Here is a 57,671-nt window from a genome sequence, read left to right on the forward strand (position 1 = left end):
GCGTCGAGGCGATCCTGGACGAGGTCGTCAAGAAGGTCCCGGCCCCGGTCGGCGTCAAGGACGCCCCGGCCCGCGCGATGATCTTCGACTCGGTCTACGACACCTACCGCGGTGTGGTCACCTACGTCAGGGTCGTCGACGGCGAGCTCACCAAGCGCGAGCGCATCGCGATGATGTCCACCGGCGCCACCCACGAGCTGCTGGAGATCGGCGTCATCTCGCCGGAGCCCAAGGTCGCGGACGGCCTGGGCGTCGGCGAGGTCGGCTACATCATCACCGGGGTGAAGGACGTCCGGCAGTCCAAGGTGGGTGACACCATCACCTCGATGCACAAGGGTGCGACCGAGGCGCTGGGCGGCTACAAGGACCCGCGGCCGATGGTGTTCTCCGGCCTCTACCCGCTGGACGGCTCCGACTACCCGCTGCTCCGGGACGCGCTGGACAAGCTGCGGCTCAACGACGCCGCGCTGGTCTACGAGCCGGAGACGTCGGTGGCACTGGGCTTCGGCTACCGCTGCGGCTTCCTCGGCCTGCTGCACCTGGAGATCATCCGGGAGCGGCTGGAGCGCGAGTTCAACCTGGACCTGATCTCCACCGCGCCCAACGTGGTCTACCGGGTGGTGATGGAGGACGGCAGCGAGATCACCGTCACCAACCCCAGCGAGTTCCCCGGCGGCAAGATCACCGAGGTCAACGAGCCGGTGGTGCGCGGCACCATCCTGGCGCCCAACGAGTTCGTCGGCGCGATCATGGAGCTGTGCCAGGCCCGGCGCGGCAATCTGCAGGGCATGGACTACCTCTCCGAGGACCGGGTGGAGCTGCGCTACACCCTCCCCCTCGCCGAGATCGTGTTCGACTTCTTCGACCAGCTGAAGTCCAAGACCCGCGGCTACGGCTCCTTCGACTACGAGCCGATCGGCGAGCAGTCGGCGGACCTGGTGAAGGTCGACATCCTGCTGCACGGCGACGCGGTGGACGCCTTCTCCGCGGTGGTGCACAAGGACAAGGCCTACAACTACGGCGTGATGATGGCCGGGAAGCTGCAGAAGCTGATCCCGCGTCAGCAGTTCGAGGTGCCGATCCAGGCCGCCATCGGCTCGCGGGTGATCGCCCGTGAGACGGTCCGCGCCATCCGCAAGGACGTCCTCGCCAAGTGCTACGGCGGTGACATCTCCCGGAAGCGGAAGCTGCTGGAGAAGCAGAAGGAGGGCAAGAAGCGGATGAAGATGGTCGGCCGGGTCGAGGTCCCGCAGGAGGCCTTCATCGCGGCGCTGTCGACGGACGCCGACGCCCCCTCCGAGAAGAAGAAGTAGCAGGACAGAACGGCAGAACACGAACGTCGGGCGCCCTCCGGAAGCATGCTTCCGGAAGCCGCCCGACGTCGTCCTCCCCCGTCCGGTCCGCGCTACGCCGCGCTCCAGTGCGGGTCGCGGCCGGAGAGCGCGAGGGCGCGGTCGAACATGGTCATGTCGGGCTCGGTCGGCCTGGCCTCGGCGAAGCCCTCGTACTGCCGGTACATCCCGGCGTACTCCTCCACCAGGCCGAGGACGGCGGCGTCCACCGTGCCCGGGATCCGGAACTCCTGGCCGGTGGCCACGGCCAGTTCCCAGCCGTGCAGCACCAGTTCGAGCAGGATCATGCCCGCGACGGCGGCGGCCGGCATCGAGGAGTCGCCCATCTTGACCTCGCCCTCCCAGACGGCCGGATCCGACCAGGCGGCCAGGGCCCGGTCCAACTGCTGGGCGTAGGCGTCCGCCCAACCGGGCTCGGCGGTGAAGTCGCGCTGCTGCCAGTCGTCGGGGACGGACTCGCCACGGGCGCGGAGTTCGAAGTTGTAGGAGGTCCAGAGCACCAGATGGTTGGTAAGGGTCCTGACATCCCATTCAGTGTCCGGAGTGGGGTCGGCGAGCTGGTCGGCGGTGACACCGCGGGCGATCCTGGCGGCCTCGTCGGCGGCGGCGGTGAGCTGGGGAAGAAGATTCGTCATGCGGTCCACGCTAGGCGGGCCCGGTTCCGCTGTCTTGAAGAAACGCGACAGCTAGGCTGGTCCCCGATGACCGGCACGGACGCGGACGGCACGCCCGACGGGGCCGGGTCCGCCATCGAGCGGGCCCGCGGAGTGCTGCGCCCGAAGCGCGCGGCGGCCCACTCCGTCCTGACGACGTTCCCGCCGACGCCGGCGCTGGAACCGTTCGTGGAGTTCCACTGGCACGTCCGCTGGGATCTGCGCGGGCAGCCCCCGTACGACCAGAAGGTGCTGTCCCACCCCAATGTGCACCTGGTGTTCGAGGAGCCGGTGGCGGCGGTGTACGGGGTGGACCGCGGGCTGTTCGTGCGGCGGCTGGAAGGGCGCGGCCAGGCGCTCGGGGTGAAGTTCCGGCCCGGCGGCTTCCGGCCGTTCTGGGGACGCCCGGTCCAGGAGCTGTCCGACCGGGTGGTGCCAGCGGACCGGCTCTTCGGTCCGGTCGTGCAGGAGACCAACCGGCGGCTGCTGGCCCTGGAGGACCCGGCCGGGACGGCCGCCCTGGCGGAGGCCTTCCTGCTGCCGCTCCTGCCCGAACCGGATCCGCAGACGGCCGAGGTGGCCGCCATGGTCGAGACCGCGGGCCGCGACCGCGACCTGGTCCGGGTCGAGCAGCTGGCCGACCGCTGCGGGGTCTCGGTCCGCACCCTGCAGCGGCTGTTCGCCGAGTACGTGGGCGCAAGCCCGAAATGGGTGCTGCGCCGGGCCAGACTGCACGAGGCCGCGCAGCGGGCGGAGTCCGGCTCCGTCGACTGGGCCGCGCTGGCCGCCGACCTCGGGTACGCCGACCAGTCCCACCTCAGCCGCGACTTCACCGCGGTGGTCGGCCTGCCGCCGACGAGGTACGCCCAGCGGAGCTGAGGCGGCCGTTCCGACCGGGACTACCCGTCTGCCAGCAGGGCGAGGTGGCGGTCGATCAGCCTCCGGGTCTCCTCCTCCTGGTGACCCACCGCCAGGCTCTGCGCCGCGGCGCCGTCCTTGGCCTCGACCGCGTCCAGGATGGCCACCTGCCGTTCGTCGACCCGCTTGCGCGCCGTGACGGTCTCCGCCGCGGCCCACCGCAGCGGGGCGAACTCGCCCTGGAGCTGCACCAGCTGGACGGTCAGCCGGGGCGAGCGGGCCGCCACGCCGAGGTGGATCCGGAAGCGGCTGTAGCTGCGGCGGCAGGCGCCGAGATCGTCGGTCACCACGGCGGTGCGGAACCGGGCCGCATGGCTGCGCAGCTCGTCGAGGTCCTGCTCGCAGGCCCGGGCGGCGGCCAGCCGGGCCGCCGCCCCCAGCACGGCCGCGCAGTGGTCGCCGAGGTCGCGCAGCTCCTCGCCGGTCCGGGCGCGCAGCTGGTCGGTCAGTGACTCCGCGGAGACGGCGGCGGAGCCGTCGATGACGCTGCCGCCGTTGCGCCCGGCCCTGGTCCGGATCACCCCGCGCTGCCGCAGGATGGTCAGCGCCTGGCGCAGGCTGCCGGTGGAGACGCCGAGTTGGGACGCCAGCTCGCCCTCGGGCGGCAGCCGCTGGCCATGCACCAGCAGGCCGATGGAGACGGCCGTCTCCAGCTGCTGGACGACGAGCTCGGCACGGGCCGCCGTCTCCGACCCGGGGAGCCTGAGGAACGCCGAGAGGTCGGACACCGCACCCTTTCCCTGGTGTGCCCCTCCGGCCGGGTCGCTCTCGGACCGGCCGGAGGGGTGGAGCTCAGGCTCCGATGGTAACCAGTGGATCACCCGGTGACGGTGTCCAGGTCAGTGGGGGAGTCGATGGTCTGCCTGGGCCCGGTGAAGGTCTTCTTCACCGACAGGTGCCAGGCCGCCCAGAGCAGGATCAGCGCGCCGCCCACGACCAGCGGGGTGTAGTTGACGTACTTCCAGCTGAAGCCGGAGTTGCCGGGCATCCCACCGGGCGAGGTGGGCAGTACCGCGATCACCGTGGTGACGGCGATCTCGGCGAGGGCCAGTACGCAGAGCCACTTGTACTTGGCCCCGAGGGTCCAGCCGCCCGGCTTGAAGGCGTCGCCGGCCCGCCAGCGCAGGAAGATCGGGATGGCGAAGGAGAGGTAGAGGCCGACCACGCCGATGGAGATGATGGCGTTGAAGGCGACCGGGACCGGGGCGCCGTTGATGTCCACGGTGACCAGCGCGGGCAGGGTCAGCAGCACGGCCAGCACCGCGACCGCCAGCATGCCGTAGACCGGCACCTGCTTGCTGGTCAGCTTGGTCCAGTAGCGGGCGCCGGGCACCGCGCCGTCCCGGCTGAACGCGTACAGCATCCGGGTGATGCTGGTCATGCAGGCGACGGCGCAGAAGAACTGGCCGACCGAGGAGACCAGCAGCACGAAGCCGGCCCAGTTGGGGCTGAGCGCCTGGGTGAGCACGGTGGCGACGCCGCCGCCGGCCGCGGTCACCTTGGCCGGGTCCTGCACCGCGAAGAGGAAGCTGAGCATCAGCACCCAGCCGCCGATGGCGGAGTAGAGGATCGACTTCCAGATGCCCTTGGCCGCGGAGTCGGCCGCGCCGACGGTCTCCTCGGAGAGGTGGCAGGAGGCATCGTAGCCGGTGATGGTGTACTGCGGCAGGATCGCGGCCAGCGGCAGGACGTAGAAGAGGAAGCCGAGGCCGCTGGTGTGGCCGCCGAAGAAGCCGGTGTTGTTGACGGTGTGGGTGAACACCGCGGCGACGCTCTGGTGGTGGTGCGGGAGGGCCAGCAGGATGACGATGATCACGGCGACGCCGGCCACGTGCCACCACACCGAGATGTTGTTCAGCAGCGCCAGCAGGTGGCTGGAGAAGATGCTGATCAGCGCGACCGCGGCGAGCACACCGAGGAAGATCAGGAAGACCCGGTCCAGCGAGTAGTGCGAGGCCCAACTGCTGCTGAAGGTACCGATGGTGGAGTCGATGAAGGTCGCGCACCCGTAGGAGACGGAGGCGGTGATCGCCAGCAGCCCGATGAAGTCCAGCCAGCCGGTGTAGTAGCTGGCCTTGACGCTGCCGAGCTTCGCCGACCAGAAGTACATGCCGCCCGAGGTCGGGTAGGCCGATACCAGCTCGGACATGCACACCCCGATGACCAGGATGAACGCCGAGACCAGCGGCCAGCCCCAGGCGATGGCCACCGGGCCGCCGCTGTTCCAGCCGACGAAGAAGCTGGTGAAGCAGCCGCTGAGGATGGAGATGACGGAGAAGGAGATGGCGAAGTTCGAGAAGCCGGACCAGGAGCGGTTCAGCTCCGGCTTGTAACCGAGTTCGGCGAGCTGTCTGTCGTCGTCCTGAGTGAGCGAGTCGTGGCTGGAAGTGGCCATGGTTGGTCCTCGTGGCGGAGTCGGGGCATGACGGTGGATCAACCGACGGGGCGGGCCCGGGTTCGTGGTGCGTTAAGGTATAAGGTTAGACCTTTTGATGACAAGACTTTTTGCCGAGGCGTTTCCAGTGGGTTTCCCGCTCAGAGGACGGCGCGGATCGCGATCTCGAAACCGGTGACGTGGTCGGTCGCACACGCCGCGGCGCGCTCGGCGTCGCCGTCGATGACCGCGCTCAGCAGCTCGCTGTGTTCGCCGACGTGCCCGGCCAGCCCGGGGAGCCGGCCCAGGAACAGGCACCAGATCCGGGTCGCCAGATTGTCGTAGCCGACGAGGGTGGACTCCAGGTACGGGTTGCCGGTGGCGGCGTAGACGGCTCGGTGCAGCCGCAGGTCCAGGCGCATCAACTCGAGCGGGGTGGTGGACGGTTGGCCGCTCCGCTCGGCGACCAGATCGGCCAGCCCGGCGAGCAGCTCCCGGTCCGCGGCGGTCGACCTGCGGGCCGCGGCGGCCGCCGCCAGCGGCTCCAACTGCCGCCGTACCTCCGAGACATGGCCCAGATCGGTGAGGTGCACCTCGGTCGCGAAGGTGCCGCGACGGGGGTAGGCCACGACCAGGCGGTCCGCCTCCAGCCGCTTCAGCGCCTCCCGGACGGGGGTCCGGCCGACGCCCAGCTCCCGCGCCAACTGCTCGTCGTTGAGCGGCGATCCGGGGCGGATCTGCAGGGTCACCAGCTGGTCGGTGAGGGTCCGGTAGGCCTGCTCGGCCAGTGAGGGGGCGGCCGTGGCGCTGCTGACGGGCATGGCTCGGCGTCCTTCCCTCGACTCCTTGACGCTGCTGCGACGGGGGACCTACGGTAGCGCAGCAACTGGTATATCAGTCGTCGCATGCAGGGATTCCAAGGAGTCGCATGACGCCGGTCAACGTTGAGCATCCGGACTTCCTCTGGCGCAACCCCGATCCCGCTCCCGGCTACGACGTGGTGGTCGTCGGCGGCGGCGGCCACGGCCTGGCGACCGCCTACTACCTCGCCCGCAACCACGGCATCCGCCGGGTCGCGGTGCTGGAGAAGGGCTGGCTGGCCGGCGGCAACATGGCGCGCAACACCACGATCATCCGCTCCAACTACCTCTGGGACGAGAGCGCGGCGATCTACGAGCACGCGCTCAAGCTCTGGGAGGGGCTGGAGGAGGACCTCGGCTATCCGCTGCTGTTCAGCCAGCGCGGGGTGCTCAACCTGGCCCACACCCTGCAGGACGTCAGGGAGACCCGGCGGCGGGTGTACGCCAACCAGCTCAACGGCGTCGACGCCGAGTGGCTGGAGCCGGAGCAGGTCGCCGAGGTCTGCCCGATCGTCAACACCTCGCCGGACGTGCGGCATCCGGTGCTCGGCGCGACCTACCAGCCACGCGCCGGTATCGCCAAGCACGACTACGTCGCCTGGGGCTTCGCCCGCCGCGCGGACGAGTACGGGATCGACCTGATCCAGGACTGCGAGGTCACCGGACTGGACATCCGCGGCGGGCGGATCGTCGGGGTGGACACCACCCGGGGCCGGATCGCGACCGGGAAGGTCGCGCTGGCGGCGGCGGGCCACACCTCGGTGCTGGCCGCAATGGCGGGGCTGCGGCTGCCGCTGCAGAGCCATCCGCTCCAGGCCCTGGTCTCCGAGCTGCTGGAGCCGGTCCACCCCACCGTGGTGATGTCCAACGCGGTGCATGTCTACGTCTCCCAGGCGCACAAGGGCGAACTGGTCATGGGCGCCGGCATCGACAGCCAGAACGGCTACGGCCAGCGCGGCTCCTTCCACATCATCGAGCGGCAGATGGCGGCGGCGCTGGAGCTGTTCCCGGTCTTCGCCCGGGCGCACCTGCTGCGCAGCTGGGCCGGGATCGTGGACACCACGCCGGACGCCTCGCCGATCGTCGGGCTCACGCCCGTGGCCGGCCTCTACCTCAACTGCGGGTGGGGGACCGGCGGGTTCAAGGCCACCCCGGGGGTCGGCTGGTGCTTCGCACACACCGTCGCCCATGACCGACCGCACCCCTACAACGCACCGTTCACCCTGGAACGCTTCACCAGCGGGGCACTGGTCGACGAGCACGGGGCGGCTGCTGTGGCCCACTAGGCGGGGTCCCTCGGCTGCGGACCGTAGCGGGCTGGGCGCGCAGTTCCCCGCGCCCCTGGGGGTCTGCAACTGGCCCGGTTGCGCAACCTCAGGGGCGCGGGGAACTGCGCGACAAGCCAGGCAGCTCCCGCACCCGAAATCCGAACACCCTCCGCGCGACAGGAGACAACGTATGCAGCTCATCCCCTGCCCCTGGTGCGGTCCGCGCGAGGAGGCCGAGTACCACTACGGCGGCCAGGCCCATATCGCCTACCCCGAGGACCCGCAGGGCCTGACCGACGAGCAGTGGGCGCAGTACGTCTTCTTCCGGGACAACCCTAAGGGCCCGTTCGCCGAGCGCTGGCTGCACAACGCCGGCTGCCGCCGCTGGTTCAACGCGGTCCGCGACACCGCCACGCACCGACTGCTGGCCGTGTACCGCAGCGGCGAGCCGCGTCCGGAGGTGTCGAGCCGATGAGCGCACCCTTCCGCCTGCCCGGCCGCGGACTGGTCGACCGGGGCACCGAGCTGGAGTTCCGCTTCGACGGCCGCTCGTACACCGGCCATCCCGGCGACACCCTGGCCTCGGCCCTGCTCGCCAACGGCGTGCACCGGGTGGCCACCGGCATCGAGTACGGCCGTCCGCGCGGCATCGTCTCGGCCGGTGTCGAGGAACCCTCGGCCCTGGTGCAGATCGAGGCGCCGTTCCCGGAACCGATGCTGCAGGCCACCACGGTGGAGCTGTACTCCGGACTGGTGGCGCGCGGTCTGGCCGGACGCGGCCGGCTCGCCCCCGGCCCCGATCCGGCGCGCTACGACGCGGTGCACGCCCACTGCGATCTGCTGGTGGTCGGCGCCGGCCCGGCCGGGCTGACAGCCGCGCTGGCCGGAGCGCGGGACGGACAGCGGGTGGTGCTGCTCGACGACCAGCCGCAGCCGGGCGGATCGCTGCTCGGCAGCGCCGAGACGGTGGACGGCCGGCCGGGCCCGGAGTGGGCCGCCGGGGCTGCCGCCGAGCTGGCCGGCCACCCCGATGTGCGGGTGCTCGGCCGGACCACGGCCTTCGGCTGCTACGACGACGGCTTCGTGCTGGCCCTGGAGCGGCGGACCGACCACCTGGGAGCCGCTGCCCCGGCGGGGATGTCCCGGCAGCGGGTCTGGCGGCTGCGGGCCGGGCGCATCGTGCTGGCCACAGGGGCGCACGAGCGTCCGCTGGTGTTCGCGGACAACGACCGTCCTGGGATCATGCTGGCCGGTGCGGCCCGCACCTATCTGCACCGCTACGGCGTGCTGGCGGGGCGTCAGGTGGTGGTGTGCACCACCGACGACAGCGCCTACCGGGCGGCGGTCGACCTCGCCGACGCCGGGGCGACCGTCGCGGCCGTGGTCGACGCCCGTCCGCGGGTGCCGGAGGCGTGGGCGGAGGAGTGCGCCCGGCGCGGCATCGAGGTGCGCGCCGGGGAGGTGGTGACCGGCACCAGCGGATCGGAGCGGATCACCCGCGCGCACACCGTGCCGTACGCGGGCGGGCAGCTGAACGGCCTGCGCCGGGGCATCGACTGCGACCTGCTGCTGGTCTCCGGCGGCTGGAACCCGGTGGCGCACCTGTACAGCCATGCGCGGGGCGCACTGCGCTACGACCCGGCGCGCGGAGCCTTCCTCCCCGACGGCGAGCTGCCGGGGATCCGGGTGGCCGGCTCCGCCCGGGGCTGCGTCACCCTCGCGGAGTGCCTGGCCGACGGCGCCCGGACGGTGGGTCAACTGCCGCCACCGGCAACCGAACCCGTGCCGGAGCCCACCCCGGGACTGGTGCTCTGGTCGGTGCCCGACCCGTCCGAGCAGGACGGCGGCGCCCCCCGTCCCCGCTTCGTCGACCTCCAGCGCGACGCCACCGTCGCCGACGTGCTGCGGGCCACCGGGGCCGGGCTGCGCTCGGTGGAGCACGTCAAGCGCTACACCACCATCGGCACCGCCCACGACCAGGGCCGTACCTCGGGCGTGATCGCCTCCGGCATCGTCGCCGAGGCCCTCGGGGTGGACATCGCCGCGCTGGGCACCACCACCTTCCGCCCGCCCTACACACCGGTGTCCTTCGCGGCGCTGGCCGGACGGGACCGCGGCGCGCTCTTCGACCCGGTCCGGGTGACCCCGCTGCACGGCTGGCACACCGCCCACGGCGCCGAGTTCGAGAACGTCGGACAGTGGAAGCGCCCCCGCTACTACCCGCTCGCGGGGGAGTCCATGGAGGCGGCCGTACTGCGCGAGTGCCGCGCGGCCCGGGGGTCGGTGGCGCTGATGGACGGCTCCACCCTGGGGAAGATCAACGTCCAGGGCCCTGACGCCGGCGAACTGCTGGACCGCGTCTACACCAATCTGATGAGCACGCTGAAGCCGGGATCGGCCCGCTACGGCGTGATGTGCGGCGTCGACGGCATGGTGCTGGACGACGGCACCGTGATCCGGGTGGCCGAGCAGGAGTTCCTGCTCACCACGACCACCGGCAACGCCGCTACGGTGCTGGACTGGATGGAGGAGTGGCTCCAGACCGAGTGGCCGGACCTCAGGGTCACCCTGACCTCGGTCACCGACCACTGGGTGACCGTCCCGCTGGTGGGTCCGGCCTCGCGGGCGGTGCTGGCCGCCGTCGCCCCCGACCTGGACGTCTCCAACGCCGCCTTCCCCTTCATGACCTGGCGCGACGCCACGGTGGCGGGGGTGCCGGCCCGGATCTGCCGGATCAGCTTCTCCGGCGAGCTGGCCTACGAGGTCAACGTCCGCGGCTGGGAGGGGCTGCGGGTCTGGGAGGCGCTGCTCGCCGCCGGGGAGCCGTACGGGATCACCCCCTACGGCACCGAGACCATGCACGTGCTGCGCGCCGAGAAGGGCTACCCCATCATCGGCCAGGACACCGACGGCACGGTCACCCCGCAGGACCTGGGCCTGGGCTGGGCGGTGTCGAAGAAGAAGCCCGACTTCCTCGGCAAGCGCTCCTTCACCCGCGCGGAGAACCTGCGCACCGACCGCAAGCAGTTGGTCGGCCTGCTGCCGGAGGACCCTGACCTGCTGCTGCCCGAGGGCGCCCAGCTGATCAGTGGCGCGACGCTGCCGGCGCCGCCCGTGCCCATGCACGGCCATGTCACCTCCAGCTACCGCAGCGCGGCGCTCGGGCGCACCTTCGCCCTGGCCCTGGTCAAGGCCGGCCGCGAGTGCATCGGCGACACCATCCATGTCCCGCTGGAGGACGGCGTCCACCCGGTGCTGATCACCGATCCGGTGCTCTACGACAAGGAAGGAGCCCGTCGTGACGGCTGAGACTGCTGAGACGGCAACCGACGTGGCAGTGGCGGAAGTTCCGCGGCTCACCCAGCTCTCGCTGCGCCTGGACCCGGACGGGCCCGCGGCCGCCTCGGTGGCGAAGCTCCTCGGCACCGGACTGCCGACCACGCCGTGCATCTGGGTCCAGGCGGGTCCGGTGGACCTGCTGTGGCTGGGCCCCGACGAGTGGCTGCTGCTCGCCGCCCCGGACGCGGACGGCCTCCGGCCCGCTTTGGTGCAGGCCATCGCCCCCGACTTCGGGACGGTCACCGACGTCTCCGCCCAGCGCACCGCCTTCGACCTCACCGGCCCGGACGTCCGCGAGGTCCTGGCCCGGGGCTGCGCCATCGACCTGCATCCGAGGGCCGCCCCCGTCGGCACCTGTGTGCAGACCCTGCTGGCGCAGGCCGGGGTGGTGCTGACGGTCCGTGCGACGGAGCCGCCGGCGGTCCGGCTGCTGGTGCGCTCGTCCTACGCCCCCTACCTGCTGTCCTGGCTCGGCGACGCGGTGTCCGGGCGGTGACGCGCGGGGGCCCGGCAGCGCACCTCTGCGCCACCGGGCTCCAAGCAGGATTGACGGGCCGTCAGTCCACCTCCGCCACCGCCTGCGAGAACTGCGCCGCGTAGAGCCGCGCGTACGCGCCGCCGGCCGCCAGCAGTTCGCTGTGGCTGCCCTGTTCGACGATCGCGCCGTTCTCCATCACCAGGATGGTGTCCGCGTCGCGGATGGTGGAGAGCCGGTGCGCGATGACGAAGGCCGTGCGGCCGCTGCGCAGGGTGGCCATGGCGCGCTGGATCAGGACCTCGGTGCGGGTGTCCACCGAGCTGGTGGCCTCGTCCAGGACCAGGATGGACGGCTCCGCCAGGAACGCCCGGGCGATGGTGATCAGCTGCTTCTCGCCCGCGCTGACGCCCGTCCCCTCGTCGTCGATGACGGTGTCGTAGCCGTCCGGGAGGGTGCGGACGAAGCGGTCCACATGGGCCGCCTTCGCCGCCTCGACGACCTCCTCGCGGGTTGCTCCGGCCCGGCCGTAGGCGATGTTCTCGGCGATGGTGCCGCCGAACAGCCAGGTGTCCTGGAGCACCATGCCGATGTTGGCTCGCAGCTCCTCGCGGTCCATCCGGGCCACGTCCACCCCGTCCAGGGTGATCCGGCCGCCGGTCACCTCGTAGAACCGCATCAGCAGGTTCACCAGGGTGGTCTTGCCGGCGCCGGTGGGGCCGACGATGGCGACGGTGTGGCCGGGTTCGGCGGTCAGCGAGAGGTCCTCAATCAGCGGCTTGTCCGCCTGGTAGCGGAAGGCCACGTTCTCGAAGGCGACCTCGCCGCGGAGTTCGGTCGGACGCAGCGGCTCGACCGGGTCGGGGGCCTGCTCCTCGGCGTCCAGCAGCTCGAAGACGCGTTCGGCGGAGGCGACGCCCGACTGCACCAGGTTGGACATGCTCGCCACCTGCGTCAGCGGCTGGCTGAACTGCCGGGAGTACTGGATGAACGCCTGGACGTCGCCGATGGACAGGGCCCCCGAGGCGACCCGCAGGCCGCCGACCACGGCCACCAGCACGTAGTTGATGTTGCCGATGAACATCATGCAGGGCTGGATCAGGCCGGAGATGAACTGCGCCTTGAAGCTGGAGGCGTAGAGCTTCTCGTTCTGCTCCTTGAAGATCTCCGCGGACTCCTCCTGCCGGCCGAAGACCTTGACCAGCGCGTGCCCGCTGTACATCTCCTCGATGTGGGCGTTGAGCCTGCCGGTGGTCTTCCACTGGGCCACGAACTGCGGCTGGGCCCGCTTGCCGACCCTGGCCGCGACGAAGACCGAGGCCGGCACGCTGATCAGGGCGATCAGCGCGAGCAGCCAGGAGATGTAGAACATCATCGTCAGCACGCCGACGATGGTGAGCAGCGAGGTGACGATCTGGCTGAGCGTCTGCTGCAGGGTCTGGCCGATGTTGTCGATGTCGTTGGTGACCCGGCTCAGCACCTCGCCGCGCGGCTGCTGGTCGAAGTAGCTGAGCGGCAGCCGGCCGATCTTCTCCTCGACGTCGCGGCGCAGCCGGTTCACCGCGCGCTGCAGGGCGCGGTTGGCCAGCCGGGCCTGGACGATGCCGCAGATGCCGGCGAAGACGTAGATGGCGAGCACCCACAGCAGCACCGTGCCGACGGCGTGGAAGTCGATGCCGTGGCCGGGGTGGATGTTCATCGCCGACAGCAGGTCGGCCTGCTTGGTCTCGCCCTTTTCCCGCAGTCCGGCGACCACCTGGGCCTGGCTGGTGCCGGCCGGGATCTGCCGGCCGAAGACCCCGGCCAGGATCAGGTCGGTGGCATGGCCGAGGATCTTGGGGCCGATCACCGACAGCGTGACGCTGACCGCGGCCAGCGCCAGCACGGCGGCGATCAGAGCGCGTTCGGGGCGCAGCAGCGCGAGCACCCGCTTGCCGGAGGCCTTGAAGTGCATGGACTTCTCGACCGGTGCGCCGCCCATGAAGCGTCCCGGGCCCGGCATGGGAGCGGGGCCGCGGCGCTTGGCCGCTGCCGCCGCCTCGGAAGCCTGTTCGGAGTCGCTCATGCCGCCTCCTCCTCGGTGAGCTGGGAGAGGACGATCTCGCGGTAGGTCTCGTTGCTGTCCATCAACTCGCGGTGGGTGCCGGTGCCGACGACCTCGCCCTCGTCCAGGACGATGATGCGGTCGGCGTCACGGATGGTGGAGACGCGCTGGGCGACGATGACGACGGTGGCCTCGGCGGTCTCGTGGGAGAGGGCGGCGCGCAGCCGGGCGTCGGTGGCGTAGTCCAGGGCGGAGAAGGAGTCGTCGAAGAGGTAGATCTCCGGGCGGCGGACCAGTACCCGGGCGATGGCCAGGCGCTGGCGCTGTCCGCCGGAGACATTGGTGCCGCCCTGCGCGATCGGCGCGTCCAGGCCCTCGGGCAGCGCCTGGACGAAGTCCTTGGCCTGCGCGGTCTCCAGCGCGGCCCACAGCTCCTCGTCGGTGGCGTCGGGGTTGCCGTAGCGGAGGTTGGTGGCGACGGTGCCGGTGAACAGGTACGGCTTCTGCGGGACCAGGCCGACGGTCTTCGCCAGCAGCGCCGGGTCCAGGTCGCGCACGTCCACGCCGTCGACCAGCACGCTGCCGTCGGTGGCGTCGGACAGCCGGGGGATCAGGGTGAGCAGGGTGGTCTTGCCGCTGCCGGTGCTGCCGATCACCGCGGTGGTCTCGCCGGGCCGGGCGCTGATGCTGACATGGCGCAGCACCGCCGACTCGGCGCCGGGGTAGCGGAACTCGACGTCCCGCAGCTCCAGGAAGCCGGCCCGGCGCAGTTCGCGGACCGGGGCGAGCGGCGGCAGCACCGTGGTCTCGGTGTCCAGGACCTCCTCGATGCGCTCGGCGCAGACCTCGGCCCGCGGCACCATCATGAACATGAAGGTCGCCATCATCACCGACATCAGGATCTGCATCAGATAGCTGAGGAAGGCGGTGAGGGCGCCGATCTGCATCCCGCCGCTGTCGATGCGGTGCGCACCGAACCACATCACCGCGACGCTGGAGATGTTCACCACCATCATGACCATGGGGAACATCAGCGCCAGCAGCTTGCCGACCTGGACCGCGGTCTCGGTGAGGTCGGCGTTGGCCTCGTCGAAGCGCTCGCGCTCATGGGTGTCCTTGACGAAGGCGCGGATCACCCGGAGCCCGGTGATCTGCTCGCGCAGGATCCGGTTCACCGAGTCGATCTTGACCTGCATGGCGCGGAACAGCGGCCGCAGCCGCTTGACGATCATCGCGATGATGATGCCGAGGATCGGGACGATGGCGACCAGCAGCGAGGACAGCGGCACGTCCTGGTTGAGCGCCAGGATGATGCCGCCGATGCACATGATGGGTGCGGAGACCATCAGCGTGAAGGTCATCAGCACCAGCATCTGGACCTGCTGGACGTCGTTGGTGGAGCGGGTGATCAGCGAGGGCGCCCCGAAGCGGCCGACCTCGCGGGCGGAGAAGGACTGCACCCGGTCGAAGACCGAGGCGCGGATGTCCCGGCCGAGCGCCATGGCGGTACGGGCTCCGAAGTACACCGCGCCGACGGCGCAGACGACCTGGGCCACCGTCACGCCCAGCATGATCCCGCCGGTCTGCAGGATGTAGGTGGTGTCGCCCTTGATCACGCCTTGGTCGATGATGTCGGCGTTCAGGGTCGGCAGGTACAGGGTGGCGATGGTCTGGATCAGCTGCAGCAGCACCAGGACGCCGATGGGCCTGGTGTAGGGGCCCAGATGGGCCCGCAGGAGTCGGATCAGCACGCGAGTCTCTCAGGACGAGGGCGGGAGGGGTGGCGGTGGGCCATCGCCCGCAGGGGTGACGGCGTTACAGGGAGAGCGCTTACAGGCAGAGCATAGACACAATCTGCGTACGCCGTACCCGGTTTTTTCGGCTGCGGTTGGGGCATCGCTCCAGAACCGTCATCCTAGGTTCCTTACTTGCCGACCGGCAAGTTGCCTGGCCCCCGGTGCGGGATCCGGTCGGCCCGTCCCCGGATTCCCCCCTTACGTACTGGTCCCGAACGTCCTACTCTGATCATTGCCCGCTAGTTACTCGTGAGTTAACTACTGTCTCGGCCCGGCCGCTGGGCCCTCGGAGGTAGCCGTGAGCCCCACCCCCACCGCAGTGACCCCGCAAGCGAAGTCGCTGATCGACAACCGCCCCGACTCGGTGGCCCAGCTGTTCCTGGCCCGGGTGGCGGAGACCCCGGACCGGGTCGCCTACCGCTACCCGGTGCCGGTGGACGAGCACGCGGCCGACGGTGCGCCGGGTGCGGAGCAGTGGCGCACGATGACCTGGGGCCAGGCCGCGGAGCAGGTCACCACGATCGCCGGCGGCCTGATGGCGCTGGGCATCCGCCCCGAGGAGCGGGTCGCGATCTCCTGTTCGACCAGGATCGAGTGGATCCTCGCCGACCTCGGCGTGATGTGCGCGGGCGCGGCCGTCACCGCCGTCTACCCCAGCACCAACGCCGACGAGACCGCCTACATCCTGGCCGACTCCGGCAGCCGGGCGGTCATCGCCGAGGACGGCGTCCAGCTCGCCAAGATCCTCGGGGTGAGCGGGCAGCTGCCCGAGCTCAAGTACGTGGTCACCGTCGACGGCAGCAGGCCCGAGGCGTCGCAGCCCGCGCCGGAGGGCGTCGAGGTGCTGACCCTGGCCGAGCTGGAGGAGCGCGGCGCGGCCCACCTCAAGGAGCACCCGGACGCGGTGCGCGCCACCGTCGCGGCCATCCAGCGCGAGCAGCTGGCCACCCTGATCTACACCTCGGGCACCACCGGCCGGCCCAAGGGCGTGCGGCTGGTCCACGACTGCTGGTCCTACCAGGCCGCGGCCCAGTCCTGTACCGGGCTGCTCACCGCCGACGACGTGCAGTACCTGTGGCTGCCGCTGTCGCACGTCTTCGGCAAGACGCTCACCTCCGGCCACATCCAGCTGGGCTCAGTCACCGCCGTCGACGGCCGGGTGGACCGGATCATCCACAACCTGCCGGTGGTCAGGCCGACCTACATGGCCTCCGCGCCGCGGGTGTTCGAGAAGGTCTACAACGGCATCGCAGGTCGGGCCAGGGCCGAGGGCGGCGCCAAGTACAAGATCTTCCTCTGGGCCGCCAAGGTGGCCCGCGACTACGCCCGCACCGGCCAGGAGTCGCTGACGGCGACCGGCACCCGCTCGGTCCCGTTCGGGCTCAGGGTCCAGCACGCCGTCGCCGACAAGCTGGTCTACGCCAAGATCCGGGAGGCCTTCGGCGGGCGGATGCGGGCCTGCGTCTCCGGCAGCGCCGCGCTGGCCCCCGAGATCGGTTACTTCTTCTCCGGCGCCGGCGTGCACATCCTGGAGGGCTACGGCCTCACCGAGTCCAGCGCCGGATCGACCGTCAACCCCGGTGAGGACTACCGGATCGGCACCGTCGGCACCCCGCTGCCCGGCACCGAGGTGCGGATCGCCGAGGACGGCGAGGTGCTGCTGCGCGGCCCCGGCGTGATGCGCGGCTACCACAACCAGCCGGAGAAGACCGCCGAGGTGCTGGAGAGCGACGGCTGGTTCCACACCGGGGACATCGGCGAGATCGACAAGGACGGCTTCGTCAAGATCACCGACCGCAAGAAGGACATGTTCAAGACCTCCGGCGGCAAGTACGTGGCCCCCAGCGAGGTCGAGGGCAAGTTCAAGGCGGTCTGCCCGTTCGTCAGCAACATCCTGGTCATCGGCAACGGCCGCAACTACTGCACCGCGCTGATCACCCTGGACGAGCCGGTGATCATGCAGTGGGCCGGGGCGCACGGCATGGGCGGCAGGTCCTACGCCGAGGTCTGCTCCTCGCCGCAGGTGCACGAGCTGATCGACGGCTTCGTGCAGCGGCTCAACGGCGACCTGCAGCGCTGGCAGACCGTCAAGAAGTTCACCGTGCTGCCCCGGGACCTCGACATCGAGCACGGCGAGCTCACCCCCAGCCTCAAGGTCAAGCGCCCGGTGGTGGAGCGGGAGAACGCCGACGCCATCGCCCGGATGTACGAGGGAGCCAACGAGGCCTGACGGCCCGTCGGTACCGCACCGCTGCGGTACGCGGCAGCGTCAGCCGTCCGCCGCCGGGGAGGAACCGCCCCGGCGGCGGCGCAGCCACAGGGTCACCGGCACCGCGCCCACCAGCACCACCAGCCCGGTCAGGATGTAGGGCGCGGCGCTGCCGTTCTCCGGCGGCAGCCCGTCCTGGCCGAAGGTCGACGGCACCGGCAGGGTCGCCCAGTGGCCGACCGGCCAGGCCACCACGAAGGCCCGTCCGACCACGTCCTTCAGCGGCACCAGGCCGCCGCCGGTGTTGTGCAGCCGCTGGTAGCGGGAGTCCTCGGAGTCGTTGCGGTGGTCGCCCATCACCCAGAGGTAGCCCGAGGGGATCTTCACCGTCCCGACCGGGTCGTTGTCGCAGGGCGTGGCGCCGGGGTAGATGTAGGGCTCGCTGAGGGCCACCCCGTCGACCGAGACCGGGGCGCCGGCGTTGCACACCACAGTGTCGCCGCCGACCGCGATCACCCGCTTGATCAGGTCCGCCTCGTTCGCCGAGGGCATCAGCCCGATCCAGCTCAGCACCGACTGCAGGTGCCGCACGGTCGCGCTGCTGCTGGGCTGCGGCAGCTCGGAGGGGTCCAGCCAGTTGCCCGGGTCGTGGAAGACGATCACCTGGCCGCGCTGCGGGGTCACCCCGAGCCAGGGGCTGAACTTGTCCACCAGCACCCGGTCGTTCTTCACCAGGGCGTTGTTCATCGAGTCGGAGGGGATGGAGAAGGCCTGCACGAAGAAGGTCTTGATCAGCACCGACAGCACCAGCGCGACCACGACCAGCAGCGGCAGCTCCTTCCAGAGCGGGCGGCGCGGCCGCTCCCGCGGTCCGGCCGTCTCCCGGTCCGCCGAAGCCCCACCCGCGGTCGCCCCGCCCGCCGACACCCCGTCCGCAACCTGCCGGTCCATCACCACGCCCCCTCCGACACCGACCACACCCATCACCCCAACGAGCGGGAGTTCCCGGGTGGCGTCCGGGGACGGTGGACAGGGTGGTGCAGGGGGCGGTGGATTCAGCCGCGCCCCACCGGGATGGACCGGGACAGCTCGGCCAGCAGATCGGCGATCCGGGACGGGCTGTCGCCCGAGGCCGCGCCGTCCTGCTCCAGGGCGCGCAGCCGACGCTCGGCCGCGTCCAGCCCGGCGGCCAGGGCGTCCAGGCGCCGGCCCTTGCGGTGCAGTTCCACGAAGACGCTGACCTTGGCCCGCAGCACCCAGGGGTCGAAGGGCTTGGTGAGGTAGTCGACCGCGCCGGCCGAGTAGCCGCGCAGCGCCATGGCGCTGCCGGTCTCCACCCCGGTCAGGAAGACGATCGGCACGTCCTTGGTCTGGTCCAGCCGTTTGATGTGGGCGGCGGTCTCGAAACCGTCCATGCCCGGCATCATCACGTCGAGCAGCACGACCGCGTACTCGTCGCGGAGCAGCGCCTTGAGCGCCTGCTCCCCGGTGCAGGCGCGGATCAGCTGCTGGCCGAGCGGGCGCAGCACGGACTCCAGGGCGATCAGGTTCGCCTCCATGTCGTCCACCAGGAGGATGCGGGTCGGCATCGTCATCGGACTCCCTCGGCGGCGGTACCGGGCACTTCCGCGGCGGTCGCCGTCGCGTCCCCGGTGGCGCTGCCGTCGTCCAGCAGGGTGCACATGACCTCCAGCAGCCGGTCCAGGTCCACCGGCTTGGGCACGTACTCGGAGGCGCCGGCGTCGATGGCCTTCTCCCGGTCGCCGGGCATGGCCTTGGCGGTCAGCGCGATGATCGGCAGCTCGGCGAAGCGCGGCATGGCCCGGATGGCGCGGATGGTCTCGTAGCCGTCCATCTCCGGCATCATGATGTCCATCAGCACCAGGGCGGCCTCGTCGTCGTGCTCCAGCGACTCGATGCCCTCGCGCCCGTTCTCGGCGTAGAGCACCTGCATGCCCAGCCGCCCGAGCACATGGGTGAGCGCGAAGACATTGCGGATGTCGTCGTCGACGATCAGTATCGTCCGACCTGCGAGCAGGGTGCCGGCCCGGCCCGCCTGCCACTCGCTCAGCCGGGCCGCGGAGGACCACAGGTCGTGGTCGTCGTCGCCGCTGCCCCAGTCGCCGGGGGACGTCGGCCGGCCCATTCCGGCGGGCAGTTCGGGTGCCCCCGCGTCGGCGGACCCGGACGGGAGCGCGGGGGCGTGCTGGTCCGCGCTCCCCGGTTCCGGCGCTCCGGGCGGGACCGGGCACTGGGCCGGTACGTAGAGGGTGAACGCGGACCCCGCGCCCGGCTCGCTCTGGGCGGTGATCCTGCCGCCGAGCAGCCGGGCGATCTCGCGGCTGATGGACAGTCCGAGGCCGGTGCCGCCGTACTTGCGGCTGGTGGTGCCGTCGGCCTGCTGGAAGGCCTCGAAGATGACCCGGAGCTTGTCCTGGGCGATACCGATCCCGGTGTCCTCCACCGAGAAGGCGAGCACTCCGCCGGCCGTCCCGCCCTGCTCGTCGTCGGCGGTGAAGACGCGCAGCCGGACCTCGCCGGCGGAGGTGAACTTCACCGCGTTGGACAGCAGGTTGCGCAGGATCTGCTGGATCCGCTGCTCGTCGGTGAGCAGCGTGCGCGGCACGTCCCTGGCGACCTCGACCTCGAAGGCCAGCCCCCGGTCCATGGCCAGCGGACGGAAGATGGCGTCCACGTAGTCCAGCAGCTTCGCCAGCAGCAGGTGCTTGGGACGTACGTCCATCCGGCCGGCCTCGATCTTGGACAGGTCCAGGATGTCGTTGATCAGCTGCAGCAGGTCGCTGCCGGAGCGGTAGATGGTCTGGGCGTACTTGACCTCCTCGGACGAGAGGTGGCCGTCCATGTTGTCGGCGAGCAGCCGGGCCAGGATCAGCAGCGAGTTGAGCGGGGTGCGCAGCTCGTGCGACATGTTGGCGAGGAACTCCGACTTGTACTGCGAGGAGGTGGCCAGCAGCGCGGCCTTCTCCTCCAGCGCGGCGTTGGAGCGGCGCAGCTCGGCCTGCTGCCGCTGGAGCTCGTCGGAGCGGTTCCGCAGCTCCTGGGTGAGCCGCTGCGACTCCGAGAGCAGGGCCTCGGTGCGGGAGTTGGCGATGATGGTGTTGATCGCGACGCCGATGGTGTTGACGAACTGGTCGAAGAAGGCCAGGTGCACATCGCTGAAGGGGCTGAACGAGGCCAGCTCGATCACGCCGAGCACCTGGTCCTCGAAGAGCACCGGGAGGACCACGATGCAGGCCGGGGCGGCCTCGCCCAGACCGGAGTTGACCTTGATGTAGTCGGGCGGCGCCTCGGTGATCAGGATCCGGGTCTTCTCCCGCGCGGCCTGGCCGACCAGGCCGTGCCCGGACCGGCCGGGGGCCTGCGGGGAGCCGTAGCCGGCGATGAAGGCCAGCGACGCCTCGGGCACGTCGCCGCGTTCGGCCAGGAAGAACGCCCCGTACTGGGCCGAGACCAGCGGGGTCAGCTCACGCAGGATCAGGTCGGCCACCTCGACCAGGTCGCGGTGGCCCTGCATCAGACCGGCGATGCGGGCCAGGTTGGTCTCCAGCCAGTCCTTGGCCCGGGTGGTCTCGCGGAGGTTGGCGACCATCAGGTTGACGTTCTTCTTCAGGTCGGCGACCTCGCCCTGCGCCTCCACGGTGATGGCCCGGTTCAGGTCGCCCTGGGCGACCGCGCCGGCCACCTCGCCGATCGCGCGGACCTGGGTGGTCAGGTTCCCGGCCAGCTCGTTGACCGAGGTGGTGAGCCGCTTCCAGGTGCCGGACACCCCCTCGACCCGCGCCTGACCGCCGAGTTGGCCCTCGCCGCCGACCTCGCGGGCGACCCGGGTGACCTCGGAGGCGAACGCGGAGAGGGTGTCGACCATGGTGTTGATGGTCGACTTCAGCTGCAGGATCTCGCCGCGGGCGTCCACGTCGATCTTCTTGGAGAGGTCGCCCTGGGCGACTGCGGTGGCCACCTGGGCGATGTTGCGGACCTGCCCGGTGAGGTTGTCGGCCATGAAGTTGACGTTGTCGGTGAGGTCCTTCCAGACCCCGGAGACCCCGCGGACCTGGGCCCGGCCGCCGAGCTGGCCTTCGGTGCCGACTTCGCGGGCCACTCGGGTCACCTCGTCGGCGAAGGCCGAGAGCTGGTCCACCATGGTGTTGATGGTGGACTTCAGCTGCAGGATCTCGCCGCGCGCGGTGACGTCGATCTTCTTGGAGAGGTCGCCGTTGGCGACGGCGGTGGTGACCTGGGCGATGTTGCGGACCTGGCTGGTGAGGTTGTCGGCCATGAAGTTGACGTTGTCGTCGACGGTGATCTTCTTGGAGAGGTCGCCGTTGGCGACGGCGGTGGTGACCTGGGCGATGTTGCGGACCTGGCTGGTGAGCTGGGCGTCGACGGTGATCTTCTTGGAGAGGTCGCCGTTGGCGACGGCGGTGGTGACCTGGGCGATGTTGCGGACCTGGCTGGTGAGTCTTGCGGCTCAGGTCTCCGTTGGCGACCGCGGTGGCGACCTCGGCGATGTCGCGGACCTGGGTGGTCAGATTGGACGCCATCATGTTGACGTTGTCGGTGAGGTCCTTCCAGGTGCCGGAGACCCCGCGTACCTGGGCCCGGCCGCCGAGTTGGCCCTCGGTGCCGACCTCGCGGGCCACCCTGGTGACCTCTCCGGCGAACGCGGAGAGCTGGTCCACCATGGTGTTCAGGGTCGACTTGAGCTGGAGGATCTCACCCTGGGCGTCGACGATGATCTTGCGGCTGAGGTCGCCCTTGGCGACCGCGGTGGCCACCTGGGCGATGTCGCGGACCTGGACGGTGAGGTTGGACGCCATCAGGTTGACGTTGTCGGTGAGGTCCTTCCAGACCCCGGAGACCCCGCGGACCTGGGCCTGGCCGCCGAGCCTGCCCTCGGTGCCGACCTCGCGGGCCACCCGGGTGACCTCGTCGGCGAAGCCGGAGAGCTGGTCCACCATGGTGTTCACGGTGAGCTTCAGCTCCAGCAGTTCGCCGGTGGCCTCCACGGTGATCTTGCGGCTGAGGTCGCCGTTGGCGACCGCGGTGGTCACCAGGGCGATGTCGCGGACCTGTGAGGTCAGCCGGGCCGCCATGGCGTTGACGGCCTCGGTCACCCCGCGCCAGGTGCCCGACATGCCCTGCACCCGGGCCCGGCCGCCGAGCCTGCCCTCGGTGCCGACCTCGCGCGCTACCCGGGCCACTTCGCTGGTGAACAGCGACAGTTGGTCGCACATCTGGTTCACCGCCCGGGCCATCCGGCGCAGGTCGCCGCGCAGCGGCCGGCTGCCCTCGTGCAGGTCGACCCGGAGCGAGAGGTCCCCGCTGGCCACCGCGTTGAGCACCCGGGTGGTGTTGGTGACCGGTACCACCAGGTCGTCCATCAGCGCGTTGACCGCCTGCACGCCGGTGGTCCAGGAGCCCTGCCCGGGGCTGGCCGAGAGCCGCTCGTCCAGCCGGCCCTGCCGGGTCACCTCCCGGCGCACCCGGGTGAGTTCGCCGACCAGGTGCTCGTTGCGCTCCACCACCTGGTTGAACACCCCGGCCAGTTCTCCGGCCAGGCCGTCGGCGGAGTGGTCGAGCCTGGTGTGGAAGTTGCCGTCGCGCAGGCCGGTGAGCGCGGCGAGGAGCGGACGTAGTTCGCTGACCCGGAGCCAGCCCTCGACCCTGCCGTCGGGGGGCAGCGGCCGGCCTTGGGCGTCGGCCTGAGCGGGGACAGGGGCGGTGGCGGATGCGCTGGACCTCGGAGCCCGTACCATGGCGCGACTTCCTGTGACTCGTTGTGCGTGACTGGACTCATTCTGTCACTCTGGCAGTCGGGTCGAGGAGAACTCGGTGATACGGCAGCACGGAACGGCAGGGGCGGCTATGGACCAGGGATCGGCGGCGCCGCGGATGTCGCCGCGGGCGCGGATCACACTGACCTCCCGCGCCGGTGCCCCGGAGCGCGCCGGAGCCTTCGCCCGGGCCGCGCTGCAGGCCTGGGGTGAGGCTGAACTCGCGGATGAGGCAGGCAAGTTGGCCAGCGAGCTGGTGGACGTCGCAGCGCGTGGGGCGGGGGCCAGGTTGGAGATCAGGTGCGCCATCGACTCCGCGGCGGTCCCGCCGGAGTTCCTCTTCGAGGTCGTCGACCGGAGTGCCGCCGTCGACCGGGGTTCCGCCGTCGATCGGGGTGCTGCCGGCGCCGGCGGCGACCGGTCCCAGATCGCCCGGATTCCGCTGACGAAACGTCAGAACAGCTCCCGGGTGCGGATCGGTGCGGTCGTCGTGGACCGCTCCGGGCTGGTGGTCGACGTCGGCGAGGAGGCCGCTGAGCTGCTCGGACACGGCCGCGCCGACCTGCTGGGACGCCGGCTGGCCGAACTCTGGTGCGGTGCGCTGCGGGCCGAGCCGACCGGTGCCGGCCGATGGCAGGGCGAACGGACGGTACGGCGCGCGGACGGCGGCACGGCGGAGCTGTTCGCGGTCCGGTCGCAGCGGAACCGGTTGCAGCCGAAGGGATTGGAGTGCGCGGACGGCCGCACTCCGGGGTACGCGCCGGAGTGGGAGACCGTCTGGCTGCTGGTGGACCGTCAGAACCAGGACCTCCTGCTCGCCGACGGAGCCGCGCCCGCCCCGCCCGTCCCGTCCACCGGGCCTGACCGGACCGCCGACCGCGGTCCGCTGCGGGACCGCCTCGGCGGCTGCCCCGACGAGCGGACGCTGCTGGACCGCGCGGCCGGGCTGCTCCAGGAGCTCGGCGGGGCCGCGGCCGTCCACCTGCTGCTGCCCTGCGCCGGGGACGGCCCTGCGGACCTGCTGGAGATCGGGGCCAGTACCGATCCGCTGGCGGTCGTCGGCCTGCGGACCAAACCGGCGGCGCTCGCCCCGGCCGGAGTCCCGCCGGCCCGCCTCGGCCGCGTCCCGCTGGAGGCCGCGGGCCAGTCGCTGGGCCTGGTCGTCGCCGCCGGACCGGCCGGGGCGCCGCTCGGACCGGCCGCGCTGGCCCGGCTCCGGTCCGCCGCCGACACCGTCGCCGCCGAGCTGTGGCGGCTGCGCTCGGCCCTGGCCGAACGGCAGCGGCAGGGCGGGGTGGCCCTGCTCGCCGAGGCCGGCGAACTGCTCGGCGGGGTCCTGGACGAGGAGCAGGTGGCCGCCCTCGCCGCGCAGCTGGTCGTCCCCAGGATCGCCGACTGGGCGGCGGTCTACCTCGCCGACCCGGACGACCCGGCACGGCGGCAGCCGTCCAGGCTCGCGGTGGTGTGGCATAGCGACGAGCGCCGGGTCGGGCCGCTGCGCGCCCTGCTGGAGGCCTCGGGCGTCGACGCGCCCGTGCCTGGGTTCGTCCGGTCCGTCCCGCTGGAACAGCAGGGGGTCGGCCTGGGCACGCTGGTGGTCGGACGGTCCACCCCGCTCTCGCCCGGGCTGGCCAGACTGACCGAGGAGCTGGCCCGCCGGATCGCGCTCGCCCTCGCGGTGGCCCGGGCCCTGCGCCGGCAGACCCACACCAGCCATGTGCTGCAGAGCAGCCTGGTGCCGCAGCAGCTGTCCCCGGTCCCGGGGATCGAGACCGCCCTGGTCTACGAGCCGGCGATGTCGGGGGACGACGTCGGCGGCGACTTCTACGACGTCTTCCCGCTGAGCGGTGGGCGCTGGGGGTTCGTCCTCGGCGACGTCTGCGGCCACGGGCCCGAGGCCGCCGCGGTCACCGGACTCGCCCGGTACGCCCTGCGGATGCTCACCCGGGAGTTCCCCGGGCTGCACCCGGTCCCTGATCCGGCCGCCGTGCTCGGCCGGCTGAACCAGGTGATCGTGGACGAGGGCGACCGCGGCCGGCTGCTGAGCCTGGTGTACGGGGAGCTGGCCCCCCGCGCGGAGGGCGGGGTCCGCTGCTCGGCCGTCTGCGCGGGCGGCCCGCCGCCGCTCCGGCTCCGCCCGGACGGCAAGGTCGAGGAGGTGGCCGGACCGCAGCTGATGCTCGGGGTCCTGTCCGGGCACCCCTATGTGACCGAGACCTTCCTGCTGGACCCCGGCGACCTGCTGCTGTGCGTCACCGACGGGGTCACCGAGCGGCGCGACGGCGCCACCCAGCTGGACGACCAGGACGGGCTGGCCGCGCTGCTGGCCGAGTGCACCGGCCTGACCGCGGCGGGCACGGCGCAGCGGCTGCGCCGTGCGGTGCACGCCTTCTCCCGCGAGCCGTCCAGGGACGACCTGGCCATACTGGCGCTGCGGGTGCGCCAGTAGCCGGCCGCCCGGTCGAACGCGCGACCGGCCGCGCAGTCCGGACGAACCCCGCGGATGCCGGACAATGGGCCCATGCCCTCCGCACTCCCCGACGGCGAAGCCGTCCCCGCCGACGGGGCCCTGCCCGAGCACGCGCTGAGCGAGCTCGGACGGCGGCCCTTCGGTTTCTACCTCCACGTCCCGTACTGCGCCACCCGCTGCGGGTACTGCGACTTCAACACCTACACGGCCACCGAGCTGCGCTCCTCCGGCGCGGTGGCCTCGCAGGACACCTACGCGGACAACCTGGTCGCCGAGATCCGCCAGGCCCGCCGGATCCTCGGCGACGCCGAGCTGCCGGTCGAGACGGTGTTCCTGGGCGGTGGGACGCCCACCCTGCTGCCGGCCGCCGACCTGGTCCGGATGCTGGCCGCGATCAGGGAGGAGTTCGGGCTCGCCGACGGCGCCGAGGTCACCACCGAGGCCAATCCGGAGTCGGTCGACCCGGCCTATCTGGCGGAGCTGCGCGAGGGCGGCTTCAACCGGCTGAGCTTCGGCATGCAGAGTGCCCGTCCGCATGTGCTGGAACTGCTGGACCGCAGGCACACCCCGGGCCGGCCCGAGGCCTGTGTCGCCGAGGCCCGCGCGGCCGGCTTCGAGCACGTCAACCTGGACCTGATCTACGGCACCCCGGGGGAGAGCGACGACGACTGGCGCGCCTCGCTGGAGGCGGCCCTGGGCGCGGAGCCGGACCATGTCTCGGCCTACGCCCTGATCGTCGAGGACGGCACCAGGCTCGCCGCCCGGATCCGCCGCGGCGAGATCCCGATGACCGACGACGACGTCCACGCCGACCGCTACCTGATCGCCGAGGAACTGCTCGGCGCCGCCGGGCTGGACTGGTACGAGGTCTCCAACTGGGCCAGGACCCCGGAGGCCCGCTGCCGCCACAACGAGCTCTACTGGACCGGCGCGGACTGGTGGGGCGCCGGCCCGGGCGCGCACAGCCATGTCGGCGGCGTGCGGTGGTGGAACGTCAAACACCCTGCGGCGTACGCGCAGGCGCTCGCCGAGGAACGCACCCCCGCGCAGGGGCGCGAGCGGCTGGCGGACGAGGACCGCCGGGTCGAGCGCATCCTGCTGGAGCTGCGACTCTCCGAGGGCTGCCCGCTCGACCTGCTGCACGAGGCCGGCCGCAAGGCCGCCGACCGGGCCCTGGCCGACGGGCTGCTCGCGGCCCAACCCTTCGCTGCCGGGCGGGCGGTGCTGACGCTGCGCGGGCGGCTGCTGGCCGACGCGGTGGTGCGGGACCTGGTGGACTGAGAGCGGAGTGACACCGCGTGGTCCGGGAGCGCACCGTGTGGTTCGGGAGCACAGCCGGATCCGCTACTGTTTCTCACTTCTTGTCCTATGGTGCGACAAGAGGCGGGAGGGGCTGGGGTGGCATTCGGCACGACGACACCGCGCAACGCCACCACCGATGCCGCGTTCCACGCGTTCTTCGAGGAGCGTCACCGCGAGCTGTCCCGCCTCGCCTACCTGCTCACCGGTGAGGCGGACGCCGCCGACGACCTGGCGGCCGACGCGCTGCTGGAGGTCTGGCGGCACTGGGAGCGGGTCAGCGCCGCCGACAGCCCCGCGGCGTACGCGCGTGGAGTGGTCGCCAACCTCTGCCGCAACCGCATCCGCAAGCTCACCCGCGAGCGGGCCGGACTGCGCGGCTGGGGCACGCTGTGGCGGGACCGGGAGTCGGTCTCCGGCACGGACGTCCCGGCCGTCGTCGACGTCCGCGGCGCGCTGCGCCGGCTGCCGCACCGGCGGCGGGCCTGCGTGGTGCTGCGTTACGCCTTCGACCTGTCCGAAAGGGAGACCGCGGCGGCGCTGGGGATATCGGTGGGCACGGTGAAGAGCCAGACCTCCAGGGGCGCGGCGCAGCTCGCCGAGCTGCTGGCCGGGCGCCCTGAGGCACAATGGCTGGTCGCGGCAGGGGAGGAGGGCTGATGTCGCAGCAGAAGTCCCGACAGGACCAGGACCAGGAGCGGCTCGCCGCCGTCCTGCGCACCGAGGCGGAGCGCCACCGGCCGGACCGCGAGGCGATGCTGGCCAGGGTCGAACGCGGGCAGTTCAGCGGCGCGGTGCGCGGCCGCCGTCGGCGGACCTCCGGCCGGGCCGGGCTGCGGCTCGCCGGGATCGTCCTGGCCAGCGCGGTCGGCTTCGGCCTGAGCGTCGCCGGGACCTGGGCGGCGGTGGGAGAGTTCAGCGCGCCCAAGCCGACCGAGCCGGTGGTCGCGGTGACCACCCCCAGCTCGGTGGGCAGCGCGGAGGCGACCCCGTCGCCGTCGCCCTCGTCCGCTCCGGCCTCACCGTCGGCGGGCGCCTCCTCGCCGTCCACGGCCACCGGGACCGCGGGGGCCACCGGCGCCACCCGGGTGCAGCAGGGGTTCCTCTGGTCGGACGGCTCCATCGACCCGCACAGCAACACCAGTTGGTCGCAGAGCAACATCACCCTGAAGAACCGCTACACCGTCACCGCGCTGGACGTGACGGTCACTCTGGCGGACACCCCCGGTCTCAGCAGCACCGGTGCCTGGTCCACCGTCCCCGCCGCCGACCTCGACACCACGGTCACCAGCCGGAACGGCACCCTGGTCTACGAGTTCAAGCTCAAGCCGGGGGCGACGCTGGCCCCGGGCAGCTATGTCTTCGCCGGGCAGTACAACCACGCGGCCGGCGGCCGCGACGCCGGCCAGGACACCTACCGGGCCACCGCCACGGGCCACGGCTCCGGGGCCGAGGTCTACGGCAACTTCGCCGCCACCCACTAGCGGGCCCTGCCTGGCCGGTCGCGCAGTTCCCCGCGCCCCCAACGGTGCTGCAGGTGAAGGTTCTGTGAACGGGGCAACCTCTTCGCGCGGTCGGACCACTGGAGGTCAAGAGCGCTGCCTGCAGCGGCGCTGAAGCCGACCGTACGAAGGGCCGACCCGGTGCCTGAGCCAGACCTCGACCGTGCCACCCCGCAGCAGCACCACCGCCGTTCCCGGACCACCCGCAGGCTGGTCGCCGCCGGCGCCGTGCTGGCCGCCGTCGGCGGTGCGGCGGCGGTGCCGCTGTTCGCGGACGCGGCCTCGACCGCCACCCTCACGGTGGCCGCCGACGGCAGCGCCGAGTACACCACCGTGCAGGCGGCGGTGAACGCGGCCGCCGCCGGGGACACCATCAGCATCGCCAAGGGCACCTACCACGAGGTGGTCTCGGTCCCGGTCACCAAGACCGGACTGACCGTCAAGGGCGCCACCGGCAACCCCGAGGACGTGGTGATCACCTACGGCAACGCCTCCGGCACCCCCAAGTCGGACGGGACGACCTACGGCACCCTGGGCAGCGCCACCGCGACCTTCGCCGCCGCCGGGGTGACGGTGGAGAACATCACCGTCACCAACTCCTTCAGCAAGGCCGCGAATCCCAGCATCACCGCGGGGCAGGCGGTGGCGCTCAACGCCGAGGGCGACCGGCAGGTCTACCGCAACGACCGCTTCCTGGGCCACCAGGACACCCTGCTGGCCTGGTCGCCCAGCGCCACCGCGCAGACCAGGCAGTACTTCTCCAACGTCTTCATCAAGGGCGACGTCGACTTCATCTTCGGCAACGCGACCGCCGTCTTCGACCACGCCAACATCCAGGCCATCGACGACGGCGCGGCGGCCGGGGGCCTCAACGGCTTCCTCACCGCGGCGAACACCGACTCGTCGAAGACCTACGGCTTCCTCATCACCAACAGCACGGTCTACAGCACCGCCGCCGCCAACACCTACTACCTGGGGCGGCCCTGGCACACCAACAGCACCGCGGTCGCCCAGGTGGTGGTCCGCAACACGGTGCTGCCCGCAGCGATCAAGGCGGCCACGCCGTGGACCGACATGAGCGGGTTCGCCTGGACCTCGGCCCGGTTCAAGTCCTACCTCAACACCGGTGCAGGATCCGGCAGTTACACCGGCAGCCCGCAGCTGACGGCGGCTCAGGCCGCCAACTACACGGCGGCCAGGTACCTGGCCGGGACCGACGGCTGGAACCCGATCCAGTAGTCGCAGCCCCTCCACCTTTCTCATCCCACTTTCTCCGAGGAACCCTCATGCACCGCAAGAGCAAGCACACCAAGGCCCGTATCGCCGTCGCCACCGGCGTCGTCGCGCTGGTGGGCGGCGGGCTGGTGGTGGCCAACGCCGGCGCCGCCACCACCGCAGTCCCGGCCGTGGCCACCGGCGACACCCGTACGGTGACCCAGCCGGTCCTGCCGAGCGGCACCTGCCAGACCCTCAGGTCCGGGCTCACCATGGCCAACGGCTTCTCCAGCACCGCGAACGAGACCACCCCGCCGGACACCGCGCGCATCCAGGCCGCGCTGGACGCCTGCAAGGGCACCGGCAAGAAGGTGGTGCTGGCGGCCACCGACTCCACCCACAAGGCGTTCCTGTCCGGGCCGGTCACGGTCCACGCGGGCGAGGTGCTGGTGATCAACGCGACGGTGACCCTGTACGGCTCGCTCAACGCCGCCAACTACCAGGTGAGCGGCAAGCCGACCTGCGGCACGCTGTCCAGCAGCGAGGGCGGCTGCAGTCCGCTGATCACCGTGAGCGGGGACGACGCCGGTATCGAGGGAGTCCAGAACTCGAGCGGTCAGCAGGGCCGGATCGACGGCCGCGGCGAGGACGACATCCTCGGCACCAGCACCACCTGGTGGGGGCTGGCCACGGCCGCGCAGGCGGCGGGCTCCAACCAGAACAACCCCCGGCTGGTCCAGATCAACAGCTCGGACAACTTCACGCTCTACGACATCGACCTGCTCAACGCCGCCAACTTCCACGTGGTCTTCAACGGCGGCGACGGCTTCACCGCCTGGGGCGTCCGGATCAAGACCCCGGCCACCGCCCGCAACACCGACGGCATCGACCCGGCCGGCGCCACCAATGTCACCATCGCCGACTCCTACATCCAGGACGGCGACGACGGCATCGCCATCAAGGGCGGCTCCAAGGCCAGCAGCAACATCACCGTCAAGGGCAACCACTTCTACGGCACCCACGGCATCTCCATCGGCTCGGAGACCTACAGCGGCGTCAGCAACGTCCTGGTCTCCGGCAACACCGTCACCGGCACCGACAGCGCGGGCAACGTCAGCTTCAGCAGCACCGGGCTGCGGATCAAGTCCTCGGCGGCCAGCGGCGGCACCGTCTCCAAGGTCACCTACACCTCCAACTGCCTGACCGCGGTGAAGGCCCCGCTGGTCTTTGACACCCACTACTCCTCCGGCACCGGCTCCTACACCCCGTACTTCACCGACATCGTCGTCAACGGCCTGAAGTCCACCAGCTCGGTCAGCGGCGCCAAGTCCACCCTGGTCGGCCTGAACGCCTCCCACCCGCTGGGCCTGACCCTGGAGAACGTCAGCCTGGACACCACCGCCGCCACCGCCTCCTACGCGGCGGTCGGCCTCTACAACAGCAACCTCAGCCCCACCGGCACCGGCGTGAGCACCAGCACGGTGGCCGGCTCAGGCTCGGTCCCCAGCTGCACCTTCCCCAGCTACCCGACGCTCTGACCGTCCGTCACGAAGTCGATCAGCTCCTCGACCCGGCCCAGCAGGGCCGGGTCGAGGTCCCTGAAGGAGTCCACCGAGGCGAGGATGCGCTTCCAGGCGGCGGGGGTGTCCACCGGCCAGCCGAGGCGGCGGCAGACGCCCTCCTTCCACTCCTCGCCGCGGGGGACGTCGGGCCAGGCCGCGATGCCCACCGAGGAGGGCTTCACGGCCGCCCAGACGTCGATGTAGGGGTGGCCGACCACCAGCACGTCGGCGCCGCCGACCTGTGCCGCGATCCGGGACTCCTTGCTGCCCGGGACCAGGTGGTCCACCAGCACGCCCAGCCGCCGCCCCGGTTCCGGCGCGAACTCGGCGACGATGGCCGGGAGGTCGTCGATGCCCTCCAGGTACTCCACCACCACGCCCTCGATCCGCAGGTCGTCGCCCCAGACCCGCTCGACCAGTTCGGCGTCGTGGCGCCCCTCGACGTAGATCCGGCTGGGCAGCGCCACCCGGGCCCGCGCGCCCTGGACCGCCACCGACCCCGAGGCGGTGCGGGCCGGGGCGACCGGCACCGGTGCGGCGACCGATCCCGGGCGCACCAGGGTGACCGGCTTGCCGTCCACCAGGAAGCCGCTCGGGGTCATCGGGAAGACCCGCAGCCTGCGGTGCCGGTCCTCGAGTGTCACGGTGAAGCCCTCGGCGGTCTTCTCGCAGCGCACCACGGCGCCGCAGAAACCGGTCACCACCTCCTCCACCACCAGGTCCCGCTCGGCGGGCAGCTCGGGGGCCGGGGTGGAGCGCTTCCAGGGCGGGGTCAGATCGTAGGTCCGGGTCACAGGCCGGGCGCTCCCCAGACCGGGAACCAGCGGGTCAGGTCCTGCTCGACCCGCAGGTCGTTGCCGAGCATCGCCTTGATCTCCAGCTCCAGCGCGTTGTCCCGCCGCTCCCCGCCGCCGGGCTTCGGGGCGAAGGGGTAGAAGCTGCCGCGCTTGTAGATGTAGACCAGCGCCAGCGGACGCTGCTGGGCGTCGGTGAAGTTCACCAGCGAGCAGAGCAGCTGCGGGCCGAAGCCGGTGCTCTCCAGCGCCGAGTTGATCGCATGGACGTCGTTGACCAGCGAGACGATGTCCTCGGCGGGCTGACGGGCGGTCATCCAGGAGTAGCCGTAGGAGTCCCGGCTGGACTCGATGGCGATGCCGCCGCGCTCCACGTCCGCGTCCAGCAGTGCCTGCACGTCCTGCTGGACCTGGGCGAAGGCGCCACCCTCCACGGAGGCGAAGCAGACCGAGCCGACGCCGGTGGGCTTGAAGCCGGCCGCCGCCTCCAGGGTGATCGCGGCCGAGGGCAGCCCGAACAGCTGGTCGAGGTCCGGCTTGACGGGCTTGGTGCGGCCGAGCAGGGCGTCCAGGAAGCCCATGGGTTCGCTCCTCAGAGGGCAGGTGATCAGAGGGCAGGTGACTCAGACAGCAGATGAAGGGCGGGGTTACTGACGGCCCAGCTCGGCGCTGATCCGGCCGAGCTGCTCCAGCCGCTTCTCCAGCGAGGGGTGGGTGGAGAAGGCCTGGCTGGCGACCTGGCGGGCGGAGACCGCCGGGGCGAAGTAGAAGGCGTTGAAGGGCTGGGCCCGGCGCAGGTCCTGGGTGGGGATGGCCGCCATCTGCCCGCTGACCTTGGTGAGCGCCGAGGCCAGCGCCGAGGGCCGGCCGGTCAGCAGCGCGGCCGAGCGGTCGGCGGAGAGCTCGCGGTAGCGGGAGAGCAGCCGGGTCAGCAGGAAGCTGATGGTGTAGACGACGGCGCTGACGCCGATGACGATCAGGGCCGCCACCGCCGTGTTGTCGCCGTCGCGGTCGTCGCGGCTGCTGAAGCCGCCGAACATGCCGAACTGCAGTCCGACCCGGGTGATGATGCCGGCCAGCACGCCCAGGAAGCCGGCGATGGTCATCACCGCGACGTCCTTGTGCGCGACGTGCGACATCTCGTGCGCCAGCACGCCCTCCAGCTCCTCCGGCTCCAGCCGGCGCAGCAGACCGGTGGTCACGCACACCACCGCGTTCTTCTCGTTGCGTCCGGTGGCGAAGGCATTGGGGATGTCACTCTGCGCGACCGCGACCTTGGGCTTCTGCATGTCCGCCAGGGCGCAGAGCCGGTCCACCGTGCCGTGCAGCTCCGGGTACTCCTGGGCGGAGACCTCGCGGGCGCCCATGCTGAAGGCCGCGATCTTGTCGCTGAACCAGAACTGGGCGATGAACAGGCCGCCGGCGATGATCACCACGAACGGCCAGGCGCCCTTCAGCAGCACGATCAGTGCGCCCACGAACACCACGTACAGCAGGCCGATGAAGAACATCGTCATCAGCATCCGGCTCGTCAGTCCGCGGTCCGGTGCGAAGCGTGTCCTGGCCATGGCCCCTCCTCGAAAATGTGCGTGCTACCCAATTCTGCCCTGTTCGGGCCTACCAACAGGTACGTACGGGACGGCCCAGGCGTTCCGGTCGCGTACCCTCGCGCCTTACACTGGCCGCACAGCTCTTGGCACTCATTCATCCAGAGTGCCAGTTCTGGCCAGAGTGTTCGGCCCGGCGCCCGGCAGGACCGGTAGGGAGTGAGGTGCGTGCCCCGTGCTTGAGGAGCGCAAGCTCGACGACCGCAAGCTGGCGGTTCTGCGTGCCATCGTCCAGGACTACGTCGGCACCGAGGAGCCGGTCGGCTCCAAAGCCTTGGTGGAACGCCACAACCTCGGCGTGTCGCCGGCCACGGTGCGTAACGACATGGCGACGCTGGAGGACGAGGGCTACATCCACCAGCCGCACACCAGTGCGGGCCGGGTGCCCACCGACAAGGGCTACCGGCTCTTCGTCGACCGGCTCACCGAGGTGAAGCCGATGTCCGGGGCCGAGCGCCGGGCGATCGGCAGCTTCCTGGACCACGCCGTCGACCTGGACGACGTGGTGGCCCGCACGGTCCGGCTGCTGGCGCAGCTGACCCGGCAGGTCGCGGTGGTGCAGTACCCCTCGCTGTCCCGGTCCACGGTCCGCCACGTCGAACTGGTCGCGCTGACGCCGACCCGGCTGATGCTGGTGCTGATCACCGACACCGGACGGGTGGAGCAGCGGCTCATCGACTGCCCCACTGCGGTCGGCGAGACCGTCCTCGCGGATCTTCGCTCCCGGCTGAACACCAGGGCCGGCGGGCAGCGCTTCGTCGAGGTGCCGACGCTGCTCCAGGACCTGCCCGAGAGCTTCGAACGGGAGGACCGGGGCGCGGTCACGGCCGTCCTCAGCACCCTGTTCGAGGCGCTGGCCGAGCAGACCGAGGAGCGGGTCGTGATCGGCGGCTCGGCCAACCTGACCCGCTTCCCGCACGACTTCCCGCTCACCATCGCCCCGGTACTGGAGGCGCTGGAGGAGCAGGTGGTCCTGCTGAAGCTGCTCGGCGAGACCGGCGACGCGGGCATGATGGTTCGGATCGGTCACGAGAACGCCTACGAAGGGCTGAATTCCACGTCGGTCGTGTCGGTGGGCTACGGTTCGGGCGACGAGACCGTCGCCAAACTGGGCGTGGTCGGACCGACGCGGATGGACTACCCGGGCACGATGGGCGCCGTCCGGGCCGTTGCACGATACGTCGGTCAGATCCTGGCTGCGTCCTAGCAGTCCTCTGGACCCCTCGAAACGGAAACAAGCGGAGCATTTTGGTGGCCACGGACTACTACGCGGTACTCGGCGTCCGGCGTGACGCGGGTCAGGACGAGATCAAGAAGGCGTTCCGCCGGCTGGCGCGCGAGCTCCACCCGGACGTCAACCCCGACCCGAAGACGCAGGAGCGGTTCAAGGAGATCAACGCCGCCTACGAGGTCCTCTCCGACCCCAACAAGCGGCAGGTCTACGACCTGGGCGGGGACCCGCTCTCGGCGAGCGGCGGCGGCGCGGGCCCCGGCGGCTTCGGTGCGGGCGCGGGCTTCGGCTTCAGCGACATCATGGACGCCTTCTTCGGCGCGTCCGGGGGCCAGCGCGGGCCGCGCTCGCGCACCCGGCGCGGCCAGGACGCGATGATCCGGATCGACATCGACCTCGAAGAGGCCGCGTTCGGCACCACCAAGGACATCCAGGTCGACACCGCCGTCGTCTGCACCACCTGCAACGGCGAGGGCGCCGCCCCGGGCACCTCCGCGCAGACCTGCGACATGTGCCGCGGCCGCGGCGAGGTGTCCCAGGTCACCCGGTCCTTCCTGGGCCAGGTCATGACCTCCCGCCCGTGCCCGCAGTGCCAGGGCTTCGGCACCGTGGTGCCCACCCCCTGCCCGGAGTGCGCCGGTGACGGCCGGGTCCGCGCCCGGCGCACGCTGACCGTGAAGATCCCGGCCGGTGTCGACAACGGCACCCGGATCCAGCTGGCCGGCGAGGGCGAGGTCGGCCCCGGCGGCGGCCCGGCCGGCGACCTCTACGTGGAGATCAGCGAGAACGCCCACTCCACCTTCCAGCGCCGCGGCGACGACCTGCACTGCACGGTCACCCTGCCGATGACGGCGGCGTCGCTCGGCACCAAGGTCCCGCTGGAGACCCTGGACGGCACCGTCGAGATCGACGTCCGCCCCGGCACCCAGTCAGGACAGTCCATCCCGCTGCACGGACGCGGCATCACCCACCTGCGCGGCGGTGGGCGCGGCGACCTGATAGTGCACGTCGAGGTGCAGACGCCCAGCAAGCTCGACCCCGAGCAGGAGGAGCTGCTGCGGCGGCTGGCCAAGCTGCGCGGCGAGGAGCGCCCCTCGGGGACCTTCGCACCCGGGCAGCAGGGCCTGTTCTCCCGTCTGAAGGACGCCTTCAACGGTCGCTCCTGAGCGCCCGTCAGTACAGCAGTGGAGTAGGTACGGCATGACAGCCCCGGTGTTCGTCGTCGACAGCGCGCAGCTCGCCCCGGTCGGGGCGGTGGTGCGGCTGGACGGCCCCGAGGGCCGTCATGCCGTCGCCGTCCGCAGGCTCGCCGTCGGCGAGCCGGTGGTGCTGGCGGACGGCGCGGGAGCGGCCGTCTCCGGCTCCGTGGTCGGCGTGGTCGGCAAGGACGTGCTGGAGGTCCGGGTCGACGCGCTGCTGGCCGAGCCCGAGCCGGCGGTGCGGGTCGTGGTGGTCCAGGCCCTGCCCAAGGGGGACCGCGGGGAGCTGGCGGTCGAGCTGATGACCGAGGCCGGCGTGGACGAGGTGGTGCCCTGGGCGGCCTCGCGCTGCATCACCCAGTGGAAGGGCGAGCGCGGGGCCAAGGCGCTGGCCAAGTGGCGCGCCACCGCGAGGGAGGCCGGCAAGCAGTCCCGCCGGCTGCGGTTCCCGGTGGTCCGCGACCCGATGACCACCCGTCAGTTGGCCGGACTCCTCTCCGGGGCGGCGCTGGCCGCGGTGCTCCACGAGGAGGGATCGTTGCCGCTGGCCACTGCGGAGCTCCCCGTCAAGGGCGACATCGTCCTCGTCGTCGGCCCGGAGGGTGGCGTCTCGCCGGACGAACTCGCCCAGTTCGCGGCTGCCGGCGCGGCCCCTTACCGCCTGGGCCCGTCCGTGCTCCGCACGTCCACGGCGGGCGTGGCGGCAGGCTCCGTGCTGTTGGCCCGTACAGGGCGCTGGGGCTGACGTCCTTGCTTGGCTGCGGACCGTAGCTGGCTTGTCGCGCAGTTCCCCGCGCCCCCAGGTGGGTGCAACTGACCCACAGCCGTTCAGTTGCAGCCCCCTTAGGGGCGCGGGGAACTGCGCGAGAACCCCGCTCCCAGCCGCACGTATCGCCGTCAGCCAAAACCTTGCCCCACTGTTCGGGGTGACAGCTAAGGTGACCGCGTGACACACGCCGACAGCTACCTCCGTTACCCCCACGTCCAAGCTGACCTGGTCACCTTCGTGGCCGAGGACGACGTCTGGCTCGCCCCCGTCGCCGGCGGCCGGGCCTGGCGCGTGAGCGCCGACCAGGTCCCGGTGGCCCGCCCGCGGATCTCCCCGGACGGCCGGTGGATCGCCTGGGCCTCGACCCGTGACGGCGCACCGGAGGTGCATGTCGCACCGGCCGACGGCGGCCCCGCGCGACGGCTGACCTACTGGGGCAGCCTGCAGACCACGGTGCTGGGATGGACCGCCGAGGGCGAGGTCCTCGCCCTGAGCTCGGTCGGCAGGATGTCACGGGCGCACCCGTGGGCCTATGAAGTCCCGCTGGACGGCTCCCCGGCCAGGGAACTCCCGTACGGCCGCGTCGGCGGCGTCGCAGCCGAGCCCGGCGGGGACCGCGTCCTGCTGTCCAGCGCCGGGATGGGCCGCGAGCCCGCGCACTGGAAGCGCTACCGCGGCGGCACCGCCGGCAAGCTCTGGATCGGCACCGAGGGCGACTTCAGCCGGCTGCACGCCGACCTCGACGGCCGGGCCAACATCGACTCCCCGATGTGGGTCGGCGACCGGGTCGCCTTCCTCAGCGACCAGGACGGTGTCGCCCAGCTGTGGTCCAGTCTGCCCGACGGCTCCGACCTGCGCCGCCACAGCGACCACGAGTTCTACGCCCGCAACGCCTCCACCGACGGCACCCGGGTGGTCTACCACAGCGGCGGCGACCTCTATCTGGTCGAGGACCTGACGGACGCCCGCCCCCGCCGCCTGGAGATCCGTCTCGGCGGCCCCCGGGTCGACCGCCAGCCGTACCCGATCAACGCCGCCCGCCACCTCGGGCACATCGCCCCGGACGCCGAGGCCCGGGCCAGCGTCATCGAGGTCCGCGGCAGCATCCACCGGGTCACCCACCGCGACGGGCCGGCGCGTGCGCTCTCGGCCACGCCGGGCGTGCGCAACCGTCTGCCCCAGGTGCTCGCTGACGGCGGGTCGGTGTGGGTCACCGACGCCGAGGGCGAGGACGGGCTGGAGTTCTCCGACGGCCGCCGGATCGCCGTCGGCGCCCTGGGCCGGGTCGAGGAGCTCACCGCCTCCCCGGACGGCTCCACCCTCGCCGTGGCCAACCGCGACGGCCTGGTCCTGCTGGTCACCGTCGCCGACGGCACCGTCCGCGAGCTGGACCGCAGCGGCGCCGCCCAGGCCAGCGGCCTCGCCTTCGCGCCGGACTCGCAGTGGCTGGTCTGGTCGCACTGCGCCGACTCCGAGGAGGTGCCGCGCCAGCTGCGGCTGGCCCAGCTCGCCGAAGGCACCGTCACCGAGCTGACCCCGCCCCGCTTCAACGACTACGCGCCGACCTTCACCACCGACGGCAAGCACCTCGCCTTCCTGTCGATGCGCGACTTCGACCCGGTCTACGACGAGCACGTCTTCGACCTCTCCTTCCCGCTCGCCTGCCGCCCCTACCTGCTCACCCTGGCGGCGGACACCCTCTCCCCGTTCGGCCCGCAGCCGCTGGGCCGGGCCCTGGGCAAGGGCGACAAGGACAGCGACTCCGAGGACGGCGACCAGGCCGAGGACGCCACCAAGGACTCCGCCGACGGCACCGCAGGCGAGGGCGACGAGGACGGCGCCGACGCCCCCGCCCGCACCCGGCTGGACCTGGAGGGCCTGTCCGACCGGATCGTCCCCTTCCCGGTCTCCAGCGGCCGCTACACCGACCTGCGCGCGGTCAAGGGCGGGGTGGTGTGGCTGGAGCACCCGCTCACCGGCGAGCTGGGCAACGCCAAGGCCACTCCGGAGGGCGAGGCCGAGCGCAGCAGCCTGGAGCGGTTCGACTTCGGCACCCGCCGGGCCGAGACCCTGGTCGACGAGCTGGACCGGTTCGCCGTCAGCGGCGACGGCAGCCGCCTCGCCGTGGTCGACCGCAACGAGCTGCGGATCGTCCCGGCGGACCACCGGGTCGGCAAGGACGAGCAGGACGACGCCGCGACCGTGGACCTCTCCCGGATCCGGGTCACCGTCGACCCCGCCGCCGAGTGGCGGCAGATGTTCGACGAGACCGCCCGGCTGATGCGCGACAACTTCTGGCGCGTCGACATGAACGGCATCGACTGGACCGGCATCCAGGCCCGCTACCGCCCGCTGGTGGAGCGGGTCGGCAGCTACAGCGAGCTGGTCGACCTGCTGTGGGAGCTGCAGGCCGAGCCGGGCACCTCGCACGCCTACGTCCAGCCCGTCGGGCAGGGCGTGGCCGGCAACCGCCGGCAGGGGCTGCTCGGGGCGGACCTGGTCCGCGACGAGGCGGGGGTGTGGCGGGTCGCCCGGGTGCTGCCCGGCGAGTCCTCCGACCCGGCGGCCCGCTCGCCGCTCGGCGCCCCCGGCGTCAGCGTCCGGGCCGGCGAGTCGCTGCTGGCCGTGGACGGCGTCCCGGTGGACAGCACCGCCGGACCCGGTCCGCTGCTGGTCGGCACGGCCGGCAAGCCGGTCGAACTGACCGTCGGTCAGGCCAACGGCGCAGGTGAGGCCACCCGCACCGTGGTGGTGATCCCGCTCGCCACCGAGGAGCCGCTGCGCTACCACGACTGGGTGGCGGGCCGGCGGGCCCATGTCCGCGAGCTGTCCGGCGGACGGCTCGGCTACCTTCACGTTCCCGACATGGTGGCCAACGGCTGGGCCCAGATCCACCGCGACCTGCGTTTCGAGATGGCCCGGGAGGGCCTGATCGTGGACGTCCGGGAGAACCGCGGCGGCCACACCTCGCAGCTGATCATCGAGAAGCTGAACCGCCGGGTCGTCGGCTGGGACCTGGTCCGCACCAGCCCTCCCGTCCCCTACCCGATGGACGCCCCGCGCGGCGCGCTGGTGTCGGTGGCCGACGAGTTCGCCGGATCGGACGGCGACATCGTCAACGCCGCGTTCCAGGCGCTGAAGCTGGGCCCGGTCGTCGGTGTGCGCACCTGGGGCGGGGTCATCGGCATCGACGGCCGGTACTCCCTGGTGGACGGCACCGGGGTGACCCAGCCCCGGTACGCCTTCTGGCTGGACGGCTACGGCTTCGGGGTGGAGAACCACGGCATCGACCCGGACATCGAGGTGGTCTGCACCCCGCAGGACTGGGCCGCCCGCCGTGACCCCCAGCTCGACGAGGCGGTCCGCACGGCGCTGGCCGCGCTGGAGCGGAACCCTGCCGCGGTGCCGCCGCCGATTCCGGGGCTGTAAGGGGGGACGTTCTCTGCTGCGGGCTGTGCATGGCTTGTCGCGCAGTTCCCCGCGCCCCTGGACGTCTGCAAGTGGACCAGTTGCACTTGCTGGGGGCGCGGGGCTCTGCTTGATTAACAGCGTGCGCGACAAGCCATGCACGGCCCGCACCCGAGGATCCCGCCGCCCCCGGAAGGGTCGTTCGCCCACGGGTGATCCCCCCGCCCCGCAACGGGGTTGACCGGCCGGTTAGGGTCGTCGGCATGGCTGAAGACTCCCCGCTGATACGCAGTCTGCGCTCCGCCCTGGAGGCCGCCCCGGCGGACGTCCCGCTGCGTCTGCATCTGGCCGCGCTGCTGCTGGACGACGGCGAGTCCGACCAGGCCGTCGCCGAGATCGCGGTGGCGCTACAGTACGACCCCGGCAGCGCCGAGGCAAGGAAACTGATGCTCCGTGCGATGGGCGTGCCCCCCGTGCCCGCCGCAGCGCCGCCCGCGGCCGAACCGCCCCCCGCGGAGCCGGCCCCGGCCGTGTCCTTCGACTGGGCCTCGGCCGAGCAGCAGCTCAGCGACACCGTCCAGCCCCGCTTCGTGGAGCCCGCCGCGGCCGACGGCGAGGACGACCCCGGCGAGCAGCCGGCCTGGGACATCGAGAGCAGCCAGGTCCGCCTCGCCGACGTCGGCGGCATGACGGAGGTCAAGAAGCGCCTCGAAGCGGCCTTCCTCGCCCCCATGCGCAACCCCGAACTCCGGCGCCTGTACGGCAAGTCGCTCCGCGGCGGCCTGCTCCTGTACGGGCCGCCCGGCTGCGGCAAGACCTTCATCGCCCGCGCCGTCGCCGGGGAGCTGGGGGCCAAGTTCCTCTCCGTCAGCCTCAGCGACATCCTCGACATGTACATCGGCCAGTCCGAACGCAACCTGCACGACGTCTTCGCCGCCGCCCGCGCCAACGCGCCCTGCGTGGTCTTCCTGGACGAGATCGACGCGGTCGGCGGCAAGCGCAGCAGCATGCGCCACAACGCCATGCGCGGCACCGTCAACCAGCTGCTGCTGGAACTCGACGGGGCCCAGTACGACAACGACGGCGTCTTCGTCCTCGCCGCCACCAACTCGCCCTGGGACGTGGACACCGCGCTGCGCCGCCCGGGCCGGCTGGACCGCACCCTGCTGGTGCTCCCGCCGGACCAGGAGGCCCGCGAGTCCATCCTGCGCTACCACCTGAGGGACCGTCCGATCGAGGGCGTCGAGCTCTCCAAACTGGCGAAGAAGACCGACGGCTGGTCCGGCGCCGACCTCGCCCACCTCTGCGAGACCGCCGCGGAGGCGGCGCTGCTGGACTCCGCCGCCAGCGGCCGGGTGCGCATGATCGGGATGCCCGACCTGCTGGCCGCGGCCAAGGAGGTCAAGCCCTCCATCGAGTCCTGGTTCACCGCCGCCCGCAACGTCGCCATGTTCGCCAACGACGGTGGCACCTACGACGACCTGCTGGCCTTCCTGAAGCGGACCCGCCGCCTGTGACCACCGCGGACCGGGTGGCCCGGGCCCGTGCGCTGATGGACCTGGGCCGCCACGACCAGGCCCGCGGGCTGCTCGCCGAGGCCCTGGCCGAGATGCCGGGGGACGCCGCGGCCTGGTCCTCGATGGCCCGCTGCTGCTACCGCACCGACGACTTCGAGTCGGCCCTGCACGCGGCCGACCAGGCGCTGGCGCACAATCCGGCGCTGGCAGCCGCCTGGCGCTGGCGCGCGCTCTCGCTGGCCGAGCTGAAGCGCTGGCAGGAGGCCCACCGCGCCGCCGCCGAGGCGGTCGGCCGCGAACCGCAGAACTGGTCCGGACACATGATCATGGCCCGGGGACTGCTGGCCGACCCCACCCGCGGCGGTGACGACCGGCGGGCGCGGGACGCCGCGCACCGCGCCAGGGAGCTGGCCCCGCACGAGGCGGAGACCCATTTCTACGCCGGCCGGGTGGCCGAGCGCGCCGGACGGGAGGCCGAGGCCGAGGCCTGCTACCGGGAGGCGCTGCGGCTGAACCCGGAGCAGCGCTCGGCCAGGAACCAGCTGGCCCTGATCCAGATGCGGCGCGGCGAGAACTACGCGGCGGCCCAGGGCTTCGCCGCCGTCGCCGCCTCGGCCAAGGGCGCCGAGCTGGGCATCCACAACCTCAAGGTGGTCGCGGTCCGGCTGATCTCCAGGGCCCGCTGGATCTCGGTCGGCGCCCTGGCGGTGGCCGAGGCGGGCGTCATCGCGGTGCCGGACGGCGGCTGGGCCGTGCGCGGGGCGCTGATGGCCGCCCTGCTGGTCGGCTGGGCGGTGTGGGCGGTCTGGGCCGCCCGCCAGGTCCCGCCGCAGCTGCGGATGCCGCTGCTGCGCACGGTCCGCGGCAGCGCCTACGTGCTGCTGGTGCTGCTCGGCGTGGCCGCCTTCACCCTGGCCGCCTTCGTGCTGCTGCTGGTGCCGGTCCTGGCGCCGTTCTGGGGCGAGGTGGTCCTCGCCGCGGTGGCGCTGCAGCTGACCGCGCTGCGGACGGCGGCGGTGCTGGTCCGGAAGGCGAAGCAGCGGGTGGAGTGACCCGGCTACGATGCGGCGTGTCGGGGACCGCAACGAGCACGAGGAGCGCGACGTGTCGGGAGAGCCGCAGGCGGACTGCCTGTTCTGCAGGATCGTGGCCAGGGAGATCCCGGCGACCGTGGTCCGGGAGACGGAGACCACGCTGGCGTTCCGCGACATCAACCCGCAGGCCCCCACCCATGTGCTGGTCGTCCCCAAGGCGCACTACCCGCACGCCGCCGCCCTCGCCGACGCCGATCCGGCGCTGGCCGGCACCCTGCTGGCCGAGGCCGGCCGGGTCGCCGAGGAGGAGAAGGTGGCCGAGTCGGCCGGCGGGGCCGGCTACCGGCTGATCTTCAACACCGGCGCCGGGGCCGGCCAGACCGTGTTCCACGCCCACGTCCACGTCCTGGGCGGCGGGGACGGGCTGCGCGAGAAGCTGGTCTGACCCCCGGATGTCGCAACGCGAGCTGGTGGTGCTGGGGACGGCCAGCCAGGTCCCCACCCGGCACCGCAACCACAACGGCTACCTGCTGCTCTGGGACGGCGAGGGGCTGCTGTTCGACCCGGGCGAGGGCACCCAGCGGCAGCTGCTGTACGCCGGGGTCAGCTCGCACGCGATCACCCGGATCTGCGTCAGCCACTTCCACGGCGACCACTGCCTGGGCCTGCCCGGCGTCATTCAGCGGATCAACCTGGACAAGCCGCCGCACTCCGTGAGCGCCTACTACCCGGCCTCCGGTCAGCGCTTCTTCGAGCGGCTGCACCACGCCAGCGCCTTCCACGAGACCGTCGAACTGCTGCCCGAGCCCATTGCCGGGGCGGGTGGGCTGAAGGCCGCCGGTGCACCGTTCACCCTGACCGCCGAACCCCTCTCGCACCCGGTCGAGTCCTTCGGCTACCGCCTCACCGAACCCGACGGCCGCCGGATGCTGCCGGACCGGCTGGCCGCCCACGGCATCGCCGGACCCGCCGTGGGGCGGCTGGGTCGCGACGGCGCGATCACCCTGGAGGACGGCTCCACGGTGACGTTGGAGCAGGTCAGCGCGGTGCGTCGGGGCCAGAGCGCGGCCTTCGTGATGGACACCCGGATGTGCGAGGGGGTGGCCCGGCTGGCCCAGGGGGTCGACCTGCTGGTCATTGAGGCCACCTTCCTGGAGTCGGAGGCCGCCCTGGCCCGCGACCACGGCCACCTCACCGCCGCCCAGGCGGCCCGCGCCGCCGCCGAGGCGGGGGTGCGCTCCCTGGTGCTCACCCACTTCTCCCAGCGCTACCCGGACACCGCCGGCCACCTCGCCGAGGCCCGGCAGCACTTCGACGGGGAGGTCGTCCTGGCCCGTGACCTGATGCGGGTGCCGGTGCCCGCCCGCTGTCCGGCGGATGAAGGCTGAGGGTCGGTGGCGGAAAACTACTGGCGTCACCCGCGCCACGGGCGGACCATCGTTCTCTCCGGCCCTACCGGCCGTCGTACCCTTGTCACACCAGGCCTCGGCGATGCCGCGGAGGCCGGCGGACCCGATAGAGAGATGGGATGAGGCAGGCCTCAGCGCCGACCCATGACTTCTACGACACCCAGAGCACAGCGCGCCCAGCAGGTGCCGGCGCAGGCCCAGGCCAAGATCATCATCCCGGAGAAGCACCCGATGGTGAGTGTGCTCGGCGCCGGGGACTCGTTCCTGAAGGTGATCGAGAAGGCCTTCCCGGACCTCGACATCCACGCCCGCGGCAATGAGATCACCGCCACCGGCGACCGGACCGGGATCCGGCTGGTCCAGCACCTGTTCGACGAGATGATGCTGGTGCTCCGCACCGGCCAGCCCCTGACCGAGGACTCCGTGGAGCGTTCCATCGCCATGCTGCGCAAGGCCGAAGAGGACCCGACCAGCCCCGAGGGCAGCCAGAACCCCTCGGCGGTGTTCACCGCCAACATCCTGTCCAACCGCGGCCGCTCGATCCGCCCCAAGACGCTCAACCAGCAGAACTACGTCGACGCCATCGACCGCCACACCATCGTCTTCGGCATCGGCCCCGCGGGTACCGGCAAGACCTACCTGGCGATGGCCAAGGCCGTGCAGGCGCTGCAGGCCAAGCAGGTCACCCGGATCATCCTCACCCGCCCGGCGGTCGAGGCCGGCGAGCGGCTGGGCTTCCTCCCCGGCACCCTCTACGAGAAGATCGACCCCTACCTGCGCCCGCTCTACGACGCCCTGCACGACATGATCGACCCCGACTCCATCCCCCGGCTGATGGCCGCGGGCACCATCGAGGTCGCCCCGCTGGCCTACATGCGCGGCCGGACCCTGAACGACGCGTTCATCATCCTGGACGAGGCGCAGAACACCAGCGCCGAGCAGATGAAGATGTTCCTGACCCGGCTCGGCTTCAACTCCAAGATCGTGGTGACCGGTGACGTCACCCAGATCGACCTGCCGGGTGGCACCACCAGCGGGCTGAAGATCGTCCAGGAGATCCTGGGCGATGTGGAGGACATCCACTTCAGCCGTCTGACCAGCCAGGACGTGGTCCGCCACAAGCTGGTCGGCAAGATCGTGGACGCCTACGGCCAGTACGACGCTGCCCAGGAGAACGCAGCAGCCGCCCCCCGCAAGCCCCGACCCCCCCGACGCAACGAAAGCTGAGATCCGAACTCCCCATGTCGATCGACATCAACAACGAGTCCGGCACGGAGGTGGACGAGCAGGCGATCCTGGACATCGCCCGCTTCGCCCTGGACCGGATGCGCATCCACCCGCTCTCCGAGCTCTCCCTCATCGTCGTGGACGCGGAGGCCATGGAGGCGCTGCACATCCAGTGGATGGACGAGCCAGGCCCGACCGATGTGATGTCCTTCCCCATGGACGAGCTGCGTCCCGGCAAGGAGGACGAGGAGCTGCCGCAGGGCCTGCTCGGCGACATCGTGCTCTGCCCCGAGGTGGCGACCGCCCAGGGCAAGGCCAACGGCCACTCCATGGACGCCGAGCTGCAGCTGCTCACCGTCCACGGGGTGCTGCACGTCCTCGGGTACGACCACGAGGACCCGGACGAGGAACGCGAGATGTTCGGGCTGCAGAAGCGGATCCTGGACGACTGGCGCGCCGAGCGCGGCGAGACGGGGCCGTCCCCGGCCCCGACCACCCGGTGAGCGGGCGCCGGAAATGAGCGGCAACAGTACCGGCTTCCTCGTCCTGGCCGTCCTGCTGGTGGTGTTCGCCTGGCTGGCCGCCTGCGCCGAGGCGGCCATCTCCCGGGTGTCCCGGTTCCGCGCCGAGGAGGCCGTCCGGCACGGCCGGCGCGGGGCCAAGGGGATGCTCACGGTGGCGGCGGAGCCGATCCGCTACCTGAACCTGGCCACGCTGATCCGGGTCACCTGCGAGATGGCCTCGGCCGTGCTGGTGACCGTGGTCTGCGTCCGCAGCTTCCACGAGACCTGGGCCGCGCTGCTGGTCGCCATCGGCGCGATGGTGCTGGTCTCCTACGTGGCCGTGGGCGTCTCGCCGCGCACCATCGGCCGCCAGCACCCGATGAACGTCTCCACCGCCGCCTCGGTGGTGCTGCTGCCGCTGAACCGGATCCTCGGCCCGATCCCGCAGCTGCTGATCCTGCTCGGCAACGCGCTCACCCCCGGCAAGGGCTTCCGCGAGGGCCCCTTCGCCTCGGAGGCGGAGCTGCGGGCGCTGGTCGACCTGGCCGAGAAGGACTCGCTGATCGAGGACGAGGAGCGCCGGATGGTGCACTCGGTCTTCGAGCTCGGCGACACCATCGTCCGCGAGGTGATGGTGCCGCGGACCGACCTGGTGATGATCGAACGTGAGAAGACGGTCCGTCAGGCGCTGACCCTGGCGCTGCGCAGCGGCTTCTCCCGGATGCCGGTGGTCGGCGAGAACGAGGACGACGTCGTCGGCATCGTCTACCTCAAGGACCTGGTCCGCCGCACCCACGTGAACCGGGAGGCCGAGAACGAGCCGGTCAGCTCGGTGATGCGGCAGGCCACCTACGTGCCGGACAGCAAGCCGGTGGCGGACCTGCTGCGGGAGATGCAGCGCGACCGCATCCACGTCGCCGTCGTCATCGACGAGTACGGCGGCACGGCCGGCCTGGTCACCATCGAGGACATCCTGGAGGAGATCGTCGGCGAGATCACCGACGAGTACGACCGGGAGTCGCCGCCGGTGGAGCAGCTCGACCACGGCGCGTTCCGGATCACCGCACGGCTTCCGGTCGAGGAGCTGGGCGAGCTGTTCGGCATCGAGCTGGAGGACGAGGACGTCGAGACGGTCGGCGGCCTGCTGGCCAAGGCCCTGGGCCGGGTCCCGATCCCGGGCTCCGGCGTCGAGGTCCCGGTGCCCGAGGACGAGGAACTCCCCATCAGCGCCATCCGCCTCACCGCCGAGAGCACCGCCGGCCGCCGCAATCGCATCGGCACCCTCCTCGCCGAACCGGTCCTCCGCGACTCCGACTTCGACGATGAGGAACGCCCCGAGTCCGATTGACGGTGCAGACCGCAGGTGGCTGGTCGCGCAGTTCCCCGCGCCCCTGTGTGCTGCAACTGAACCACCGTGAGCAAGGTTGCACCATCAGGGGCGCGGGGAACTGCGCGAGACGGCGGTAGAACCCGCCCTCGAACAGCTCCCCGCGCCCAGGACGGCACCCGTCACCGCCCCGCACGCCCCCGCAGCCCGACGCCGACCACCACCGCCAGCACCACGATCAACAGAGCGTCAACTCCGAGCCCCATCCGCACCCCGCCCAACGTCGCCTCGGCGACCGTCCGTCCCGCCGAGCGCAGCGCATCGCTCCGCGCCGAGGCCACCGCACTGAGCAGCGGGATCCCCACCGTCAGCCCCACCTGCTGGGTCGTGGTGACCAGACCCGTCGCCAACCCCTGCTCCTCGTCGGGCAGTCCCGACGTCGCCGTCACGCTGTAGGCGACGATCGACGACAGGTGTCCGACCGCCGCCACCGATCCCGCGACGGTGAAGACCCAGGTGCCCGAGCTGCCCTGACCGATCGTCAGCAGTACTGCGGTGAGCGCCCCCTGCAGCAGCAGCCCACCGACCAGGGTGCGGACGGCGCCGATCCGGGCGACCACCCGTGGTGCGACATTGCCGGTGATCGCGCAGGCGATCCCCAGCACCCCGAAGATCAGTCCGGTGGTCACCGGCGACATGCCGTTGACCTGCTGGAGGTACAGCGTCCCCAGGAAGATCACCGCGCTCATCATCGAGAAGGTGGTCAGCCCGGCCAGGTTGCCGAAGGCCACGCTCGGGCGGCGCAGGATCCGCAGTGAGACCAGCGGCTGCCGGGTCCGCGACTCGATCACGAAGAAGGCGCCCAGCAGGGCGACCGCCGCGACCAGCGACCCGATCACCGACGCGTCGCCGAACCCGGACTGCGCGGCCGTGGACAGCCCGTAGATCAGTGCCAGCAGGCCGCCGGTGACGGTGATCGCGCCGGGGACGTCGATCCGCTGCCGCACCTCGTTGCGCGACTCGGACAGCAGCAGCGGTGCGCCGACCAGCACCAGCAGACCCATGACGACATTGAGCGCCATGGTGGAACGCCAGGTCAGCGTCTCGGTCAGCACGCCGCCGAGGACCATGCCGAAGGTGAAGCCCAGGGCCATCAGGCTGCCCATGATGCCCAGCGCCCGGTCCCGCTCCGGCCCCTCCTTGAAGGTGGTGGTCAGCAGGGCCATCCCGGCGGGGACGATCGCCGCCGCCCCCAGGCCCTGCAGTGCCCGTCCGGCCAGGAACACGGCCGGCGACCAGGCCAGGGTGGCCAGCACCGAGGCCGCGGTGAACAGGCTCAGCCCGGTGATGAAGACCCTCCGGCGGCCGACGGTGTCGGCGATCCGTCCGAAGAGCAGCAGGAAGCCCCCGGAGGGCAGTGCGAAGGCGGTCATGCCCCACTGCAGGTTCGCCTGCGCCAGGTGCAGGTCGCGGCCCAGGCTGGGCAGCGCGATGTTCAGGATGGAGAAGTCCAGTGCCACCGCGAACTGGGCCGCGCACAGGAGGAAGAGGACCAGCCGGGCCCGGAGGGACAGCTTCGCCGCTGCCGGATCAGCCGCTGTCGGATCATCGACCGCCCCCGTCGGGGTGGTTGTGGTTGCCACTGTGGTTTCGATTGCCATGCCGTCCATACTTCGGCGATCTTCCGGGGGCTGGAGAGAGTGTGCTTATGCTGTTGGTACGACCACCAGGGAGGGGGAACCGCGTGGCTACGCCGGCGAACGCGGCCAACAGCAGCGCCGATGCCCGTCGCAGGGCGGATCTCCGTGAGTTTCTGATGAACCGTCGGGCCAGGGTCAGTCCCGCCGACGCGGGACTGCCGGACGGCGGCGCGCGGCGCCGCACCCCGGGGCTGCGCCGCGAGGAGGTCGCGGTGCTGGCCGGCGTCGGAGTGTCCTGGTACCAGTGGCTGGAGCAGGGCCGCGACATCACCGTCTCCGGGCAGGTGCTGGACTCGGTCGCCCGGGTGCTGAAGCTGGACGAGCCGGAACGCCGCCACCTCTACGTACTGGCCGGGCTGAACCCGCCGCTGCTGCGCGCAGCGCCGGGGCAGCAGCCGGCGTCGGCGGGCCTCACCCGGCTGATCGAGTCCTGGATGCCCTTCCCGGCACAGCTGGTCGACCGGTACTGGAACAACGTCGCCTTCAACGACGCCGTCTCCCTGGTCTTCGGCTACAAGCAGGAGTGCCGCAACTGCGTGGTCAACTTCTTCCTCGACCCGATCTACCGGGGTCGGCACCAGGGCTGGGAGGAGGACGCGGCCAAGGTCGTCGCCGAGTACCGGGCCGCGGCCGCCGAGTTCCCCGACGACGAGGGGTTCCGGGTGATCGTCGACGAACTGCGCGAGGCGAGCCCGCTGTTCGCGGAGCTCTGGGCACGCGGGGACGTCAGCCCGGCCGGCACCAGGATGAAGTACGTGGAGCACCCGACGGTGGGGCAGTTGGTCTTCGAGAGCACTCAGTTGAAGGTTCCGAACCGGCCCGACCTGATCGTCTCCCTGCACAATCCCGCGCCGGACACCGACACGGCGGCGAAGCTGGAGTGGCTGAGCTCGCCGGAGGCGCGCCGTGGATCTCTGCGGCAGGTCGCGGGCTGACGGCGGATCCCTGCGGCGCACGCCGCCTGGAGGCGGATCCGTGCACCGGCGCCGTGAACGGCCGGCCGGTGCCCAGGATGGGGGTCCCACCCCCTGAGGAGACGCCATGACCGAGGCAGCCGCCCATCCGCGCCACGCCGGACTCCGCGAGTCCGCCGCCCTGCTCCAGCCCGAACTGGTGGCCCTGCGCCGGGCCCTGCACCAGGAGCCGGAGATCGGCCTCGACCTGCCGCTGACCCAGGCCAAGGTGCTGGCCGCACTGGACGGGCTGCCGCTGGAGATCAGCCTCGGCAAGCAGCTCAGCTCGGTGACCGCGGTGCTGCGCGGGGCGCAGCCGGGTCCGACCGTGCTGCTCCGCGCCGACCTGGACGCGCTGCCGGTGCAGGAGACCAGCGGCCTGCCGTACGCCTCCACGGTTCCCGGGGCGATGCACGCCTGCGGCCACGACCTGCACACCGCCGGGCTGGTGGGCGCCGTCCGGCTGCTCTGCGAGCGGCGTGAGCAGCTGGCCGGGAACGTGGTCTTCATGTTCCAGCCGGGGGAGGAGGGCCAGGGCGGCGCCCGGATCATGATCGAGGAGGGCGTGCTCACGGCGGCCGGTGAGCCGCCGGTCGCCGCGTACGCGCTGCACGTCGGCGCCTCGGTGCTGCCGCACGGCTGGGTGGCCACCCGTCCGGGGCCGATCATGGCGGCCGCCGACAGCATGACCGTCACCGTGCGCGGGCGTGGCGGCCACGGCTCCAGCCCGCATCTCGCCCTGGACCCGATCCCGGCCGCCTGCGAGGCGGTGACCGCGCTGCAGACCATGGTGACCCGCCGCTTCGACGCCTTCGACCCGGTGGTGGTGACGGTGGGCAGCTTCCACGCGGGGACGGTCGGCAATGTCATCCCCGACGAGGCGGTCTTTGAGGTGACCATCCGCTCCTTCTCGCCCGAGGCGCGGAACCGGGTGCTGGCCGAGGCGCCGGCGGTGGTGCGCGGGGTCGCCGAGGCACACGGCATGCGCGTGCAGGCCGTGGTCGAGGAGGGCTACCCGGTCACCGTCAACGATCCCGGCCAGGCCGCCTACGTCGCCGAGGCGGCCCGGCAACTGCTGGGCCAGGAACGCTACATCGAGATGCCGCGGCCGGTGGCCGGGTCCGAGGACTTCGCCGTGATCGGCGACCACGTCCCCTCGGCCTACTTCATGCTCGGCGCCTGCCCGCCCGACCGCGATCCCTTCACCGCCGCCTACAACCACTCGCCGGAGGCCCTCTTCGACGACGCGGTGCTGGCCGACGGAGCGGCCCTGCTGGCCGAGTTGGCGCTGGGGCGGCTCAGCGGGCCGGAGGAGTAGCGGGGGAGCCGGGTCCGCACGGGGCCCACGGGTCGATCGGGACGTAGCCGGCGGCGCGTCCCTCACCGTCCATCAGCCGGCCCACCAGCTTGACGGTGCGCAGCGCCAACTGCCGCTCGCGGACCCGGACCTCCGGGAAGCGCCGGGCCAGCTGCTCCTCCAGCCGCCGCAGTTCCGGAAGATGACGGACCTTCAGATAGGTCGAGAGGTTGGCCGCGCCCACCGTCACCGCGCACATCCGTGCCTGCGGCAGCGCGGCGAACCACTCGGCGGCGGCGTCCAGGCGGTGGGCCGGCAGCTCCGACCAGAGGAACATCCCGATCGGATGCCCGGTCAGCCGGGGCGAGGCGTCGCAGCGCAGCACCAGCCGTCCGGAGTCCCGCAGTTCGGTCAGCCGCCGGCGCACCGTCGTCGGCGGCAGGCCGGTGCGCTGGGCCAGCTCCGCGTAGGGCATCCGGCCGTCCTCGCCCAGGGCGAGCAGCAGCGAGCGGTCCTCGACGATCTGGCGGCCCGGGGCCCGATCGAGCCGGACCGGTTGGGTGCCGGCGGCGGTGATGGCCTCCCGCTGCCCGGGGTCCAGGGCGCCGTCGTGCCAGCGGCTGCCCTCCCGGACGGTGCGCTCCACCAGCGACGTCCGGGTCCGCAGGACGCCGGGCACGGCGCCGATCCGGTCCAGCACGTAGCGGGTCAGCGCCTCGGGTTCGAGCGCCCCGACCGTCAGCACCAGGTCCGCGCCGCCGGTCACCACCTCGACGCTGGCGGCCTGCGGATCCTGAGCCAGCACGGCGGCGACGGCGCCGACCCGGTCGGCCAGGCACTCGACCTCGACCAGCGCCGTCAGCCCGAAGCCGAGGCGGTCGGTGGAGGGGTAGCAGGTCACCCAGGCGTCACCGGCGGCGTTGAGCCGCGCCCAGCGGCGCGACAGCGTCGCCGGGTCGACCCCCAGCGGGGCGGCCAGCCGGGACCAGGGCGCCCTGGGATCCATCCGCAGGGCGTCGACCAGGGCGAGGTCGAGCTCGTCGGTCATGGCCGGTACGGGTCCGTGCGGTGCGGGTTCGTGCGGTGCGGGTCCGTGCGGTGCTGGTTCATCGCGGCCCAGGTTAGCGACCGTCACGGCGGCCGACGACGGTCCGTGGCCGTGCGGTGGGAGGGGCCAGGCGGTAGTGACCCGGGCCGCGGTCCAGTGATACTCCTGACCCCATGACCTCCACCGCGCCACTGCCGCCCCTGCTCGAATCCGCCCGCCGTCTCCAGCCCGAGCTGGTCGCCCTGCGGCACGCCGTGCACCAGGACCCCGAGATCGGCCTGGAGCTCCCGCGCACCCAGGCCAAGGTGGTCGCCGCGCTCGAAGGGCTGCCGCTGGAGATCACCCTCGGCGAGAAGCTCGGCTCGGTCACCGCGGTGCTGCGCGGCGGCGCCGGGCCTGGCCCCACCGTCCTGCTGCGCGGCGACATGGACGCGCTGCCGGTGCAGGAGACCAGCGGACTGCCGTACGCCTCGGCCGTCCCCGGGGTGATGCACGCCTGCGGGCACGACCTGCACGTGGCCGGGCTGGTGGGCGCGGTCCGGCTGCTCTGCGAGCGGCGCGAGGAGATAGCCGGTGACGTGGTCTTCATGTTCCAGCCGGGCGAGGAGGGCCTCGGCGGCGCCAAGGTGATGCTGGACGAGGGGCTGCTGGCCGCCTCCGGCAGCACCCCGGTCGCCGCCTACGCACTGCACGTCTCCTCGGCGATGCCGCAGGGGCAGGTCCTCGGCCGTCGCAGCACGATCATGGCCGCGGCCGACACCCTCACCGTCACCATGCGCGGCCGCGGCGGCCACGGTTCGGCGCCGTCCTCCGCCCTGGACCCGGTCCCGGCGGCCTGCGAGGCGGTGCTGGCGCTGCAGACCATGGTGACCCGCCGCTTCAGCGTCTTCGACCCGGTCGTCCTCACCACCGGGCTGCTGCGCGCCGGGACCATCAACAACGTCATCCCGGACGACGCGTTCTTTGAGACCACCGTCCGCTCCTTCTCCCCGGAGGCGCGGGAGCGGGTGCGTGAGGAGTCGCTGCGGGTGGTGCGGGGCGTCGCCGAGTCGCACGGGCTGGAGATCGACGCCGTCTTCACCGACCTGTACCCGGTGACGGTGAACGACGGCGGCGAAGCCGCGTTCGTCGAGCAGACGGCCAAGTCCCTGCTCGGCGAGGACCGCTGGACGACGATGGAGCAGCCCCTGGCCGGTGCGGAGGACTTCTCCTACGTCGCCGAGCAGATCCCCTCCGGCTACTTCTTCCTCGGCGCCTGCGTGGACGGCCTGGACCCGGAGAGCGCCCCGTACAACCACTCGCCGGAGGCGGCCTTCGCCGACTCGGTCCTCGCCGACGGCGCCGCGCTGCTGGCCGAGCTGGCGCTGCGCCGGCTGCGTCGCTGAGCGGCGGCTGCGGGGATCGCTCGGCCGGCCGCGCTCCGGCCGGTCAGCCGCGCAGCTCCCTGACCGCCGCCTCGATCTGCCGGAACGGCTCCGGGCCGACCGCCCGCAGCACCACGGTGTCGGCGCCCGCCGCCCACAGCTCGCGCACCCGCGTGGCCGCTGTGGGCGCGGGGCCCGCCGCCGCGAACACGTCCTCGGGGGAGCGGCCGAGCCAGGCGGCGTGACCGTCCAGGGCGGGGCCGACCGTGGTCCGGAGCCGCTGCGGGTCGTCCTCGACGCAGAGGAAGGCGAACACGGTGAGATTGGGCCGCGCCGCCTTCGCGTCCCGGCCCTTGAGCATGTGCTGCATCGCGGATGACAGATCGTCGGGTCCGTGGCCCTCGGCGATGATCGCCCCGTCGGCGACGCGTCCCGCCAGCTCCAGCGAGCGCGGTCGCACCACCCCGGCCAGCACCTGCGGCACCACGGCGGGCGGGTGCACCAGCCGCACCCCGTCCAGGCTCACCTCGCGCCCCTGGAGCGTCACCTCCTCACCGCGCAGCAGCCCGCGCACGGCCTGCACCGTCTCCTCCAGCAGCGCCAGCGGACTGCGCGGGGCCGCACCGACCTGCTGCATCCACTCACCCACCCCGTGCCCGATCCCGGCCGTCAGCCGCCCGGGGAACATCCGCGCCAGCGCGCCCAGCTCCATCGCCAGCAGCGCGGGATTGCGCAACGGCGCGGGGGCGATCCCGATCCCCACCCGCAGCCGCTCGGTCACCGCGAGCGCGGCGGAGGCCGACGCGACCGAGCCGGTCCAGGTCAGGTCCTCGACCACCCACAGGTCGTCGACCCCCAGCGCCTCCACCTCCCGAGCGAACGGCAGCAGCCCCTCCGGTGCCCAGTCGCGGTCGTACATCACGCCGATCCGATGAGTCGTCATGGCGCGCACGCTATGCAGGGGGGCGGGCATTTATCAACGGGGTTGGGGGAGCGCGCTCCCCGGCGGGCGGGCAGGATGGTCACCGACCCGGCGCAGCTGCGGCCCGCGCCGGGTCCCAGGTCGAACCGATCGACGCGACAAGGGGATTGCCCGGATGGTGGACCAGGCACAGCGGCGTGAGTGGAACCAGAAGGTCATCGAGGAGTTCCGGGCCAACGGGGGTGTGGTGGGCGGCTCGTTCGCGGGGTCGGACCTGCTGCTGCTCACCACGCGTGGTGCGCGGAGCGGGGAGCAGCGGGTCTCGCCGTTGGCGGCGATCACGGCCGACGGGGGCGAGGGGCGCCGGTGGGCGGTGTTCGCGGCCAACGGCGGGCGGCCGACGCGGCCCGGGTGGTACTACAACCTGTCGGCCGATCCGGTGGTGACGGTGGAGGTCGGGACGGAGACCTTCCAGGCCGTGGCGGAGGACGCCACCGGCGCCGAGCGGGAGCAGCTGTGGGCGGTGATGCTGGAGCGGCTGCCGTCGTTGGACGACTTCCAGACCACGGCGCCCGGGCCGATCCCGGTGGTGGTGCTGACCAGGCGGTGAAGCGCCCCGGCCGGGCCTTATCCTCGGACGCATGAGCGACGAGGCAGCCACTGTGGACATCGATCCCGAGGACAAGAAGATCATCACCCTGGCGCGGTCGGTCCGGGCCCGCAACGGCGTGCCCGAGGGCGCAGCGGTGCGGGACGAGACCGGGCGCACCTACGTCGCCGGGTCGGTGGCCCTGGAGTCGCTGAGGCTCAGCGCGCTGCAGACGGCGGTGGCGATGGCCGTGGCCAGCGGGGCCAAGGGGCTGGAGGCCGCGGCCGTGGTCAGTGCGGCCGAGGCGGTGGCCGCCGACGACCTCGCCGCCGTACGGGACCTCGGCGGCGTCGGCACCCCGGTGCTGCTGGCCGGCCCGGACGGCACCCTGCGGCTCACCACCCCCGCGAGCTGAGCCTCCGCCGGACGCCTCCGCCGGACGCCTCCGCCGGACGCTCCGTCGAACGGACGTCTTGTCATCCGCCCCGACCCCGCTAGGGTGCGGGGCGGACGTCTTGCCGGGAATCACGCAGGGAAGGGGTGCCGTGGGGGGCATAGGTTTCGTCGCAGCGGTGCTGTTCGTGCTGATGGGGATGGGGCACTGGCAGGAGCACAGGAACCCGCTCTGGCTCGCCGTCTCGATCATCGTGGCGCTGTTCACCGTGGTGGGGGGCATAGGAGCGCTGTTCAAACGCAAGTAGTGCGTGCACGCTCCCTCGTTCGGGCGAATGATCGCCCGAGGCGACTGGGTACGCTGAGGGCATCGGCGAGGATTCCTCTCATGGGAGCACTGATGACCGTCGCACCTCGGCACGGGTGGCCGCGTCCGCCCGAGGGCGGCTGGACCGCCGACGACCTCGACCGGCTTCCCAACCTGCCTCCGCACACGGAGCTGCTCGACGGGAGCCTCGTCTTCATGAGTCCGCAGACCGCCTTTCACGAGCGGGCCATGCTGCTGCTCCAACTCGGCCTGTTCCGGACCGCTCCGGAGGACCTGGACGTGCGGCGCGAGATGACGGTCACGATCGGCCCGCGCAACCGCCCGGAGCCGGATCTGCTGGTCATCAAGGCCGATGCGTTGACGTCGTCCAAGCAGACCAGCTTCACGCCCGCTGATGTGATCCTTGTCGTAGAGGTGGTCTCCCCGGACTCCGAGGAGCGCGATCTGGGTGTGAAGCCGCGCAAGTACGCGGGTGCAGGGATCAGTCATTTCTGGCGAGTGGAGAACGAGGACGGTCTTCCGGTCGTCCACGTCTTCGAGCTGGAGCGGGCGACTGCCTCCTATGTGCCGATGGGCATCTTCCGTGATCACCTCGGGCTGCAGGTCCCGTTTCCGATCGACATCGACCTGACTGCGATGAACCGGCGGCCGTGAGGTCCCTGCGCTGACCTCATGGGCTTCCCCGATAGGGGAGAATGGTTCCCATGAGCTCTCGCCCCACCCAGCAGTCCGCCAGGCCCGCCTCCGCTGCCGACGACGACGCCCTTCTGGGGGCCCGCCCGCACCGGTCGGGCTTCGCCTGCTTCGTCGGGCGCCCCAACGCGGGGAAGTCCACTCTCACCAACGCCCTGGTCGGCACCAAGGTCGCGATCACCTCCGACCGGCCGCAGACCACCCGCCACACCGTCCGGGGCATCGTGCACCGCCCCGACGCCCAGCTGATCCTGGTGGACACCCCGGGGCTACACAAGCCGCGCACCCTGCTGGGCGAGCGGCTCAACGACGTGGTGCGCTCGACCTGGGCCGAGGTCGACGTGATCGGCTTCTGCCTCCCCGCCGACCAGAAGCTCGGCCCGGGTGACAAGTTCATCGCCAAGGAGCTCGCCGGGATCAAGCGGACCCCCAAGGTCGCCGTCGTCACCAAGACCGACCTGGTGGACTCCAAGCAGCTCGCCGAGCAGCTGATCGCCATCTCCCAGCTGGGCGCCGAGCTGGGCTTCGAGTGGGCCGAGATCGTCCCGGTCTCGGCGGTGGGCAACACCCAGGTGGAGCTGCTCGCGGACCTGCTGGTGCCGCTGCTGCCCGAGGGGCCGCTGCTCTACCCGGAGGGCGACCTCACCGACGAGCCCGAGCAGATCATGGTCGCCGAACTGATCCGTGAGGCCGCGCTGGAGGGCGTGCGGGACGAGCTGCCGCACTCGCTCGCCGTCGTGGTCGAGGAGATGCTGCCGCGCGAGGGGCGTCCGGAGGGCAGGCCGCTGCTGGACATCCACGCCAATGTCTACATCGAGCGGCAGAGCCAGAAGGCCATCGTCATCGGCTCCAAGGGCGCCAGGCTGAAGCACGTCGGCACGGTGGCGCGCCAGCAGATCGAGGCGCTGCTGGGCACCCCGGTCTTCCTGGACCTGCACGTCAAGGTCGCCAAGGACTGGCAGCGCGACCCCAAGCAGCTGCGCAAGCTGGGGTTCTGACGCCCCGTCGACGTCGGTCGCCCGCGGTCAGCCCGAGTCGCGGACCACGATCCTGGAGGTGGCCAGGTCGTGGACTTCCAGCGGGGCGTCCGGGTGCTGGATCAGCCGTTCGATCAGGTCGGCGAGGTTGCCTCCGCCCGGCGGGGTCTGCCGGACCGTGGTGAGCCGGGGGCGTAGCAGCCGGGACAGCATCACGTCGTCGGCGCCGACCACGGCCACGTCGGCGGGGA

The 57,671-nt window shown here is 71.9% G+C and carries 45 protein-coding genes and 2 pseudogenes (2 of these 47 running past the window's edge); 31 read left to right on the plus strand and 16 right to left on the minus strand.

Features of this window, described 5'->3' with window-relative positions; translation table 11 throughout:
* On the plus strand, positions 1 to 1,313 hold the 3' portion of the coding sequence (lepA, locus tag IF29_RS0106425; protein WP_030250787.1) for a translation elongation factor 4. The gene continues 559 nt to the left of window position 1, outside the view; the window shows 1,313 of its 1,872 coding nt (coding positions 560-1,872); its start codon lies beyond the left edge, outside the window; its stop codon occupies positions 1,311 to 1,313.
* Positions 1,314 to 1,405: 92 nt separating this feature from the next.
* On the opposite strand, the gene IF29_RS0106430 is transcribed toward lepA, so the two are convergent.
* Positions 1,406 to 1,987: a TIGR03086 family metal-binding protein gene (locus tag IF29_RS0106430; protein ID WP_030250789.1), complete on the minus strand. Its 582-nt coding sequence runs from the start codon at positions 1,985 to 1,987 to the stop codon at positions 1,406 to 1,408.
* 66 nt (positions 1,988 to 2,053) lie between these two features.
* Here IF29_RS0106430 and IF29_RS48455 point away from each other — a divergent pair, with 66 nt between their 5' ends.
* Positions 2,054 to 2,884, plus strand: a complete 831-nt coding sequence (locus tag IF29_RS48455) for a helix-turn-helix domain-containing protein (protein ID WP_051724954.1) — start codon at positions 2,054 to 2,056, stop codon at positions 2,882 to 2,884.
* 20 nt (positions 2,885 to 2,904) lie between these two features.
* On the opposite strand, the gene IF29_RS0106440 is transcribed toward IF29_RS48455, so the two are convergent.
* The 3 genes from IF29_RS0106440 to IF29_RS0106450 all read right to left on the minus strand — a co-directional run bounded on the left by IF29_RS0106440 (position 2,905) and on the right by IF29_RS0106450 (position 6,118).
* Positions 2,905 to 3,651 carry a FadR/GntR family transcriptional regulator gene (locus IF29_RS0106440; RefSeq protein WP_051724955.1) on the minus strand — a complete coding sequence of 249 codons (747 nt, stop codon included), beginning with the start codon at positions 3,649 to 3,651 and terminating at the stop codon, positions 2,905 to 2,907.
* Between the two features lie 89 nt (positions 3,652 to 3,740).
* The gene (locus IF29_RS0106445) at positions 3,741 to 5,318 is read right to left on the minus strand and encodes an amino acid permease (RefSeq protein ID WP_030250796.1); all 1,578 of its coding nucleotides are present in this window, start codon (positions 5,316 to 5,318) and stop codon (positions 3,741 to 3,743) included.
* Positions 5,319 to 5,458: 140 nt separating this feature from the next.
* Positions 5,459 to 6,118 carry a GntR family transcriptional regulator gene (locus IF29_RS0106450; protein ID WP_030250799.1) on the minus strand — a complete coding sequence of 220 codons (660 nt, stop codon included), beginning with the start codon at positions 6,116 to 6,118 and terminating at the stop codon, positions 5,459 to 5,461.
* A gap of 107 nt (positions 6,119 to 6,225) precedes the next feature.
* Between IF29_RS0106450 and IF29_RS0106455 the strand changes: the two genes are divergently transcribed.
* The 3 genes and pseudogenes from IF29_RS0106455 to IF29_RS0106470 all read left to right on the plus strand — a co-directional run bounded on the left by IF29_RS0106455 (position 6,226) and on the right by IF29_RS0106470 (position 11,260).
* The gene (locus tag IF29_RS0106455) at positions 6,226 to 7,443 is read left to right on the plus strand and encodes a sarcosine oxidase subunit beta family protein (RefSeq protein WP_030250805.1); all 1,218 of its coding nucleotides are present in this window, start codon (positions 6,226 to 6,228) and stop codon (positions 7,441 to 7,443) included.
* Positions 7,444 to 7,615: 172 nt separating this feature from the next.
* Positions 7,616 to 10,734: pseudogene (locus IF29_RS0106465) on the plus strand (sarcosine oxidase subunit delta family protein).
* On the plus strand, positions 10,724 to 11,260 hold the full coding sequence (locus IF29_RS0106470) for a sarcosine oxidase subunit gamma (RefSeq protein WP_198037320.1): 537 nt from the start codon (positions 10,724 to 10,726) through the stop codon (positions 11,258 to 11,260). Before IF29_RS0106465 ends, IF29_RS0106470 begins: the two are co-directional and overlap by 11 nt.
* 61 nt (positions 11,261 to 11,321) lie before the next feature.
* Here IF29_RS0106470 and IF29_RS0106475 read toward each other — a convergent pair whose 3' ends face one another.
* Together IF29_RS0106475 and IF29_RS0106480 are read right to left on the minus strand one after the other, a co-directional pair.
* Positions 11,322 to 13,304 carry an ABC transporter ATP-binding protein gene (locus tag IF29_RS0106475; RefSeq protein WP_030250813.1) on the minus strand — a complete coding sequence of 661 codons (1,983 nt, stop codon included), beginning with the start codon at positions 13,302 to 13,304 and terminating at the stop codon, positions 11,322 to 11,324.
* Entirely contained in the window at positions 13,301 to 15,034 is a 1,734-nt protein-coding gene (locus IF29_RS0106480) for an ABC transporter ATP-binding protein (RefSeq protein ID WP_030250818.1), read from the minus strand. Before IF29_RS0106480 ends, IF29_RS0106475 begins: the two co-directional genes overlap by 4 nt.
* 343 nt (positions 15,035 to 15,377) lie before the next feature.
* Here IF29_RS0106480 and IF29_RS0106485 point away from each other — a divergent pair, with 343 nt between their 5' ends.
* A complete protein-coding gene (locus IF29_RS0106485) occupies positions 15,378 to 17,309 on the plus strand; it encodes an AMP-dependent synthetase/ligase (RefSeq protein WP_232242043.1) in 1,932 nt (643 codons plus the stop codon).
* A gap of 39 nt (positions 17,310 to 17,348) precedes the next feature.
* On the opposite strand, the gene lepB is transcribed toward IF29_RS0106485, so the two are convergent.
* From lepB to IF29_RS41630, 3 genes and pseudogenes are all read right to left on the minus strand, one after another.
* On the minus strand, positions 17,349 to 18,239 hold the full coding sequence (gene lepB / locus IF29_RS0106490; RefSeq protein ID WP_037594560.1) for a signal peptidase I: 891 nt from the start codon (positions 18,237 to 18,239) through the stop codon (positions 17,349 to 17,351).
* 104 nt (positions 18,240 to 18,343) lie between these two features.
* On the minus strand, positions 18,344 to 18,883 hold the full coding sequence (locus IF29_RS0106495; RefSeq protein WP_037594430.1) for a response regulator: 540 nt from the start codon (positions 18,881 to 18,883) through the stop codon (positions 18,344 to 18,346).
* Positions 18,880 to 23,065, minus strand: a pseudogene (locus IF29_RS41630) (HAMP domain-containing protein). The gene IF29_RS0106495 and the pseudogene IF29_RS41630 overlap by 4 nt, the downstream one beginning before the upstream one ends.
* Before the next feature lie 109 nt (positions 23,066 to 23,174).
* Between IF29_RS41630 and IF29_RS41635 the strand changes: the two are divergent.
* The 6 genes from IF29_RS41635 to IF29_RS0106530 all read left to right on the plus strand — a co-directional run bounded on the left by IF29_RS41635 (position 23,175) and on the right by IF29_RS0106530 (position 31,107).
* Entirely contained in the window at positions 23,175 to 25,532 is a 2,358-nt protein-coding gene (locus tag IF29_RS41635) for a SpoIIE family protein phosphatase (protein WP_037594431.1), read from the plus strand.
* Positions 25,533 to 25,604: 72 nt separating this feature from the next.
* Positions 25,605 to 26,834, plus strand: coding sequence for a radical SAM family heme chaperone HemW (gene hemW / locus IF29_RS0106510; protein ID WP_030250834.1), 1,230 nt, complete (start codon positions 25,605 to 25,607; stop codon positions 26,832 to 26,834).
* A gap of 117 nt (positions 26,835 to 26,951) precedes the next feature.
* Positions 26,952 to 27,512 (plus strand): SigE family RNA polymerase sigma factor, encoded by a 561-nt coding sequence (locus IF29_RS0106515; RefSeq protein WP_051724957.1) that lies wholly within the window; start codon positions 26,952 to 26,954, stop codon positions 27,510 to 27,512.
* Entirely contained in the window at positions 27,512 to 28,336 is an 825-nt protein-coding gene (locus IF29_RS0106520) for a hypothetical protein (RefSeq protein ID WP_030250848.1), read from the plus strand. The genes IF29_RS0106515 and IF29_RS0106520 overlap by 1 nt, the downstream gene beginning before the upstream one ends.
* Positions 28,337 to 28,495: 159 nt before the next feature.
* Positions 28,496 to 29,593, plus strand: a complete 1,098-nt coding sequence (locus IF29_RS0106525; protein WP_232242044.1) for a pectinesterase family protein — start codon at positions 28,496 to 28,498, stop codon at positions 29,591 to 29,593.
* Positions 29,594 to 29,640: 47 nt separating this feature from the next.
* Positions 29,641 to 31,107, plus strand: a complete 1,467-nt coding sequence (locus IF29_RS0106530; RefSeq protein ID WP_051724958.1) for a glycoside hydrolase family 28 protein — start codon at positions 29,641 to 29,643, stop codon at positions 31,105 to 31,107.
* On the opposite strand, the gene IF29_RS0106535 is transcribed toward IF29_RS0106530, so the two are convergent.
* The 3 genes from IF29_RS0106535 to htpX all read right to left on the minus strand — a co-directional run bounded on the left by IF29_RS0106535 (position 31,092) and on the right by htpX (position 33,493).
* Positions 31,092 to 31,925, minus strand: a complete 834-nt coding sequence (locus tag IF29_RS0106535; protein WP_030250860.1) for a DUF3097 domain-containing protein — start codon at positions 31,923 to 31,925, stop codon at positions 31,092 to 31,094. The two genes, IF29_RS0106530 and IF29_RS0106535, sit on opposite strands and share 16 nt — an antisense overlap.
* Positions 31,922 to 32,506 carry a PspA-associated protein PspAB gene (gene pspAB, locus IF29_RS0106540; RefSeq protein ID WP_030250862.1) on the minus strand — a complete coding sequence of 195 codons (585 nt, stop codon included), beginning with the start codon at positions 32,504 to 32,506 and terminating at the stop codon, positions 31,922 to 31,924. The genes IF29_RS0106535 and pspAB overlap by 4 nt, the downstream gene beginning before the upstream one ends.
* 66 nt (positions 32,507 to 32,572) lie before the next feature.
* Positions 32,573 to 33,493, minus strand: a complete 921-nt coding sequence (htpX, locus tag IF29_RS0106545) for a zinc metalloprotease HtpX (RefSeq protein WP_030250864.1) — start codon at positions 33,491 to 33,493, stop codon at positions 32,573 to 32,575.
* A gap of 214 nt (positions 33,494 to 33,707) precedes the next feature.
* On the opposite strand from htpX, the gene hrcA reads away from it, so the two are divergent.
* The 11 genes from hrcA to IF29_RS0106600 all read left to right on the plus strand — a co-directional run bounded on the left by hrcA (position 33,708) and on the right by IF29_RS0106600 (position 47,177).
* On the plus strand, positions 33,708 to 34,739 hold the full coding sequence (gene hrcA / locus IF29_RS0106550) for a heat-inducible transcriptional repressor HrcA (protein WP_030250867.1): 1,032 nt from the start codon (positions 33,708 to 33,710) through the stop codon (positions 34,737 to 34,739).
* A gap of 44 nt (positions 34,740 to 34,783) precedes the next feature.
* Positions 34,784 to 35,929, plus strand: coding sequence for a molecular chaperone DnaJ (gene dnaJ, locus IF29_RS0106555; RefSeq protein ID WP_030250869.1), 1,146 nt, complete (start codon positions 34,784 to 34,786; stop codon positions 35,927 to 35,929).
* 34 nt (positions 35,930 to 35,963) lie between these two features.
* Positions 35,964 to 36,707, plus strand: coding sequence for a 16S rRNA (uracil(1498)-N(3))-methyltransferase (locus IF29_RS0106560; protein WP_030250872.1), 744 nt, complete (start codon positions 35,964 to 35,966; stop codon positions 36,705 to 36,707).
* Positions 36,708 to 36,908: 201 nt separating this feature from the next.
* Complete coding sequence (locus IF29_RS0106565) at positions 36,909 to 40,160, plus strand: S41 family peptidase (RefSeq protein ID WP_030250873.1); 3,252 nt, start codon at positions 36,909 to 36,911, stop codon at positions 40,158 to 40,160.
* 242 nt (positions 40,161 to 40,402) lie between these two features.
* Positions 40,403 to 41,656, plus strand: a complete 1,254-nt coding sequence (locus IF29_RS0106570; RefSeq protein WP_030250877.1) for an ATP-binding protein — start codon at positions 40,403 to 40,405, stop codon at positions 41,654 to 41,656.
* Positions 41,653 to 42,708: a tetratricopeptide repeat protein gene (locus IF29_RS0106575; protein WP_051724959.1), complete on the plus strand. Its 1,056-nt coding sequence runs from the start codon at positions 41,653 to 41,655 to the stop codon at positions 42,706 to 42,708. The genes IF29_RS0106570 and IF29_RS0106575 overlap by 4 nt, the downstream gene beginning before the upstream one ends.
* A 52-nt stretch (positions 42,709 to 42,760) precedes the next feature.
* Positions 42,761 to 43,135 carry a histidine triad nucleotide-binding protein gene (locus IF29_RS0106580; protein ID WP_030250881.1) on the plus strand — a complete coding sequence of 125 codons (375 nt, stop codon included), beginning with the start codon at positions 42,761 to 42,763 and terminating at the stop codon, positions 43,133 to 43,135.
* 7 nt (positions 43,136 to 43,142) lie between these two features.
* Entirely contained in the window at positions 43,143 to 44,078 is a 936-nt protein-coding gene (locus IF29_RS0106585) for a ribonuclease Z (RefSeq protein WP_030250884.1), read from the plus strand.
* A 165-nt stretch (positions 44,079 to 44,243) separates the two neighbouring features.
* The gene (locus IF29_RS0106590) at positions 44,244 to 45,326 is read left to right on the plus strand and encodes a PhoH family protein (RefSeq protein WP_051724960.1); all 1,083 of its coding nucleotides are present in this window, start codon (positions 44,244 to 44,246) and stop codon (positions 45,324 to 45,326) included.
* Between the two features lie 14 nt (positions 45,327 to 45,340).
* Complete coding sequence (gene ybeY, locus IF29_RS0106595; protein ID WP_030250890.1) at positions 45,341 to 45,829, plus strand: rRNA maturation RNase YbeY; 489 nt, start codon at positions 45,341 to 45,343, stop codon at positions 45,827 to 45,829.
* 13 nt (positions 45,830 to 45,842) lie between these two features.
* A complete protein-coding gene (locus IF29_RS0106600; protein WP_030250893.1) occupies positions 45,843 to 47,177 on the plus strand; it encodes a hemolysin family protein in 1,335 nt (444 codons plus the stop codon).
* A gap of 161 nt (positions 47,178 to 47,338) precedes the next feature.
* On the opposite strand, the gene IF29_RS0106605 is transcribed toward IF29_RS0106600, so the two are convergent.
* Complete coding sequence (locus IF29_RS0106605; protein WP_030250896.1) at positions 47,339 to 48,817, minus strand: MFS transporter; 1,479 nt, start codon at positions 48,815 to 48,817, stop codon at positions 47,339 to 47,341.
* Between the two features lie 83 nt (positions 48,818 to 48,900).
* On the opposite strand from IF29_RS0106605, the gene IF29_RS0106610 reads away from it, so the two are divergent.
* Together IF29_RS0106610 and IF29_RS0106615 are read left to right on the plus strand one after the other, a co-directional pair.
* A complete protein-coding gene (locus IF29_RS0106610; RefSeq protein WP_030250898.1) occupies positions 48,901 to 49,791 on the plus strand; it encodes a helix-turn-helix transcriptional regulator in 891 nt (296 codons plus the stop codon).
* A 106-nt stretch (positions 49,792 to 49,897) separates the two neighbouring features.
* On the plus strand, positions 49,898 to 51,127 hold the full coding sequence (locus tag IF29_RS0106615) for a M20 metallopeptidase family protein (protein WP_084713652.1): 1,230 nt from the start codon (positions 49,898 to 49,900) through the stop codon (positions 51,125 to 51,127).
* Here IF29_RS0106615 and IF29_RS0106620 read toward each other — a convergent pair.
* The gene (locus IF29_RS0106620; RefSeq protein WP_030250904.1) at positions 51,108 to 52,154 is read right to left on the minus strand and encodes an Lrp/AsnC family transcriptional regulator; all 1,047 of its coding nucleotides are present in this window, start codon (positions 52,152 to 52,154) and stop codon (positions 51,108 to 51,110) included. The two genes, IF29_RS0106615 and IF29_RS0106620, sit on opposite strands and share 20 nt — an antisense overlap.
* Before the next feature lie 173 nt (positions 52,155 to 52,327).
* On the opposite strand from IF29_RS0106620, the gene IF29_RS0106625 reads away from it, so the two are divergent.
* On the plus strand, positions 52,328 to 53,539 hold the full coding sequence (locus IF29_RS0106625) for a M20 metallopeptidase family protein (RefSeq protein WP_030250906.1): 1,212 nt from the start codon (positions 52,328 to 52,330) through the stop codon (positions 53,537 to 53,539).
* A gap of 43 nt (positions 53,540 to 53,582) precedes the next feature.
* Here the strand turns inward: IF29_RS0106625 and IF29_RS0106630 are convergent, their stop codons facing one another.
* Positions 53,583 to 54,461: an LLM class flavin-dependent oxidoreductase gene (locus tag IF29_RS0106630; RefSeq protein WP_030250910.1), complete on the minus strand. Its 879-nt coding sequence runs from the start codon at positions 54,459 to 54,461 to the stop codon at positions 53,583 to 53,585.
* A 154-nt stretch (positions 54,462 to 54,615) separates the two neighbouring features.
* Here IF29_RS0106630 and IF29_RS0106635 point away from each other — a divergent pair, with 154 nt between their 5' ends.
* The 5 genes from IF29_RS0106635 (at position 54,616) to era (ending at position 57,441) form a co-directional block, all read left to right on the plus strand.
* Positions 54,616 to 55,050, plus strand: coding sequence for a nitroreductase/quinone reductase family protein (locus IF29_RS0106635; RefSeq protein ID WP_030250912.1), 435 nt, complete (start codon positions 54,616 to 54,618; stop codon positions 55,048 to 55,050).
* Positions 55,051 to 55,081: 31 nt separating this feature from the next.
* Positions 55,082 to 55,444: a hypothetical protein gene (locus IF29_RS0106640; RefSeq protein ID WP_030250914.1), complete on the plus strand. Its 363-nt coding sequence runs from the start codon at positions 55,082 to 55,084 to the stop codon at positions 55,442 to 55,444.
* Positions 55,445 to 55,574: 130 nt separating this feature from the next.
* Positions 55,575 to 55,730: a hypothetical protein gene (locus IF29_RS45860; RefSeq protein ID WP_157623626.1), complete on the plus strand. Its 156-nt coding sequence runs from the start codon at positions 55,575 to 55,577 to the stop codon at positions 55,728 to 55,730.
* Between the two features lie 92 nt (positions 55,731 to 55,822).
* On the plus strand, positions 55,823 to 56,404 hold the full coding sequence (locus IF29_RS0106650; protein WP_030250916.1) for a Uma2 family endonuclease: 582 nt from the start codon (positions 55,823 to 55,825) through the stop codon (positions 56,402 to 56,404).
* A 41-nt stretch (positions 56,405 to 56,445) separates the two neighbouring features.
* Entirely contained in the window at positions 56,446 to 57,441 is a 996-nt protein-coding gene (era, locus tag IF29_RS0106655) for a GTPase Era (protein ID WP_198037321.1), read from the plus strand.
* A 27-nt stretch (positions 57,442 to 57,468) separates the two neighbouring features.
* Here era and IF29_RS0106660 read toward each other — a convergent pair whose 3' ends face one another.
* A protein-coding gene (locus IF29_RS0106660; protein ID WP_030250921.1) for a LacI family DNA-binding transcriptional regulator crosses the window boundary here: on the minus strand, positions 57,469 to 57,671 show its end. Its footprint extends 829 nt past the window's final position; 203 of the gene's 1,032 nt are visible here — the last part of the coding sequence; the start codon falls outside the window, past its right edge; it ends in the stop codon at positions 57,469 to 57,471.

Source organism: Streptacidiphilus jeojiense (assembly GCF_000719095.1).
GTDB lineage: Bacteria > Actinomycetota > Actinomycetes > Streptomycetales > Streptomycetaceae > Streptacidiphilus > Streptacidiphilus jeojiensis.

Bases quoted from the DNA above. Each gene is read 5' to 3' on its own strand.
- IF29_RS0106430 (WP_030250789.1), bottom strand. From the start codon at position 1,987: ATGACGAATCTTCTTCCCCAGCTCACCGCCGCCGCCGACGAGGCCGCC.
- IF29_RS48455 (WP_051724954.1), top strand. From the start codon at position 2,054: ATGACCGGCACGGACGCGGACGGCACGCCCGACGGGGCCGGGTCCGCC.
- IF29_RS0106445 (WP_030250796.1), bottom strand. From the start codon at position 5,318: ATGGCCACTTCCAGCCACGACTCGCTCACTCAGGACGACGACAGACAG.
- IF29_RS0106450 (WP_030250799.1), bottom strand. From the start codon at position 6,118: ATGCCCGTCAGCAGCGCCACGGCCGCCCCCTCACTGGCCGAGCAGGCC.
- IF29_RS0106455 (WP_030250805.1), top strand. From the start codon at position 6,226: ATGACGCCGGTCAACGTTGAGCATCCGGACTTCCTCTGGCGCAACCCC.
- IF29_RS0106475 (WP_030250813.1), bottom strand. From the start codon at position 13,304: ATGAGCGACTCCGAACAGGCTTCCGAGGCGGCGGCAGCGGCCAAGCGC.
- lepB (WP_037594560.1), bottom strand. From the start codon at position 18,239: ATGGACCGGCAGGTTGCGGACGGGGTGTCGGCGGGCGGGGCGACCGCG.
- IF29_RS0106495 (WP_037594430.1), bottom strand. From the start codon at position 18,883: ATGACGATGCCGACCCGCATCCTCCTGGTGGACGACATGGAGGCGAAC.
- IF29_RS41635 (WP_037594431.1), top strand. From the start codon at position 23,175: ATGGACCAGGGATCGGCGGCGCCGCGGATGTCGCCGCGGGCGCGGATC.
- hemW (WP_030250834.1), top strand. From the start codon at position 25,605: ATGCCCTCCGCACTCCCCGACGGCGAAGCCGTCCCCGCCGACGGGGCC.
- IF29_RS0106520 (WP_030250848.1), top strand. From the start codon at position 27,512: ATGTCGCAGCAGAAGTCCCGACAGGACCAGGACCAGGAGCGGCTCGCC.
- IF29_RS0106530 (WP_051724958.1), top strand. From the start codon at position 29,641: ATGCACCGCAAGAGCAAGCACACCAAGGCCCGTATCGCCGTCGCCACC.
- pspAB (WP_030250862.1), bottom strand. From the start codon at position 32,506: ATGGGCTTCCTGGACGCCCTGCTCGGCCGCACCAAGCCCGTCAAGCCG.
- htpX (WP_030250864.1), bottom strand. From the start codon at position 33,493: ATGGCCAGGACACGCTTCGCACCGGACCGCGGACTGACGAGCCGGATG.
- IF29_RS0106560 (WP_030250872.1), top strand. From the start codon at position 35,964: ATGACAGCCCCGGTGTTCGTCGTCGACAGCGCGCAGCTCGCCCCGGTC.
- IF29_RS0106570 (WP_030250877.1), top strand. From the start codon at position 40,403: ATGGCTGAAGACTCCCCGCTGATACGCAGTCTGCGCTCCGCCCTGGAG.
- IF29_RS0106585 (WP_030250884.1), top strand. From the start codon at position 43,143: ATGTCGCAACGCGAGCTGGTGGTGCTGGGGACGGCCAGCCAGGTCCCC.
- IF29_RS0106590 (WP_051724960.1), top strand. From the start codon at position 44,244: ATGACTTCTACGACACCCAGAGCACAGCGCGCCCAGCAGGTGCCGGCG.
- ybeY (WP_030250890.1), top strand. From the start codon at position 45,341: ATGTCGATCGACATCAACAACGAGTCCGGCACGGAGGTGGACGAGCAG.
- IF29_RS0106600 (WP_030250893.1), top strand. From the start codon at position 45,843: ATGAGCGGCAACAGTACCGGCTTCCTCGTCCTGGCCGTCCTGCTGGTG.
- IF29_RS0106605 (WP_030250896.1), bottom strand. From the start codon at position 48,817: ATGGCAATCGAAACCACAGTGGCAACCACAACCACCCCGACGGGGGCG.
- IF29_RS0106615 (WP_084713652.1), top strand. From the start codon at position 49,898: ATGACCGAGGCAGCCGCCCATCCGCGCCACGCCGGACTCCGCGAGTCC.
- IF29_RS0106620 (WP_030250904.1), bottom strand. From the start codon at position 52,154: ATGACCGACGAGCTCGACCTCGCCCTGGTCGACGCCCTGCGGATGGAT.
- IF29_RS0106625 (WP_030250906.1), top strand. From the start codon at position 52,328: ATGACCTCCACCGCGCCACTGCCGCCCCTGCTCGAATCCGCCCGCCGT.
- IF29_RS0106630 (WP_030250910.1), bottom strand. From the start codon at position 54,461: ATGACGACTCATCGGATCGGCGTGATGTACGACCGCGACTGGGCACCG.
- IF29_RS0106635 (WP_030250912.1), top strand. From the start codon at position 54,616: ATGGTGGACCAGGCACAGCGGCGTGAGTGGAACCAGAAGGTCATCGAG.
- IF29_RS0106640 (WP_030250914.1), top strand. From the start codon at position 55,082: ATGAGCGACGAGGCAGCCACTGTGGACATCGATCCCGAGGACAAGAAG.
- IF29_RS0106650 (WP_030250916.1), top strand. From the start codon at position 55,823: ATGACCGTCGCACCTCGGCACGGGTGGCCGCGTCCGCCCGAGGGCGGC.
- era (WP_198037321.1), top strand. From the start codon at position 56,446: ATGGTTCCCATGAGCTCTCGCCCCACCCAGCAGTCCGCCAGGCCCGCC.